We start from the raw sequence: 57,671 nt of genomic DNA on the forward strand, positions 1-57,671 counted from the left end.
CCCGGGTTGCGACATTCCGGCGTACTGGACCGAACTGCACCACGTGAAAAGCTACGCCCAGGGCGGCAAAACCGAAGTCGCCAACGGGGTCTGCCTCTGTTACCGACATCATCACGCCATCGACACCTCGGGCTGGCAGATCCGCATGACCCACGGACAACCCGAAGTACTCGGCCCCGCATGGATTGATCCGAGCCAGACGTGGCGGCCCGCACAGACCCACCGCGCCAACCGCCCCGTGAGTTAGGGCCCGCCGGAACAACGCCACGCTTTGAGACATGCCCTAGTTCGGGGGTCAGCCCCGGGCTATGGTCTCCCCGACGCGGAACCCACTCGGGTTTCGGCGCGCTTCGCTCCAGAATGGATCCGAACGTGAATCGACCAGACCAGCCAGCGCCCCACTCCGCTCCTCGCCATCGATCCGTAGCCACTCCAACGCGACTGCCGCGCCGCCGCGGTCTCGCGGCGGCACTCACCGTCGCCCTCTTCGCCGCGCTCGCCCCGGTGGGCGCTCTCGGGGCCTCCGCCCATGAGCCCCTGCCCACCCCGCCGATGAGCGAAGTGCTGACTCCCGAAGCGGATGCTGCCGCACTTGCCGCCGTGACCACTCCGGGCGCCGAGGTCGCAGCCGCCGAGGTGCCGGCCGAGAATCCCGCCGAGGTGCCGGCCGCGGTAGTTGCCGCCGAAACGCCGACCGCCGAAGCTGCCGAAGCTGCCGACGCGGTCGAGGCGGTCGAGGCGGTCGAGGCGGCACCCGATACCTCCCGCCACGCGCCGGTACCAACACCGATACCCGGGCCTGCCATGACCGAGCCTATGGCGACCGGGCCTGCGACGACCGGGCCTGCCACGACCGAGCCCACGACGACCGAGCCCACGCAGCCGACGATGTCGCCCGCGGCTGAATCGTTCGTCGCGCCGTCGCTCGTGACCGGTACCGGAACATCCGGTTCGATCACCGTGCCGGTCACGCCGGGCGTCAGCGGCGAGGTTAGGCTGAGTTTCTCTGGCCTGGCCCCCGGCGTGCAGGTGGCGAATCCCGCTGATCCGGCGAGTCCGATTACGGGCTCGATCAGCGGAATCGATCAGCAGTCGTTCCTCGTGACGCTGCCGGCCTCTCTCGTGCTGTCCCGCTTCGAAATTGAGCTCTCGAATCCGGCGGCGGACGTTGACCTGCTGGTCTTTCGCGCCGACGGTGTCGGCGGCCTGGTCGGAACCCCCGTGGAGGCGGGCCCGACCGCGAGCGAGGCCCAGGAAGTCTTCGTGCTGCCTTCGGTCAACGAATTCCGGGTCGCCGTGCGCAGCTTTGGACCGGCCACCGACTTCGTGTTGCGCACTTTCGGTTCGACGGTGACCTCCTCGGCTGGCCTGCAGGTCATCGATCCGGCCGTACTGCCGGCCGAAGCCGGAGTGCCCACGAGCTTTACCTATTCTTGGAGCGGGCTGGCCCCGAACGCGGCCTATGTGGCCGCCATCGGCTACGCCTTCGATGCCGGGGTCACTCAATACACGACCGTGCGCATCGACACCACCGAAGACGTCGCCCCGGCCACCCCGATCAACCTCGGGGCCCCGGTGATTTCGGGCCAGGCCGAGGTCGGCCGAGCCCTGCGCGTCGGCACCGGCGAGTGGGACACCACCGACCTGGAGTTCAGCTACCAGTGGCAGTCCGATGGGGTCGATATCGCCGGGGCGACGAGGGCGCGCCATCGGGTGACGGATGCCGACCTGGGCACAGCGCTGTCGGCCGTCGTCACGGCACAGAGCGCCGAGGGGGCAGTGGCGCAGGCGTCGGCCGCGCCGGTTGTTGTGAAGTACACCTCCGCGACCTCGGTCTGGCTGAGCCGGTCGACGGTACCCGCCGGCCATGAGGTCACGATCGGCGTCAAGGTGAAGAGTGCGGGCCCGGTCTCCGGAACCGTCGAAGTTCGCGTCGGCGACGCGCGCTATGACGTGACGCTCAACGCCCGCGGCTACGGCCAATTGACGCTCACCGACCTGGCTCGCGGGGGGTATCGGGTCGGCGCGAACTACGCCGGCAGCGACCTCGTCGCGGGGTCGACGAGCGGCGTCGAACGGTTGCGCGTCACCCGGTAGTCCTGGCGCGTAGCCCTCGAAAAGAGGCATGGACAGGTCGGTGCACGGCGACTAAGGCCGTGCACTTGCCTGTCTTCGGCATGCACGACTTGGCATTTTGCCCCTAGTGAGGGGGTGATGTTGTGCGCTATGTTCAGCACACTGCTGTGCCCCATATTGGGGCAGGACCGTCGGTCACCACACGACTGGCAAACAACTGAACAGACACCTCAGAACGGACTACTACGTGAGCTCCTTCTTCAGACCACCGACCTTCAGAGCACCGACATTCAGAGCACCGACCTTCAGAGCACCGAACCACCGACCCCCGACCCGCACCCTGCGCGACCTCACCGCCGTCACCCTCGCCGCCTCACTCGTCGCGGCAGCCACTCTCGTCGGCGGCGCTGCGGCCGTCGCAGCGCCGGCCTCGAGCGGACTCGAAACCATCATTGGCGGCGCGGCGCGGCCCGCCATCGACTTCACCGCCGGCCGATTCATCGTGACCCTGGCCGAACCGGCCGTCGCCACCTACGAGGGCGGCGTCAACGGGTTCGCCCGTACGGCGCCGGGCAACGGAGCAAAACTCGACCCGCAGAGTCGCGCGTCAGAGGACTACTCCAAGTACCTGGGCGACAAGCAGAAGAAAGTCGCGGCATCCGTCGACGCCGACATCGACTACTCGTACACGCTCGCCCTCAACGGCTTCGCCGCAGACCTCAGTGCCACGCAGGCCGCCGAACTGTCGGCGCAGAAAGACGTCGTGGCAATCACGCCCGATGAACTCAAGCAGGTCACCGCCGTCTCCTCGACCGAGTTTCTCGGCCTCGAAGGCGACGACGGAGTCTGGGCCGGCCTCGGCGGCACTGCCGAGGCCGGCGCTGGCACGGTGATCGGTGTGCTCGACACCGGAATCGCCCCCGAAAACCCCTCCTTCGCCGGTGATGACCTCGGCACTGCGGCCGGCGCCGCCCCCTACCTCGTGGGCGAAACGATCACCTTCCAGAAGGGTGACGGCGGAACGTACACCGGCTCCTGCACCGCCGGCGTGCAGTTTGCGAGCGACGATTGCAGCACCAAAATCGTCGGAGCGCGCTACTTCGCCACCGGGTTCGGTGCCGCCAACATCGGCAGCACCGCTGACGGCGAATACCTGTCGCCGCGCGACGGTGACGGCCACGGCTCGCATACCGGCAGCACTGCCGGAGGCAACTTCGGCGTGCAGGCCACGATCAACGGCCTCGACTACGGACTGATCTCCGGTGTGGCTCCGGCGGCGAAAATCGCCGCCTACAAGGTCTGCTGGACCGCGGTCCCCGGCGTCGGCAATGATGGTTGCGCCACAAGCGACCTGCTCGCCGGTATCAACCAGGCCGTGCAGGACAACGTCGACGTGCTCAACTATTCGATCGGCGGCGGAGCCGCTGAAACCACTGTCTCGCCGACCGATCAGGCCTTTCTCGGAGCGGCCTCGGCCGGAATCTTCGTCGCCGCCTCGGCCGGAAACTCCGGCCCCGGCGCGTCAACACTCGACAACGCCTCGCCGTGGATCACCACGGTCGCCGCGAGCACCATTCCCGGCTATGAGGCCACGGCCACGTTCGGCGATGGGGCCGGATACGCCGGAGCATCCATTTCGGTGGATCGCACGCCGGGCGCCACGCCGCTGAGCGGTGCGCTCGTGCGCGCCGACCTCGTCGCCGTCGCCGGTGCCGACCTGCCCGACGCGCTGCTCTGCGCGCCGGACTCCCTCGATCCGGCGCTCGTCGCCGGCGCCATCGTGCTGTGTGAGCGCGGGGTCTACGACCGCACCGCCAAGTCGGCCGAGGTGCTGCGCGCCGGCGGCACGGGCATGCTGCTCGTCAACCGTGCACCGAGTTCGATCGACACCGACAATCACTCGGTTCCGACCGTGCACCTCGATGGCCAGTACTGGGACGCCGCGTACGCCTACGCCGGCACGACCGGTGCGACCGCGACCTTCACCCCCGGCAACTCGACCGCCGAGACCCCGCCGACCCCCGTGGTCGCCGGATTCTCGTCGCGCGGCCCGGTGCAGGCCGACGGCAGCGACATTCTGAAGCCCGACATCACCGCGCCCGGGGTAGCGATTCTTGCCGACGGCGCCAACGCCGAGGGCGAGGCGCCGACTTGGCAGTTCATCTCAGGAACGTCGATGTCGAGCCCGCAGATCGCGGGCCTCGCCGCCCTCTACCTGGGCGAGCGCCCCACGGCGACACCGGCCGAAATCAAGTCGGCCATGATGACGAGCGCATATGACACCGTGAATGCCGCCGGCGAGCCGGTCACCGACCCCTTCACTCAGGGCTCAGGTCACGTCGACCCGACCAAGTTCTTCGAACCCGGCCTGCTCTACCTCAACGGCACCACCGACTGGTATTCCTACATTCAGGGCATCGGCTATGAGGTCGGCGCCGTGGCCGTAGACGCGAGCAACCTCAACCTTGCGTCCATCGCGATCGGGTCGCTCACCGCGCCCGAAACGGTCACCCGTACGGTGACCGCGACGGCCGCCGGCACCTTCACCGCCCAGCCGGTCACGGTACCGGGAATCAACGCGGTCGTCTCGCCGGCGACCATGACCTTCGGTGCCGCCGGTGAATCGCAGAGTTACAGCGTGACATTCAGCAGAACGGATGCCCCGCTCGACCAGTTCAGCACCGGCTCGCTCAATTGGGTAAGCGGCTCCGGAACGGTCGTGCACAGTGCGATCGCCGTGCAGCCGGTCGCTCTCGTGGCCCCTGCGACCGTCAGCGGGACCGGCATCGACGGCAGCGTCGACGTGGCCGTCACCCCCGGCTCGACCGGAGACATCGCGGTGAACCTGCGCGGTCTTGCGGCCGGCCTGCAGCAGCCCGACAGCGCCAACCCGGGCAGCCCGAACACCGGCAGCGGCACCGCCGGTGACGAGTTCACGTACCAGGTCGAGGTGCCCGCCGATACCGGCGTCGCTCGCTTCGACCTCGACTCGATCGACCAGACGGCCGACCTCGATCTGATCGTCTATCTGCTCGACGGTGACGGCGGCACGCCGCTCGCCGGCTGGCAATCGGCCACGGGATCGGCCTCCGAGCTGATCGACCTCGTCGACCCGGACGCCGGCTTCTACCAGGTGGTCGCATCCGTCTACAGCGGAACGACCGCGTTCGACGTGACCACGTACTCGGTGCTCGCCGCGGCCGGAGAGGGGGCCTTCACGGCGACCCCCGCCGTGATCGCCGGTGAGCAGGGCCTCGAATCGACGGTGACGCTCGGCTGGGCCGGTCTGGCACCCGAGACCGGCTACCTCGGACTCGTCGGCTACGGCGACACCGCGGTCTCGACCGTCGTCTCGGTCGAATCGGGCCCGGCTCCCGAGCCGCAGGCGCCGGTCAACACCGTGGTGCCGAGCATCACGGGCACCATGCAGGTCGGCAAGACCCTCACGGCCAACCCGGGGGAGTGGAACATCGCTGACCTCACGTTTGGCTACCAGTGGCAGGTGGACGGCGCGGACATTCGCAACGCGACGAAGTCCACGTTCAAGCCGACGAAGTCGATCGGCGGCAAGACCGTCACCGTTGTGGTGACCGCGACGGCCCCACCCGCCGCTGCGCTGCCGGCCGGGCAGGCGACATCCGCCGGCGTGCTGGTGAAATTCGGCGCGACGGTGAGCGTGTCACTGAGTAAGAACAGCGTGAAGGTCGGCGACCGCGTCGACGCTCGGGTGTCGGTCGCCTCTGACGGAGCCGTGACCGGCCCGGTCACGGTGACGGTCGGTGACGCGGTCTACCCGGTCACGCTCGATAAGAAGGGTATGGGAACGGTGCGGGTGGCCACAGAGGCCGCGGGCACGTACGCGGTGACGGCGAGCTACGCCGGCAGCACGGACGAGGCCGCGGCCGAGAGCCGCGCCACGAGCCTGAGGGTGCGCCGCTAGGTCGCACCAGGTCGCACCAGGTCGCGAGAGCGGGTCAATCGTCGGTTTGAGCAGCTGAAACCGACGGTTCACCCGCTCTCGCGGCGAGGGGAAGGGGAATGTTGAGTCTGCCCCTAGAAGAGGGGGAGCGAATGGACTAGATTCACCAGACGTGGGTTTCCGTCGGGAGCCCGTTCTCCCGATTGGAACACTCGTGAGTTCAGTTGTCAGGTCCCTGCTCCGCCCCCGTTTCACCTCCGCCCGTTTCACACCTTCCCGCTTCACACCTGCCCGCTTCACACCTGCTCGTTTCACCACCGCCCGCCTCACGCCGACCGCAGCACTCGTCGCCGCGTTGATGGTCGTGTCCGGTGCATTCACCTCGGCCGCCGTCGCCGCCGGAACCGGTGGCGAGGTCTCCGACCTGGCGGCTCCGGCATCCGTCGTCGGCAGCGGCCCGACCGGATCGGTGAGCGTGCCCGTCACCCCCGGCGTCACCGGGCCGGTGTCGCTGAGCCTCAGCGGGCTCACGGCCGGGGCGCGGGTGCCGAATCCCGGTGACGCCGCGAGTGCGGTGACCGGACGGGCCGCGACCGGAGACGCGTTCAGCTACCGGGTCGAGGTGCCGGCCGGCAGCCGTTTCGTGCGCTTCGACCTCGACTCGATCGGCGACGGCGCCGACCTCGACCTGAACATCGTTCTCGACCGGCCCGGCGAGGAGTCCGTGATGTGGGACGCGCAGAGCGACGCGAGCGACGAACACGTCGACATTCCGGGCGCCCCCGGCGGCTCGTATCTGATTGCCGTCACCGCCTACTCGGGCGCCAGCGACTTCACGCTCACGAGCTTCGCGGTGCCGAGCGGATCGGGCGCCGGCACCTTCACCGCGACCCCCTCGACCCTGGCGGGTGAGGCGGCGGTCACGGCGAACGTCGGCCTGTCGTGGGCCGGGCTGCAGGCCGGCGCCGCCTACCTCGGGGTAATTGAGTACGGGGCCACCGGAGTGAGCACGGTCGTGACGGTCGGGGCGGGGTCTGGCGGCTCCGCCAGCTCCGGCGGCTCCGCCGGCTCGGGCTCCCCGGACGGCGCTGGGGGTTCCGGAGCCCCGACCGATCCGGGCAGCCCCGACGAGCCGGGTGCCCCGCCGCTCGCGAACGCCATGAATTCCGCTCCGCCGAACATCGGCGGCACCCCGGAGGTCGGCCGAACGTTGCGCGCCCGCGCCGGCGAGTGGCAGCCGGCCGGCCTTGACTTCGCGTACCGGTGGCGGGCCGACGGGGTCGACATCGCGGGTGCGACCGGGTCGCGCTACCGGGTGACGGATGCCGTGGCCGGGCGCGTCGTCACACTGGTGGTCACGGCGACCGCCGACGGGTTCTCGCCGGCGCTCGCCGTGTCGAGCGGTGTGCGGGTGAAGGCCGTGTCGAAGGTGACGCTGACACTGAACCGCAGCGCGGCATCCGTCGACCGCACGATCATCGCGCGCATTCGGGTCGTCAGCACGAAGCCGGGCGAGGCCGACGTGCCCCAGACCGGTGCGGTCATCGTCACGGTCGGCGGCCGAGACTTCACCGTGCAGCTCGGTCGTGGCGGCCGGGCGAGATTCACCCTGCCCGACCTGAAGTCGGGAACCCACCGGGTGAGCGCAAGCTGGGCGGGCACCGCGACGGTGGCGGGGGATACAAGCCCGACCGTGGGCGTGCGCCTGCGACTCGGTTAGCCCGGGGGCGCTTAGGCTAAACGGATGACCTCCGGAAAGCTGCCGAAACCCCGGCTCGCCCGCGAGGTGTACGTGCTCGGCGTCATCGCATTCTTCGTCATGGTCGGCTTCGGCGTGGTCGTACCCGTTTTGCCGGTCTACGTGCGCAGCTTCGACGTGGGCTACCTCGAGGTCGGCGCCGTGCTGAGCGCATTCGCGCTCATGCGACTGGTGGCGAGCCCGTTCGTTCCGCGGCTCATCGACTGGGCGGGGGAGCGCACGATCCTCGCGGTGGGCATCGGCATTGTTGCGGTGTCGAGCGGCCTCGCAGGACTTGCCGACACCTACCCGCAGCTGCTGTTGCTGCGCGGCGCCGGCGGCATTGGGTCGGCCATGTTCTCGGTCTCGGCGATGACGCTGCTGCTCGCATCGACGTCGCCGACCATGCGCGCCCGCGCCCTCGGCTTCTACCAGGGTGGCTTTCTGATCGGCGGCATGGCCGGCCCCGCCATTGGCGGTCTGCTCGCGACCCTCTCCCTGACGGCGCCGTTCTTCTTTTACGCCGGCACCCTCGCGGTCGCCGGACTCGTCGGCGTGATCATGCTGCGCCCGACCCGCGGTGCCGCCGCGTCGACCGCGGCGACGGATGCCGCGCTGCCCTTTCGCACGGTGCTCGCCGACCCGAGATTTCGCGCCGCGTGCCTGGCCAACTTCGCCCAGGGCTGGACCTCGCTCGGCGTGCGCGCCGCGCTCATTCCGGTGCTCATCGTCGAGGTGCTGCGCGGCCCGACCGCCTGGACCGGCATCGCCTTCGCCTGCGCGGCGGTCGCACAGACGCTCGCGCTGGCACCCGCGGCCCGGTTCATCGACACCGTCGGGCGACGGCCGGCCATCATCGGAGCGTTCGCCGCGGCATCCGTCGTCATCATGGCAGTGCCGTTCGCGCCGAACATCTGGGTGCTGGGCGGCCTGCTCTGCCTCTACGGCGTGGCGGCCGCGTTCATGGGAACCGCGCCCGGCGCGGCCCTCGGTGATGCGGCCGGCTCGCGCGGCGGGCGTCCGGTCGCCGTGTTCTCGATGTTCGCCGACGCCGGCGCGATCGTCGGGCCGCTCGTCGCGGGCTGGCTCGTCGACACCGTGTCGTACCAGGCGGCGTTTCTCGTGGGCGCTCTCTTTCTACTCGGCGCGGCCGGCTACGCCCTGCGGATGCCCCGGGAGACCCGGTCGAGCCGGTCCTGAGGTTCGAGCGGCGGCTCTGGGCGATGATCGCGCCCGAAACGGGTAAGCGCTACGGCCGTTACCGTAGCGGCCACCCGTATCGGGCGCGCTCGTGACCCCCAACCGGGAATACCCCGAGTGAATCATGCGTTCGCATAGATATCGCCTAGGCTGGGCGTCACCGCATACTTCAGAAGGGCCCTCCATGACCGTCCTCACCTCCGGACTCCACCACGTCACCGCCATCGCCGGCGCTCCCCAGCGCAACATCGACTTCTACGTCACCGGACTCGGCCTGCGCCTGGTCAAGCGCACCGTGAACTTCGACGACCCGGGCACGTACCACCTCTACTACGGCGATGACTCCGGCCGCCCCGGCTCGCTGCTGACGTTCTTCCCCTGGGCCGGTGTGCGCACGGGCGTGCACGGCGTCGGGCAGTCCACGAGCACCGCCTTCTCGGTGCCGGCCGGCAGCCTCGGCTGGTGGCAGAAGCACTTCGCCGACCTCGGCGTCGACTCAGCCATCACCTCGACCTCGTCGAGTGAGGAGCGCCTGTCGCTTCGCGACCCCGACGGCCTCGGCCTCGATCTCGTGGCCTCGTCGACGGTGGATCCGCGCGATCCGTGGGATTCGGCATCCGTTCCCGCCGAGTACGCCGTGCGCGGGCAGCACTCCTCGGTGCTGACCGTCGCCGACCCGACCGGCACACTGCAGGTACTCACCCGCGACCTCGGCATGCACGTCATCTCCGAAGAGGGCAACCGCACCCGGGTGGGTGCCGGCGACGGCGATCCCGGCGCGCTCGTCGATGTGATCGCCGACCCAACCGGACAGGCCGGCCTCACCGCCGGCGGCACGGTACACCACGTCGCCTTCCGGGTACCCGACCGGGCCACGCAGGCAGAGTGGCGTCAGGAACTCGTCGAGCGCGGCTACGGCGTGACGGAGATCCTCGACCGTGACTACTTCACCTCGATCTACTTCCGCGAGCCCGGCGGCGTGCTGTTCGAGATCGCCACCGACACCCCCGGCTTCGACATTGACGAACCGCTGCTGGAACTGGGTCGCTCGCTGAAGTTGCCGCCGTGGCTCGAGCCGAGCCGCGAGGCCATCGAGCACTCCGTCGTGCCGATCACCGTTCCGGCCGAGAACAACCCCGCGCTCGTCGCGGGCGTCTGAGGCCGCGCATGACCGCGAGTGCCGACTCCACCGGCACCGGCACCGACACCGACACCGGCACCGACAGCCGCACCGGCACCGACACCGGCACCGGCACCGACACCGGCACCGTCGGGACGGATGCCGCGGCGCCCGGCCCCGACCCGGCCGCCGCCGCGCTCGTCGCGGCCTGGCCGCACGCCTACCGGCAGGGAGTGGCTGGCCACCCCGTGCTGCTGATGCTGCACGGAACCGGCGGCACCGAGCACGATCTGCTCGGGCTCGCCGACGCCCTCGACCCCCAGGCCACGGTGCTCTCCCCGCGCGGACGTGTCACCGAGATCGGCATGAACCGCTGGTTCCGCCGCCTCGCCGAGGGCGTCTTCGACCTCGACGATGTCGAGCTGCGCTCCGACGAGCTGGCGGACTTCGTGACCGCGGCTCGGGCGCACTACGAACTCGGCGGGCTGAACCTCGTCGCCGTCGGATTCTCGAACGGCGCGAACGTGGCCCTCGCGACGGCGCTGCGGCATCCGTCGACCGTGCCGCACGTGATCGCGTTCTCGGGCATGCATCCGCTGCCCGGCCGCGTGGCGGACACCGATCTGAACGCCACGAGCGTGCTGTTGCTGAACGGCGAGAGCGACCCGATGGCACCGCTCGCGAGCGTCGACGCGCTCGCGGCCGAACTCGAGGCCCGCGGCGCCGCCGTGCAGCAGGTGCGGCGTACCGGCGGCCACGGGGTCACCGAGGCCGACGTCTACGCGGCCCAGGGCTGGCTTGCCCGCTGAGCGTCGCTAGTTCGAGAGCTCTTTGCGGCCGGAGAGCACACCGCTGACCGTGGCAATAATCGCGAACACGATGCCGACCGGGGCCAGGCTCAGGTCCCACCAGGCGAGGGCGGCCGCGCCGAAGACGCAGATCTCGATCAGGGCCTTGCCGAAGGGGTCGAGCCTGAAGACAGCCTTCGGAGAACGGAACAGCGCCCACAGCACAATGGCGAAGGCCGGCGCGGCAATGCCGATGAGCACACCCGGCCACGGCAGCGGCCAGCCGAGAAAGCCCCACAGAGCGAGGGTGACGAAGGCGAACAGTTCGAGCACGAGCCGAAGGATGTCGTTGGGGCCGACCTGGGGCGTTGCGCTGGTATTTGTCACCCGTCAATCTTAGCGACCGGCGGCTGGTCCTCCCGCAGCCTGGAGGTCGCCTCGCCTGGTTTCGACCAGCGCGCTTCGCGCGCAGGCTCAACCAGCGAATTTCCCCCTCGCTGGTTGAGCCGGCGCGCAGAGCGCGCCGGTCGAAACCGGGCGGGCCCCCCTAGAGTCTGGAGGTCGCCTCGCCTGGTTTCGACCGGTCGCACGCTCCCGGCTCAACCAGCGGATTTCCAGCACGCTGGTTGAGCCGGCGCGCGAAGCGCGCCGGTCGAAACCGGGCGGGCCGACCTGCAGAGCCGCGGGTCCGCTACTTGAAGATGATCGTGCGGATGCCGTCGACCAGCACGCGGTTCTCGGCGAACCACTTCACCGCGGTCGTCAGGGTGCGGCTCTCTTCGTCCTGGCCGATCGCGACGAGCTCCGCGGGGGTGCGCGAGTGGTCGACCCGCACGACATTCTGCTCGATGATCGGGCCCTCGTCGAGCTCGCCGGTCACGAAGTGTGCGGTCGCGCCGATCAGCTTCACCCCGCGGGCATGCGCCTGCCGGTAGGGATTGGCGCCCTTGAAACCGGGCAGGAACGAGTGGTGGATGTTGATGGCCCGGCCCGCGAGCGCGTCGCAGAGCTCGGGGGAGAGAATTTGCATGTAGCGGGCGAGCACGACGAGTTCGATGTCGTGCTGCTCGACCGCCTGCAGAACGCGGGCCTCGAAGGCGGCCTTGCTCGCGGCATCCGTGATCGGGCGCGATTCGAAGGGCACGCTGTAGAAGCCGACGAGGTCGCGCAGGGTGCCGTGGTTGCTGAGCACGAGCGGCACCTCGATCGGCAGCTGTCCGCCGCGCTGGCGAAAGAGCAGGTCGTTGACGCAGTGGCCGGCGGTCGACGCGAGCACGAGGGTGCGCAGCGGACGGCCGACGACGTCGACGACGGCGTCCATGTCGTACCGGGCGATGACCGGCGCGAGCACGGCCGACAGTTCGGCCTGAGCGGCGGGCGACTCGACCTGCAGGCGCATGAAGAAGCGCCCGGTATCGTCGCTGGAGAACTGCTGGCTCTCGAGAATGTTTCCCTGTGCCTGCACGATCGCGCCGGTGATGGCGTGCACGATTCCGGGCTGGTCGGCACAGACGAGGGTGATCACCCAGTGATGCGGGGCGGAAGAAGTCATCCGCCCAGAATACCCGCCGCGCCCCCGGGCCCGATGCCGGGCCGGGCGACGGATGCGCGCGCTCGCCCCATCCGCACACCTTGACCGCGTGGGTGGTCGGGGTAGACTCCGTGTTGGTCGTGCTGAACAAGTCGGCCCCGGGCGCGCACGCCGGCGCGCAGTCGAGTGGCCTCGATCTCGGTGTGAATGGTCCCACCGGGCTCTGCTTCGACTTCCCAGTGCGAATAGTGCGAATGCAGCCATGACCAATACCGCCAGTATCTTCTTGCCCACCGGGGCGATCCGTGTCATTCCCGGAACACCCCCCGACAAAACCGACCCGCCGTTTCCGTGGGTCGGCCTCATCACCCTCGCCGCGGCCGTCTTTCTCTCGGTGACGAGTGAAATGCTGCCGACCGGCCTGCTGCCCGAGATGAGCCGCAGCCTGGGCGTCGCCGAGAGCCAGATCGGGCTGCTCGTGTCCTGGTTCGCCTTCACGGTCGTGCTCACGAGCGCCCCGGTCGCGATCTGGACCCGCCGGTTTCCTCGCCACGGTCTCATCATCGTCGTACTCGTGATCTTCGCGATCAGCAACATCCTCACCGCGATTGCGCCGACCTACGAGCTTGTCGTCGCCGCGCGGGTGCTCGGCGGCGTCGCGCACGGGCTGTTCTGGTCGGTCGTCGGCGCCTACGCCGGGCACCTGGTGCCGAAGAAGCAGATCGGCCGGGCCGTGTCGATCACCGTCGCCGGGGGCACGCTCGCCTTCGTCTTCGGGGTGCCGCTCGGCACCGCCGGCGGCCACCTGCTCGGCTGGCGGCTGTCGTTTGTCGTGCTCGCCGCTTTGATGCTCGTCGGCGCCGTACTGGTCTGGAAGTTTCTGCCTCCCGTCGCGCGCTATTCGACCGGTGCGCCGGCATCCGCTGCCGGGAAAGCTGCCGGGAAAGCTGCCGGGAAAGCGTCCGGGCAGGGCGGCGCGAAAATCAGGCAACCGCGGGACGCGACCGTTCCGGCGGTGGTGCTGATCTGCACCATCACGGGCATCACGATGATTGGCCACTACAGTTTTTACACCTACATCGCACCGTTCCTGCTCGACGGCCTGGGCGTCGACCTGGGCCTCATCGCCCCGCTGCTCTTCGCCTACGGAGTCGCCGGCGCGGTCGGCCTGCTGCTCGTCGGCACGGTCTTCGGCCCGCGGCCGAGCCTTGGCCTGATTCTCGGGCTCGCCGTCAGCGCCCTCAGCGTGACGCTGCTCGCGGTTTTCACCGCGACCCTGCCGGTCGCACTTGCCGCCTTCGTGCTCTGGGGAATGGCGTTCGGCATGCTGCCCCCGCTGCTGCAAACCCGGATGCTGCACGCCGCGTCGCCGCAGATTCGCGACACCGCGAGTGCCTTCTATACCACCGCGTTCAACGCCGGCATCGGCGGCGGGGCGCTGCTCGGCGCGCTGCTGCTCGACGGCGTCGGCCTCGAGGCGGTGCCGTTCGTCTACGTGGGCCTGCTGCTGGTGGCCCTCGTGCTCGTGATCGTCACCGACCGCCTGACGCACCAGCGCTCCCGCGTGGACACCCCTCCCGCGAGAGCGGGTGAATTGTCGGTCTGACGCGGTCAGAACGACGAATCACCCGCTCTCGCGGGATTGGGCGCGGTTTGGGCGCGGTTTGGGCGCAGTTTGGGCGCGGTTTGGGCGCAGGCGCGGGAGCGGGCGGGGCTATTACGAGCGCAGGAGCTCGATCGAGGCCTCGAGCGGGGTCGCGCCGACCGAGGTGCCGACGTGCACCTGAAAGGCGCCCGCCTCGTAGTTCCAGCCCTCGTTCCAGTCGGCGAAGGCCCGCACCGGCAGCGGCACGCTCACGAGCGTGGACTGCCCGGCGTCGAGCGTCACGGCGGTGAAGCCCGCGAGCCAGCGCACCGGCCGGTCGATCGCGCTGTCGGCACGGCTGAGGTACACCTGCACGACCTGTTTGCCGGCGCGCGCACCGGTGTTGGTGAGCGTCAGGGTGACGGATGCCGCGGCATCCGCTGCGCCACCAGCATGCGCAGCAGCAGCAGCAGCAGCAGCAACATCAATCGTCGGCGCCACCCGCAGATCGGCGAGCTCCCAATCGGTGTACCCGAGGCCGAAGCCGAACTCGTAGGCCGGCACGCGGGCCGCCTTCAGCCAGGCGCGGTAACCGATGTGGATTCCCTCGTCGTAGCGCAGCACACCGTCAGCCGGGGTCACGTTCAGCACCGGTACGTCGTCGAGGGTGACGGGCCAGGTGGTGGGCAGGCGCCCGCCCGGTTCGACCGTGCCGAACAGCATGTCGGCGAGGGCATTGCCGTATTCCTGGCCGCCGAAATAGGTGAGCAGGATGCCCTGCACGGCGTCACGCCAGGGCAGCAGAACCGGCGATCCGGAGTTCACGATCACGATCGTGCGCGGGTTGACGGCGGCGACGGCGCGTACCAGGTCGTCCTGTCGGCCGGGCAGGTCGAGGTTCTCGCGGTCGAAGCCCTCCGATTCGACCTGGGCGTTGGTGCCGACGACGATGATCGCGACGTCTGCGGCGCGGGCGGCCTCGACGGCTTCCGCGATGAGCTCGTCGGGGCGGGAGATGTCGGCTTCGAGGCCGATCGAGATGCCGAGCACCCCGGCGAAGCTCGTGTCGCGTGATTCCAGGTCGAATTCCACCATCAGGGTGACCGGCGTTCCGGCCGTCACGGCGAGTTCGGCGGTGACCGAGGGCGGGGTCAGCATGCTCGCGCCGAGGTCGAGGCCGACCGCGAGCGCGGTCTGTTCTGCGACGAGCCTGCCGTCGGCGAAGATGCGGCCGTGGCCGACCGCCGCGAAGCCGAAGTGCACGGTTGCGGTCACGTCCGGGGTCCAGACGACCGACATCTCGAGCACGTTCGCGTCATCGACGGGGGCGTCGCCGCCGAAGTAGGTGAGCGCCGTCGCCCGGCGGTCTTCGCGGAACATTTCGTCGCGCTCGGAGTCGAGAAACCGCACGAGCATGCCGGGTGTTCCGGTAGCGGGGTTCTTAATGCTCGCGAGCGGCAGTTCGGCAATGCCCTTCTGCACGACCGCGCCGACCGAGTAGGTGACCTGCGCGTTCGGCAGGGCCGCGCGAATGCCGTCGATCGGGGTGACGATCTTCTCGGGCAGCACGGTCGCGCTGCCACCGCCCTGGGTGCGTGCGTGCAGGGCGTTGTGGCCGATCACGGCGACGCGGGTGAGCGCATCCGCCGCGAGCGGCAGCGCCGGGGTCCCGGTCGAGGGACCGTTCGTCAGGCTCGCGTTGCGCAGCAGCACACTTCCCGCGGCACTCGCCGTGCGGGCGAAGGCGATGCCGTCTTCGACGGTGCCGGGGGCGGCATGCACGGCGTCGAAGCCTTCAAGGGCGCCGACGCGGGCGGCGAGGCGTAAGAGTCGCAGCACCTTGCGGTCGATGTTGGCCTCGGGCACTCGGCCATCAGTCACGGCGGCGAGCAGTGCCGGGCCCCAGGCGCCGGCGGGGCCGGGCATCGCGAGGTCCTGCGAGGCGTTGGCGGCGTCGACGCTGCGCACGCCGGTCCAGTCGCTGATCACGACGCCGTCGAAGCCCCATTCGGAGTTGAGCGGGGTCTCGAGCAGGTCGTTCTTGGTCGCGGTGACGCCGTTGATCGAGTTGTAGGAGCTCATAACGAGCCAGGCGTGGGAGTCGGTGATGGCCTTTTCGAAGGCGAGCAGGTACAGCTCGCGCAGGGCGCGGTCGCTGACCTCGGTGCTCGCGGTGAAGCGCTCGGTCTCGTAGTCGTTGGCCACGTAGTGCTTGGGGGTGGCGCCGACACCGTTGGACTGCGCGCCGTTGACATAGGCGGCGGCCAGTTCGGCGGTCAGGATCGGGTCTTCGCTGAAGCCCTCGAAGTGGCGGCCGCCCAGCGGCGAGCGGTGCAGGTTGATGGTCGGGCCGAGAATGACGTCGACGCCCTTGCGGCGGGCTTCGACGGCGGATGCCGCGCCATAGCGGGCAGCGATCCCGGTGTCCCACGACGACGAGAGGGCAGTTGCCGAGGGAAAGTTGAGCGAGGGGGAGCGCTCATCCCAGACCTCGCCGCGTACGCCGCTCGGACCGTCGGAGACGAGCAGGCGGCGCAGGCCGATCTTCTCTATCGGGTAGGTGGTCCAGAAGTCGCGGCCGGTGAGCAGCTGCACCTTCTCGTCGAGGGAGAGGCGGGCCAGCAGCTCGGTGAGCCGGGCCGTCTCGGCGGCGGAACTGTAGGTGCCGGTGCTGGTTGACGTGCTGGTTGACGTGTTGGTTGAGATGTTGGTCGTGAGGTCAGTCATGAGGGGTCGCTTTCGGTTGCGTGCGGGACGAGTTGCGAGCGGGAAATCGCGTGTGGAAGAACGTGAAGTGAGCGGTTTCGGAAACGGAAGCGGGGCATCCGCTACTTGACGCCCTTGACCCGGGACACCGCGAGCACTCCGAACAGGCCGACGACGGCGCCGCCGAGAAACAGGCCGGGGTACCCGGCGAGGGCGATGACGCCGGGGGCGGCGACGGGTACGAGGGACTGCGGCAGGGCCTGGGCGATGTTGACGACGCCGAGGTCCTTGCCGTTGTCTTCCGAGGAGGGCAGCACGTCGGTGATCAGTGCGAGGTCGACGGCGTAGAAGGCACCCATGCCGGCTCCGAGAATCAGTTCGCCGGCGAAGACGACCGCGAGGCTCGGGGCGAAGGCGATCGTGGAGAGCCCGACGACGGCGACGAGGGCGGCGACGAGCACGAAGATTTTGCGCTTGCCGAGGCGGTCACTGAGCCAGCCGGCCACGAAGGTCGTGGACAGCACGCCGACCGTGTAGAACAGGGTCGCGTAAAAGACCTGGGTGGCGACGGTTTCGGCGGTCTCGCCGAGGTTGGCGATGAGAAAAAAGGTGAGGTACGTGGTTGCGGTCGCGGCGGCGCCGGTCAGCAGAAAGCGAGTCAGCCAGGCCCAGCCGAAGTCGGGGTTGCTGCGCGGGTTGAAGGCGAAAGATCCGAGGAATTCTTTTACCCCGAAGCTGTCCACGGGCTTGTCGAGCCGCACGCGGTCCTTCATGATGAGCGCCCAGCCAATCACGATGGCGCAGCCGACAGCGCCCGGCACCAGCATCTGCAGCGAGGTCGAGGAGAAGAGCTGCACGATGAACACGCCGAGCACGAGCGAGCCGTTCTGGGCGACGCCGACGGCGGCGGCGACGCGGCCGCGGTACTTCGGGCGGGCAGTGTCGGCCATGGTCGCGATCACGCCGGCCAGGGCGGCATTGAATCCGGTCTGGGCCAGCGCCCATCCCGCGACGACGCCGGTGACGGTCGTCGCGCTCGAGATCACGATCAGGGCCAGGTAGCCCACGAGAACGCCGGCGATGATCCAGGGGCGGCGCATGCCGAAGCGGCCGCGGGTGCGGTCGGAGAGCCGGCCGGCGAGGGGGTTCACGATCATGGCCAACAGGGCTCCGACGCCGAGCACGATTCCGAGGCTCGCGGCGCTCGTCTCGGGGGTGATTTCGTTGATCTTGAGGGCCATCGAGACGATGACCGGGGGGAGCAGGGCGATGAAGAGCCCCACCATCGCGATCGGCATGCCGACTTCTGCCCGCAGGGTACCGGCGGGGCGACGCGTGCCGGCCGCGGGGGCGGCAGGCGAAGTGGGCCCCGAGTCGGCCGAATCTGCGGCGCCTGGGGTAGTTCCGAGCGTGTTACTGACGTTTCTGGCCACGATGCCTCCGAGCAGTCCGAGCCACCCTCATTGGCGGCAACAGCTGTAGCGTAGCACCCAATCCCAACCAATGGTAGGTATTGTCAGCACTGCTACGGTGAACCCATGAGCAACGCCGTTCCCGCCCGCCGTTACGCCAAGGGCGAGGCCAAACGCCGCGAGATTCTGGCCGCCGCGTTGCAACTCATCGCGGAGTCCGGGTACCGCAATTCAACCCTGCAGGACGTGGCGGATGCCGTCGGCCTGACCAAGGCGGGCGTGCTGCACTACTTCGAATCCCGCGAAGACCTCATCACGCAGGTGCTTCAGGGCAGGGACGACCACGACGCCGTGCAGTTGGCCCAGGAGGCGCGGGCCGGAGCGGGCGACCGAGAGGACGACATGCTGACCCTGCTGAGCCGAGCCATCCGCCTCAATGCGTCGGTCCCCGGCATGGTGCAGCTGTACTCCAGAGTGGTCGTCGAGGCTGAGGACCCGCAGCACCCCGCGCACGACTATATTTCCGAGCGCTACGAGCTGGTAGCGGCGCGCATCGCGGCGAGCGTGCAGCAGCGGCAGAGCCTCGGCACGGCGCGCGCCGACCTCGATCCGGCGCAGGTCGCACGAATCGTGATCGCGGTCAGCGACGGCCTGCAGCTGCAATGGATGCACGCGAGGGACGACATCGATATGTCCGTGGACTTCGACGCCGCGCTCACGCTCATCCTCGGCCCCGCCTAGCCACGCGCTGCTCGTCCTGTGCGCGAACAGCGTCGGGTCAGTCGCGCGGGCGGTCGGAGAGCGGCCGGTTGGCGACGACCGGCACGTGACCGGTGAAGCCGTCGCGCGCGGCCGCGATCTCGAAAATACGCCCGCGGCAGGCGTACCAGCCCGCCATCAGCCCCGGAATGATGAGCACGAGCGAGCTGATCGTGAGGGTGCCGACCGGCCAGTCGAACGCCATCAGCACGAGCACTCCGACCAGAAAGACGAGGGTGACGTAGCCCGAGTACGGGGCCCACGGCATCCGGAACACCGGCCGCACCAGAATGCCGCGTTTCGCCCAGGCCTGCAGTCGCAACTGGCACAGCACGATCATTCCCCACGCGCTGACGATGCCGATCGCGGCCATGTTGAGCACGATTTCGAAGGCCTCATCGGGAACGATCGCGTTGAGGCCAACGCCGAGCAGCGTCACGACGCCGGTCAGCAGGATACCGCCGAAGGGCACTCCTCGGCGGCTGATCTTGCCGGCGAAGCGCGGTGCCGAGCCGGCGAGAGACATCGACCGAAGTATGCGCCCGGTGGAATACAGGCCGGCGTTGAGCGAGGACAGCGCCGCGGTCAGCACGACCAGGTTCATGATCACGTCGACGCCCTCGATGCCGATCGTGCCGAAGAACGTGACGAAGGGGCTCTCACCGGCCTTGTATGCCGTGTACGGCAACAACAGCGAGAGCAACAGAATCGACCCGACGTAGAACACCGCGATGCGAATGATGACCGTGTTGATGGCCTTCGGCATGACCTTCTCGGGGTTCTCTGTCTCGCCGGCCGTCGTGCCGACGAGTTCGATCGAGGCGTAGGCGAACACGACGCCCTGCACGACGAGAACGGATGCGATCAGCCCGTTGGGCAACCAGCCGCCGTTCTCGCCGATCAGCGCGAACCCGGTCACGGCGCCGTCGAGCGGCGTGCCGAAGATCACCATCCAGGTGCCCACGATGAGAAACGCCACGATCGCGAGCACCTTGATGAGCGCGAACCAGAACTCCATCTCGCCGAAGACCTTGACCGAGAGCAGGTTGAGAAACATCACGAGGGCGAGCGCGGCGAGGGCGTACAGCCACTGCGGTATCGAGCCGAACGGCGCCCAGTAGGTCGCGAAGAAGTTCATGTACAGGGCGACCGCGGTGACGTCGACGATGGCGGTCATGGCCCAGTTGAGCCAGTACAGCCAGCCGGTCACAAACGCCGTCTTCTCACCGAAGAACTCGCGCGCGTACGACACGAAGGAGCCCGAACTCGGGCGGTGCAGCACCAGTTCGCCGAGCGCCCGCAGAATGAGAAAGGCGAAGAAACCGCAGATCGCGTAGACGAACACGAGGGCCGGGCCGGCGCTCGCGAGGCGTCCGCCCGCGCCGAGGAACAGGCCGGTGCCGATCGCGCCGCCGATTGCGATCATCTGCACGTGGCGAGACTTGAGCCCCTTGTGCAGGGCGTCGTCTTCGTGCACGCTCAGGGCGTCTTCGATGTGTTCGAAGGGGGTTTCCTCCGGCGGGTTGGCGTGGTCGTGGTGACCGTGCGGTTCCGCGGCATTCGGTGCGGCGGCATCCGGTGCGGGCGTGGAGGAGTGCTGCGGGCCGCGGCTGGGGCTCAATTGGTGCTCGATTTCGCTGGCCGGTCGCTCGGCCTCGCTCCTTGGCGACAAGGAGCGGCTGTGAAGCGACGCGGGAAGTGGCCGGAAACTGCATACACGCGCGCTTCTGGCGGCGTGCGGCGTCGGCCGGGGGATAGCGCAACCCTACTCCGCGCGCCGGTTGGCCCCGGTTCACCCGCATCGCTATCGGAGGTCGGGGGTGGGAGCTTTCGCGGCGCCCCGTGTGGGTGGCCCCTGCGGTCGGGTAGACTAGCCCTTCACACCCCGACCTGACAAGCCTGGAGGCGTACATGGCACAATTCCTCCTCGCCTTCCTGGTTCTGTCGGTGTTGACCCCCTGGCTCACCCGGCTGCTCGGCACTCGCGTGTTCTACGTCATCGCCCTGCTGCCGGCCGGCGCCTTCGCCTACACGCTCACGCAGACCGCTGCCGTCACCGCCGGCGGCGCCGTCACCCAGTTCATCCCATGGATCCCGCAGCTCGGCATCAATTTCTCGTTCCGCGTCGACACCCTCGCCTGGCTGCTCGCTCTGGTCGTGACCGGAATCGGCGCCCTCGTGCTCATCTACTGCGCTCGCTATTTCACCGACGACGAACCCAGTCTCGGCCGGTTCGCCGCGGTGCTGCTCGCCTTCGCCGGCACCATGTACGGCCTCGTCACCGCCGACGACATCGTGATCATGTTCATGTTCTGGGAGATCACGAGCGTGCTCTCCTACCTGCTGATCGGGCATTACACGAGCAAACGGGAGAGCCGCGGCGCCGCGCTGCAGGCCCTCATCGTGACGACCTTCGGCGGCCTAGTGATGCTCGTCGGCGTCGTGATGCTCGCCGTCGGCGCGGGCACCACGAGCCTCGCCGCCATCGTCGAAAACCCGGTCGCCGGCCCGATCGGCACCTGGGGCGTACTGCTCGTGCTCGTCGGCGCTCTCTCCAAGAGCGCTCTGGTGCCGTTCCACTTCTGGCTGCCCGCCGCGATGGCCGCGCCGACCCCGGTCAGCGCGTACCTGCACGCCGCCGCCATGGTCAAGGCCGGCATCTACATCGTCGCCCGGCTCGCGCCCGGCTACGCCGACAGTGACGGCTGGCTGCCGGTGCTCGTCACGCTCGGCACCTGGACCATGCTCGTCGGTGCCTGGCGCTCGCTGCGGCAGTACGACCTCAAGCTGTTGCTTGCCTACGGCACGGTCAGCCAGCTCGGCTTTCTCATGATCGCGGTCGGCTTCAACACTCGGGACACCGCCCTCGCCGGTGCCGCACTGCTGCTCGCGCACGCCCTCTACAAGGCCACCCTGTTTCTCGTCGTCGGCGTCATCGACCACCGCGCCGGCACCCGCGACTGGCGCAAGCTCTCGGGGGTCGGCCGCAGTACCCCGGCGCTCGCGGTCATCGCGTTCATCGCCGTCGCGTCGATGGCGGGGATCCCGCCACTGTTTGGATTCGTCGCCAAGGAAGCGGTCTTCACCTCGCTGCTCGACGCCGGGCTCGGGGGCTCCCCGTGGGGGTATATCGCCCTCGCGGGAACGGCCGTGGGTTCCGTTTTGACGGTGGCGTACAGCATCCGCTTCTTCTGGGGCGCATTCGGCACCCGCCGCGAACAGCCGGACACCGTGCTGCACGCCAGCCCCTGGGACACCCTGCTCGCGCCGGGCGTGCTCACCGTCGCTACCGTGGGCCTCGGTCTGTTCGCCTCGGCGCTCGACCCGCTGCTCGCGCCGTACGCCGACACGGTTCCGGGCGTGGGCACCCTCACGGAGCCGCCGTACCACCTGGCGCTCTGGCACGGCCTCGAACCGGCCCTGTTCCTCAGTGCCGCGGTGGTTCTGCTCGGCGTGCTGATGTTCGCCGGCCGCCGCCGCGTCGCCCGACTGCAGGCGAAAGTGCCCGACTACGTCGATGCCGGCCGCGGCTACGGCAAAGCCATCCGTGGCGTCGACCGGATCTCCGCGCGGGTCACCCACTTCGCCCAGCGTGGCGGCCTGCCGCAGTACCTCGGCACGATCCTCGTCGTCTTCGTGCTCGCGCTCGGCTTCGCGGCGTTCGTGAACCGCACCTGGCCCGACGCCGTTGTGCTCTACGACTACCCAGGCCAGGTCGTGATTGCCCTGATCATGGGCATTTGCGCGATCATGGCCGCTCGCGTCGGGCAGCGGATGACCGCGGTCATCCTCGCGGGCGTCACCGGCTATGGCCTCGTGGCCCTGTTCGCCTTTCACGGGGCGCCCGACCTTGCCCTCACCCAGGCGCTCGTCGAGTCGATCACCCTCGTGATCTTCGTGCTCGTGCTGCGCCGCCTGCCGGCCAACATCGCCCAGCACAACAAGCCCGTGCGCCGTAAGCGCCGCCTACTGATCGGCGGACTCGTCGGTCTGGTGATGGGCACGATCGGCGTCATCTCGCTCGGTGCCCGCCAGTTCGAGAGCATCGCCGGCGCTCTGCCGCGGTTGTCGGTAGACGAGGGCCACGGTGACAACATCGTCAACGTGATGCTCGTCGACATTCGAGCCTGGGACACCATGGGTGAGGTGTCGGTTCTCATCGTCGTCGCGACCGGCGTGGCGAGCCTGCTGTTCGTGTCCGGGCGCAATGCCGTCGTGCCGCGACTCAAGGAGTCCCGCAGCCTGCGCTCGGTCGCCAACCGCCGCCGAGTGGTGCCCGACCCGGAACTCTCGAGCGAGGGCCACGCCGTCAGCCGCCAGGCATTCTTGCTCGCCGGCCGCAAGAACGCCCCGCGCAGCCGCTCGATCCTGATCGAGGTGCTGGTGCGGCTGCTGTTTCACCCCGCCATGATCGTGTCGATCTACCTGCTCTTCGCCGGCCACAACCTGCCGGGCGGTGGCTTCGCCGGCGGCCTGCTCGCCGGCCTCGCCCTCGTCGCACGATATCTGGCCGGCGGACGGTACGAGCTCAGCGAAGCCGCCCCGATCGACCCGGGCAAGATCCTCGGCCTCGGCGTGATCCTCGCCGTGGGCATGAGCGTCGTCTCGCTGTTCTTCGACGGGATTCCCCTCGAATCGGCGTACGTCACCGCGACCGTTCCCGTGCTCGGGGACCTGTCGTTCGGCACCTCGACCATCTTCGACATTGGGGTGTACCTCGTCGTGATCGGCCTGAGCTACGACATTCTGCGCAGCCTCGGCAGCGAGATCGACCGGCAGAGCGAGGCCGCCGAGATCGGCCCGCGGCCGGCACCGTCGTCCGCGCCCGAACCTGCGCCCGAACCCAGACCCGAGACCGAGACCGAGACCGAGGGGGCCACCCGATGAGCGCGTCCCTGACCCTGGTCATCGTGATGGCCGTCATGTACGCGGCCGGTGTCTACGTGATGCTCGAACGCAGCCTCACCCGGGTGCTGATCGGTTTCCTGCTGGTCGGCAACGCCACCAACCTGTTGATCTTCATCATGAGCGGCCGCCCGGGCAGCTCCCCGATCGTGACCGGCACGAGCCTCGACGACAGCATGGTCGACCCGATCCCGCAGGTGCTCATGCTCACCGCGATCGTGATCAACTTCGGCATCACCGCACTGTTGCTCGCCCTGATCTACCGATCCTGGTGGCTTGCGCAGCTCGGCGACGAGGGCGATACCCTCACCGACGAGCACGCGGCCGAGACACCGGCCGAGGTCGACGAGACCTTCCGCTCCTCGTCCGACGACGACGACGCCATCGCCGAATCGATCGACGAATTCGAACGCGGTGACGGCGCCCACAGCGACGAGGAAGGCACCGGCGCTGCTGCCGGCGCCGCGGCGCACGCGGCGGATGCACCCCGGCACGCGCCTCCAGTCGTCGTCGCTCCGAAACCCGCCGACCAAGACCGCGCCACCCGCCCCGGCGAGGAGGGCTCCCGATGACCGCCCTCGTACCCCTGATCGTGGCCCTGCCGCTGCTCGGCGCCGCGATCGCCCTGATGCTCGGTCAGCGCCGCCGGCTGCAGGTGATCGTGAGCATCATGAGTCTCAGCGCGGCGGCGGTGATGAGCGCGGTGCTGCTCGTGGCCGTCGACCGGACCGGCCCGGCCGTGGTGAAGGTCGGCGGTTGGGAGGCGCCGTGGGGCATCGTGCTCGTCGTCGACCGGCTCTCGGCGATCATGCTGCTGATCGCCGCCCTGATGCTGCTCGGGGTGCTGATCTTCGCGGTCGGCCAGGGCATCATCGACGGTGACGCCGAAGCCCCCGTCTCGATCTTCCACCCCACCTACCTGGTGCTCGCGGCCGGGCTGTTCAACGCCTTCGTCGCCGGCGACCTCTTCACCATGTACGTCGGCTTTGAGATGTTGCTCTCGGCCAGCTACGTCTTGCTGACCCTCGGCGGCACGGGAGCGCGCATCCGCGTCGGCATCACTTATATCGTCGTGAGCCTGGTGTCGTCGCTGCTGTTTCTCAGCGCGATCGCGCTGATCTACGGCGCGACCGGAACCGTCACGCTCGCCCTGATCGCCGAGCGGATGCCGCAGCTCCCCGGCGACGTGCAGCTGATCCTCGGGCTGTTGTTGCTGATCGCCTTCGGGGTGAAGGCCGCGGTCTTTCCGATGTCGTTCTGGCTGCCCGACTCGTATCCGACCGCGCCGGCGCCGGTCACGGCCGTCTTCGCGGGACTGCTGACCAAGGTTGGCGTCTACGCCATCCTGCGCACGCAGACGCTGTTCTTTCCCGAGAACCAGTTCTCGGTGCCGCTGATGGTCGTCGCGGCGCTGACCATGCTCGTCGGCATTCTCGGCGCCCTCGCCCAGGCCGACATCAAGCGCTTGCTGTCGTTCACGCTCGTGAGCCACATTGGCTACATGCTGTTCGGTATCGCCATCGGCACGCCGCTCGCGATCGCCGCGACGATCTTCTATGTGGTGCACCACATCACGGTGCAGACGACGCTGTTTCTCGCGGCGGGGCTGATCGATCGGGTCGGCGGCACGACCTCGCTGTCCCGACTGGGCGGCCTGCTGAAATCGGCGCCGCTGGTGGCGATCCTGTTCTTCCTCGGCGCGCTCAACCTCGGCGGCATCCCGCCGTTCTCCGGGTTCCTCGGCAAGATCGCCCTGTTCCAGGCCGGCACCATCCTCGGCGACCCGATCATCTACGTGCTGATCGGCGCCGGCGCGCTCACCTCGCTGCTCACCCTCTATGCCCTCGCCCGGGCCTGGAACATGGCGTTCTGGCGACCGAAGAAAGAGGTCGCCGACTTCACGTCGACCATGTCGGCCTCGCTCGTCGAAGACCCGCAGGATGAGGGCATCGTGCTGAAGAAGACGATCTCCCCGCTCATGATCGGGGCGACGACGTCGATGCTCGTGCTGACCCTCGGCCTGTCGGTGTTCGCTGGGCCGATCTTCGAGCTCACTGCGCGGGCGGCCGCCAACATCAGCTCGCCGTCGACGTACATCGACGCCGTGTTCCCGAACGGTACCGGCTACATCGAGGGCACCAATCGTGGCACCAATTTCGAGGGCGGCACCGAGTGAGCACCCCGCGGGAACGCCTGGCCGCGGTCGGCAACCAGATTCCGCCGCTGATCGCCCTGATCGTGCTGTGGATGCTGCTCTGGGGCGAGTTCAGCTGGCTGAACCTGCTGGTCGGCCTCAGTGTTGGCCTCATCGTGACCGTCGCGTTTTACCTGGTGCCGGTGCAACTGAGCGGGCGGCTGCATCCGTGGCACACCCTCGTGTTTTTCGTGCGCCTGCTGCGGGACATCGTGCGCGCCTCGGTCGACGTGGCCTGGCTCGCGGTCAAGCCGGGTCTGACCACCAGCAACGCGATTCTGGCGATCGAACTCCGCACCCGCAGCGACCTGATTCTGACCTGGACGGCCGTCGCCACCTCGATCGTGCCCGGCTCGATCGTCGTCGACATCGATCGGGAGTCGTCGACCCTGTTCCTGCACGTGCTCAACATGCACAGCGCCCGCGACATCGAACGCTTCCGCCGTCAGGTTCTGGACACCGAACGACGCATCGTGCGCGGTTTCGGTTCCCGCGAAGACGTCGAGCGGATGCGCGGGGTCCGCCCTGAAAATCGGCTGTCGGCCCGGCGCGCGGCCCGCGCCGACAGGCCTCTGAAGAAGGGACTCTCATGATGCTGCAGATTGTGGCCGTGGTCGCCTCCGCGATGTTCGCCGTCGGCGCGCTCTGCGCCGTGTACCGCATCGTCGTCGGCCCGAGCGTGCTCGACCGGGTCATCGCCTCCGACGTGCTCGTCGCGACGATCATCTGCGCCCTCGGCGCCGAGATGGCGCTCAACCGGCACACCGACACCCTGCCGGTGTTGCTCGTGCTCGCCCTGTTCGCGGTGCTCGGCTCGCTCAGCGTCGCCCGGTTTCTGCCGGCCAGGGACAGCGCATGAGCGTTCTCACGCACGACATCGTCACGGCCGTGCTGGTGCTCGCGGGGGCCGCGATGTGCCTTGCGGCCGGGGTCGGACTCATCCGCTTTCCCGACGTGCTCTCGCGCCTGCACGCGGCGACCAAGCCGCAGATTTTCGGCCTGATGGCCGTGACAGCGGATGTCGCCATCAACAATCTCTCGGTCGGTACCGTGACCCTCGTGGTCGCGATCGTGGTGTTCCAGGCGCTGACGGCACCCATGGCCGCGCATCTCGTGGGCCGGGCCGCGTACGACACCGAGCACCTGCACCCCGAACTGCTCATCGTGGATGAGCTGCGCGACCGCCGCGCACCCGACTGAGGCGGCCGCGTCGCCCGCGGCCTCGCGGCACTCGTCAGGTCGGCGTGCACTCGATAGATCGAGTGCTACGAGAGCTCACGAGTGCTACGAGAGCGAGCCGACCCGCGAGGTGACTGGCGGCACTCGTTGTGCAAGCGGGCACTCCTTGCACTCAGTGCCGGCTCGCACGACAAGTGCCGCGACCTCCCGCATCCGCTCTCGATCGAGGCTGAACCCTATCGGGAGAGGCCGGAGCCGGCGGGGTTGAAGCCGGCGGGCAGCTCGAACGGATCCTGCACCCGCGCGGAGCGGTCGGACCGGGCGACGAGTGCGGCCAGCTCGCCGGCGGCACGTTCGATGCGCGCCGGCAGCGTCGCCACGCGACCACGGCCGTCACCGCTGCCCCAGTCCTCCGACGCCGCGAACACCGAGGTCGGCACGACGACGGCGTGCAGGTAGGTGAACATCGGCCGCAGCGCGTAATCGAGGGCGAGCGAGTGCCGCGCCGTGCCGGCGGTCGCCCCAATCAGCACCGGCTGATCGGTGAGCGCGCGGTTGTCGAGCACGTCGAAGAACGACTTGAACAGGCCGCTGTAACTCGTCGTGAAGATCGGCGTCACGGCGATCAGGCCGTCGGCCGTGGTGACGGCGTCTATCATCGTCTGCAGCCGCGGGCTGGCGAACCCGGTGAGCATGTTGTTCATCACATCCTGCGCGTAGTCGCGCAGCTCGAAGGTGAGCAACCGAGTCTCGACGTTCTCGTCGTGCAGCCGTGTCAGCGTCGCCGTGGCGAGCTTGTCGGCAAGCAGCCGGGTCGACGATGGCTGGCTGAGGCCGGCCGAGACCACGGCCAGGGTGCGCACGGTCGGCTCAGGCACGGGCCCGACCGAATGCGGCACCCGTGTGGGCCGGCGCGATGGCCGCGGCGGTGTCGAGGTCGTCACGCCCCGCGGCAGCGGGAACCGTCGCGGCCACCCGGGCGAGGCGCAGGGATTCGTGAGTGGGGGCATCCGGTACCGTGGCCGGCCGGTTCTTCGCGAACTCGCGGCGCAACACGGGCACGACCTCCTCGCCGAGCAGATCGAGCTGCTCGAGCACGGTCTTCAGCGGCAGGCCGGCGTGGTCCATCAGCCAGAGCTGGCGCTGGTAATCGCCCACGTAATCCCTGAACCCCAGGGTGCGGTCGATGACCTCCTGCGGGCTGCCGACGGTGAGCGGGGTCTGCGAGGTGAAGTCCTCCATGCTTGGGCCGTTGCCGTAGACCGGGGCGTTGTCGAAGTACGGGCGAAAGTCGCGCTTGGCGTCCTGGGAGTTCTTGCTCATGAACACCTGGCCGCCGAGCCCCACCATGGCCTGGGCGGCGGTGCCGTGGCCGTAGTGCTCGAAGCGCTGACGGTAGTACCGCACCATCTTCGCGGTGTGTGAGGCCGGCCAGAAAATGTGGTTTGAGAAGAACCCGTCGCCGTAGTACGCGGCCTGCTCGGCAATTTCAGGGCTGCGGATGCTGCCGTGCCAGACAAAAGGAGGCACGCCGTCGAGCGGCCGCGGGGTGGATTGGAATCCCTGCAGCGGAGTACGAAACTGGCCCTCCCAATCGACGGACTCCTCGCGCCAGAGCCGGCGCAGCAGGGCATAGTTCTCGAGCGCGAGCGGAATGCCCTCGCGAATGTCCTTGCCGAACCACGGGTAGACGGGGCCGGTGTTGCCGCGACCCAGGGTGAGGTCCACTCGGCCGTCGGCGAGGTGCTGCAGCATGGCGAAGTCCTCGGCGATCTTGACCGGGTCGTTCGTGGTGATCAGTGTCGTCGCGGTCGAGAGGATGATCCGGGAGGTTTGCCCGGCGATGTAGCCGAGCAGGGTGGTCGGCGACGACGGGACGAACGGCGGGTTGTGGTGCTCGCCGGTGGCGAAGACGTCGAGACCGACTTCCTCTACCTTCTGGGCGATGGCGACCATGGCCTTGATCCGGGCGTTCTCGGTCGGGGTGTCACCCGTGGTGGGATCCGTGGTTCTGTCTCCGACCGTGAAGATTCCGAACTGCATACCAGCCTCCAAATTTCAATGCGTCTGCATGTATATAAATCCTAACGGCAGAGCACCCGACGCTATTCCCGGTTGACGGCTGATATGCTGGCCGAGTCGCAACTGGCGTAGCACGAAGATGGGTCACCATTGGGGAGCGACTGACACGGTTAGTGGCCGCACGCCTGGGCCGCAACATCCATTTATTAAGGAGAACTCCGTGCCTGATTCCGCTACCGCTCTGAAATCGACCTTCAACGAACCCCTCGAAGTTGTCGACCCCGAGATCGCCGCCGTTCTGGAGCAGGAGCTCGGACGTCAGCGCGACTACCTCGAAATGATCGCGAGCGAGAACTTCGTTCCGCGCGCCGTGCTGCAGTCGCAGGGCTCCGTGCTCACCAACAAGTACGCCGAGGGATACCCGGGCCGCCGCTATTACGGTGGCTGCGAGTACGTCGACGTTGCGGAGCAGCTCGCCATCGACCGTGCCAAGAGCCTCTTCGGCGCAGCGTACGCAAACGTGCAGCCGCACTCCGGCGCCACCGCGAACGCCGCCGTGCTCTCCGCCATTGCCACGCCCGGTGACACCATCCTCGGCCTGGAACTGGCCCACGGCGGCCACCTCACCCACGGCATGAAGCTCAACTTCTCCGGCAAGCTCTACAACCCGGTCGCCTACGGTGTCGACCCCGAGACCTTCCGCGTCGACATGGATTCCGTACGCGACGCCGCGATCGCCCACAAGCCCAAGGTGATCATCGCCGGCTGGTCGGCGTACCCGCGTCACCTCGACTTCGAGGCCTTCCGCGCGATCGCCGACGAGGTCGGCGCCCTGCTCTGGGTGGACATGGCCCACTTCGCCGGGCTGGTCGCCGCCGGCCTGCACCCCTCGCCCGTGCCCTACGCCGACGTCGTGTCGAGCACCGTGCACAAGACCCTCGCCGGCCCGCGCTCGGGCTTCATCCTCTCGCGCGACATGGCGCTGGCGAAGAAGCTCAACTCGAACGTGTTCCCCGGCCAGCAGGGCGGCCCGCTCATGCACGTGATCGCCGCCAAGGCCACCGCGTTCAAGCTCGCCGCCGAGCCGGAGTTCAAGGAACGCCAGGAGCGCACCCTGCGCGGTGCCAGCATCCTCGCGGCCCGCCTCACCGCCGACGACTCGAAGGCACACGGCATCGACGTGCTCACGGGCGGCACCGACGTGCACCTCGTGCTCGCCGACCTGCGCCACTCCGAGATCAACGGCCAGCAGGCCGAAGATGCCCTGCACGAGGTCGGCATCACCGTCAACCGCAACTCGGTGCCGTTCGACCCGCGCCCGCCGATGGTCACCTCGGGCCTCCGGATCGGCACGCCCGCCCTGGCCACCCGCGGATTCGGCGACGCTGAGTTCACCGAGGTCTCCGACGTCATCGCCGAGGCCCTCAAGCCCGGCGCCGACGTCGCCGCCCTGCGCGCCCGCGTCGGCGTGCTCACCCAGGCCTTCCCGCTCTACACCGGCCTGCAGCAGTAACACACCCTCGCCCCCGTACCATTCGACGGAGTGAGACCTCTCAACATCGGTAAACGGATGTTGTGGGCCGTCTTGCCGGTCAATCTCCGTCGAATGGTACGCGCGAACTCGACGGCCGCGACCCGATCGCCCGCTTCTGAAACACAGTTAGGAACCAGCCATGACGGCCATTACCCTCGACGGTGTCGCCACCGCGACCGCTCTCAAGTCCGAGCTGCGCGACCGCGTTGTCGCGCTGCGCGCCCAGGGCGTCGTGCCAGGGCTTGCCACCCTGCTCGTCGGTGACGACCCGGGATCGCGCCTGTACGTCGCCGGCAAGCACAAGGACTGCGCCGAGGTCGGCATCGAAAGCCTGCGCATCGACCTGCCCGGCTCCGCGACGAGCGCCGACGTGCGTGCGGCGATCAAGGACCTCAACTCGAGCCGCGAGGTCACCGGCTACATCATCCAGCTGCCGCTTCCGGTGGGCCACAACGAGAACGCGATGCTCGAGCTGATCGACCCGGCCAAAGACGCCGACGGCCTGCACCCGACCAACCTCGGTCGTCTGGTACTCGGCATCGAGGGCAATCTGCGGTCGCCGCTGCCCTGCACCCCGGCCGGAATCGTCGAGCTGCTGCGCCGCTACTCGGTGCCGATCGTCGGCCAGAAGGTTGTCGTCGTCGGACGCGGGCTCACCGTTGGCCGCCCGCTCGGGCTGCTGTTCACGCGCAAGGGCCTCGACGCGACGGTCACCCTGACCCACTCCCGCACCGTGGATCTGGCCGGCGAGGTGCGCCGCGCCGACATCGTTGTGGCCGCCGTCGGCGTGCCGCACCTGATCGAGGCCGACTGGGTCAAGCCCGGCGCGGCCGTGCTCGACGTGGGCATCACCCGGGTTGCCGGCGTCGACGGCGGCAAGAGCCGACTGCTCGGCGATGTGCACCCCGACGTCGCATCCGTCGCCGGCTACCTGTCGCCGAACCCGCGCGGCGTCGGCCCGATGACCCGCGCGATGCTCGTGAGCAACGTGGTCAAGGCCGCCGAGCAGTCCCTCACCGCGTAAGCCGAATCCGGCTCGCCGCGGCCGGGCAGCCGGCGGCGTCGGCCAACTGGCCCGGCCGGGCGGCCCGCAGGGCGACCTGGCCGGCGCCGTGGCGAATTCAGGAAATCGGCCAGTGCTGCCGGCCGCGACCGCGCAACTCCGGGGTCCGGGCCCCGCGCGGCCGACGATCTCCTGAATTAGCCACGGGCCGCGTTAGCCACGAGCCACAGTGATCACCGGATGCCACGGGGCCGAGCCGGTCCGCGGCATCCGTCGGCACATGCCCGGCAGATCAGGCCAGGGCGGCCTCGTGAGCGGCCTTGTGCCCGAGGTAATTGTCGGCGTTGTGACGGATGCCGGCGATCTCGTCGTCGCTCAGCTCGCGTCGTACCTTGGCCGGCACCCCGGCCACGAGGGATCCGGGCGGCACGATCGTGCCCTCGAGCACGACCGCTCCGGCCGCGACGAGTGAGCCGGTGCCGATGACGGCGCCGTTCATGATCGTCGACGCCATGCCGACGAGCACGTTGTCTTCGATGGTGCAGCCGTGCAGTACCGCGCCGTGGCCGACGGAGACGCCCTCGCCGAGGGTCAGCGGGTAGCCGTGGTCGACGTGGCACGACACGTTGTCCTGCAGGTTGGAGCGGGCACCAATCGTGATGGCCTCGCTTTCGGCGCGCAGCACGGTGTTGTACCAGACGCTGGCCTGGTCGTGCAGAATCACGTGTCCCACGATCACGGCGCCGGGCGCCACGAAGGCGGAGTCGGCCACGCTCGGCGCGGGCAGGTCGGGGAGTGAAATGAGGCGGGCTGCGGAGTCAACGGTCATGGCGTCAGCCTACTGGGCAGCCTGCTGGCTTCGGCCACGGCCACGAGTTCGGCGAGCACCCGCCGCACCGAGGCCCGCGCGAGAGCCTCCGGCCGACTCAGTACATCGATCTGGCGTGCGACCCTCAGCTCACGGAACGGCACGAGCACCACGCCCGATCCCTGCCGCGGCGCCATCGTGTACCGCGGCAGCAGGGCGATCGCCGCCCCGGTCGCGACGACGGATGCCGCCACAAAGAACTCATTGATGTGGTGCGCAACGCGAAGTGGCTGGCCGGCCGCCGCCGCGACGACGTTGACGGCCTCCGCGAGCGGATACCCCGGGTGCCCGGTGACCCACGCCTCGCCCCGCACGTCGTCGACGGAGAGGCTCGCCTGCGCCGCGAGCCGGTGCCCGACCGGCAGGGCAACGTCCAGCGGCTCACGCAGCAGCGGGGTCACGCTGACGGTCGCCGGCCACGTCTGCTCGTGCGGCACCCGGTGCGCGATCACGAGGTCGTAGTCGGCGACGAGCGCCGAGAAGTGCTCGCGCGCCACGTCTTCGTCCCCGCATTCGACCGTGGGCCCGCCGAGCTGTCCGAGGCGGGCGATGAGCGGCCCGAACCAGGCGAGGCCGGCGCTGTGAAAGGCGCTGAGCGTCACCGGCAGGCCCGAATCACTGTGAAACCGCGCTACCGCTTCGTCGGCCCGCGCGATGGCCGTCGAGACCTCCGCCGCGGCCGCGGCGAGGGCCACTCCGGCCGGGGTCAGCGCGAGTCGGCGCCCGCGTTTCTCGGTCAGGGCGACGCCCGCGTGGCGTTCCAGCGCGCTGAGCTGCTGAGACACGGCCGAGGAAGACACGTGCAGCGCCCGGGCGACGGCCGCCACGCTTCCACGGTCGCCGAGTTCGCGCAGCACGGCCAGTTGGCGAATTTGCATAAGTTCAGGCTAAAGCATCCGTTCACAAAGTGGCATCTAGACTTAATAGATGCCGCCCGCCACGCTTGCCCCATGACGACGATCTCGACCCTGACCCGCCCGCGCCCGCCAGTTCTTGGGCGCTATCGAGTCGACCTCGTGCTGCTGCTCGTTGCCGTGGTCTGGGGCGGCAGCTATCTCAGCGCGAAGGTGCTGACCGACCAGGCGAGTGTCACTGCCGTGCTCGCGCTGCGCTTCTTGGTCGCGGCCCTCGCCCTCGTCATCGTCTGGATGGTGCGGCGTGAACGGATGCCCTCCCGTCGCGCCCTCGGGGTCGGCGTGCTGCTCGGGGTGACGCAGTCGAGCATCCTCTGGCTGGAGACGCAGGGAGTGGCATTCACCTCGGCCACGAATGCGGGCCTCATCATCAGCCTCACGATCATCCTCACGCCGGTGCTCGAGTCGGTTGCGGCGCGCCGTTGGCTGCCGCGCCCCTTTTTCGTGGCCGCGGTGCTCGCGGTCGTCGGGGTGGCCCTGCTCGTGTCGGGTAACGGCTTTCAGGCGCCGAACGTCGGTGACGTGCTGATTCTCGCCGCCGCGCTCGTGCGAGCACTGCACGTCACGATGATGGGCCACCTCACCCGCGGTCGTCCGGACAGCACGATCACCCTCACGCTGCCGCAGGCGTTCGTGGGTGCCGTCGTGTTCACCGCGTTCGACCTGCCGGGGCTCGTGGCGGCCGTCACGACGTTCGACCTCGCGGCCTGGCTCGGGGTGCTCTACCTTGGTCTGGCCTGCAGCGTCTTCGCGTTTCTGGCCCAGATGTGGGCGATTCGGCGCACCTCGGCGGCCCGGGCGAGCCTGCTCATGGGCACCGAGCCGATCTGGGCGGTGCTCGTGGGCGTGTCGCTGGGCAGTGAGACCCTCGGCGTGCTCGGCGCCGTCGGCGCGGCGCTCATCATCGTCGGCACGTTCTGGGGCCAGCGCATCGAGGCCACTCACCGCCTGCGGGCCCGTTAGTGCGGCCGGCCGGCCGGCCGCGACGGATGCCCGGGCGCAGGTTCGGTACGCGGGCGCAGATTGTAACGTGCGCCCGGGCGACCCGGGCGACCCGGGCGACCCGGGCGACCCGGGCCGCGCGGGAGAGCCCCATGCGCGCCACCCTGATGGTGCCCCGCGTCAGGCCTCGCGCGCGGCCCCGCCTGCCGCGCGCACCACGAAGGTGTCGGGCGTGGCGTAGCCGTCGAGAGCAAATGCCGCCTGCACGGCAACAGCTACCGCCGGAATCAGGTCACGCGGCACGAGCGCGATGGCCGAACCGCCGAAGCCACCCCCGGTCATGCGTGCCCCGATGGCGCCGGCGCCGCGCGCGGTCGTGACCGCGAGGTCGAGCTGCGGCACCGAAATCTCAAAGTCATCACGCATCGACAGATGGGACGCGTCGAGCAGGGGGCCGATCGTGCCTGGACCGAGCACGCGCAGGGCGCGCACGGTGTCGAGGACACGCTGATTCTCGGTCACGATGTGGCGCACCCGACGAAACGTCTCGTCGTCGAGCACATCGGCGGCGCGCGGAAGGTCGTCGACGTGCACCTCGCGCAGGCTCGGCACTCCCAGCAGCCGGGCACCGGTCTCACATGACGTGCGCCGCGCCGCGTAACCGCCGGTCGCGTGGTCGTGGCTGACCTTGGTGTCGATGATCAGCAGTTCGAGACCCGCCGGATCGAAGCCGAGCTCAATCACCTCGGCTTCGAGGCTGCGGCAGTCCAGAAACACGGCGGAGTCGGCCTGCCCGAGCAGCGATGCTGACTGGTCCATGATTCCGGTGGGTGCGCCTACCGCCCGGTTCTCGGCGAGTTGGCCGACCTTGGCCAGGGTTGCCCGGTCGAGGCCGAGGCCCCACACATCGTTGAGCGCGAGCGCCACGGCGCTTTCGATCGCCGCCGAGGACGACAGGCCGGCCCCGATCGGCACATCGGAGTCGATGTAGGCTTCGAAGCCGGGCATGGCCGTGAGGTCGGCGCCGAATTGGCCGAGGGCCCATGCCACGCCGAGCGGATACGCGGACCAACCGGCGAAGTTCTCGGGAAACAGTTCGTCGAGCGACATCTCGACCGCCTCGCCGCCGAACGAGCTCGCCACGCGCACCGTGCGGTCGGTGCGGGTGGAGAGGGCCACGACCGTGCGGCGGTCGATGGCGAACGGCAGCACGAAGCCACCGTTGTAGTCGGTGTGCTCACCGATCAGGTTGACCCGCCCGGGCGCCGACCAGATTCCGGCGGGAGCATGGTTGAATCGGCTTTCGAAGCCGGCCTGCACGGCACTGAGGGCGGCCTGGTGCAGCGGGCTCATCGGCGGGTCTCGGCATCGAGCTCATCGCCCGCGTCGGAGTCGGAGTCTGTGCCGGTGCCGGTGCCGGTGCCGGTGCCGGTGCCTGTGTAGACGGCCGGGCCCGCGGCATCCGCTGCCTGTGCACGGTCGATCGCCGCGCGAATCGCGGTCGCCGCCTGCTCGGGCGCCACGTCCCCGATCCAGGCGCCCATGGCCGCCTCCGATCCGGCGAGGTACTTCAGCTTGTCGGCCGAGCGTTGCGGGCTCGTCACCTGCAGCATCAGACGGATGTCCGCCCGCCCCACCCGCACCGGCGCCTGGTGCCAGGCGGCAATATAGGGAGTGGGTTCTGGGTAGAGCGCATCGATGCCGCGCAGCAGTCGCCGGTAGAGCACCGCGAGTTCGTCGCGTTCGGCGAGCGTCGTGGCGGCGAGGTCGGGCAACTGACGGTTCGGCAGCATGTGCACCTCCACCGGCCAGCGCGCCGCGAACGGCACGAACGCGGTCCAGTGTTCCCCGCGCAGCACGACCCGCGGCCCGGCGAGTTCAGTGGCCAGAATGTCGGCGAACAGGGTGGGGCCGTAGGCCTCGATGGAGGCCAGCACGCGCTGGGTGCGCGGTGTGACGTAGGGGTAGGCGTAGATCTGGCCGTGCGGATGCCGCAGGGTCACTCCGATTGCCTCTCCTCTGTTCTCAAACGGGAACACCTGCTCGATGCCGAGCATGCCCGACAGGGCATGCGTTCGTTCGGCCCAGGCCTCAATCACCGTGCGGGCGCGCACCACGGTCTGGGTGGCGAAAGAGCCCTCATTTTCAGGGCTGAAGCAGACGACCTCGCAGCGGCCCACGCTCGTTCGGGTTCGTTCCAAGCCGATTTCGCTGAGTTCGGCGAGGTTGGCCGGCGCGTTCTCGTCGTTCAACAGTGGCCCAAACGACGGCGTCTTATTCTCAAAGACGGCTACGTCGTAGTTGCTCGGAATCTCGGAGGGGTTCGCGGCCGTGGCCGGCGCGAGCGGGTCAAGGTTCGCCGGCGGCAGAAACACACGGTTCTGCCGGGCTTCGGCAATGGAGACCCAGTCCCCGGTCAGCACGTCCTGGCGCATCCGGGCGGTTGCCGGGCGTGGCCCGAGATCGCGCCGGTCGGGTTCGCGGTGTGGCGCGAGACTCGTGTCAGGGTCGTCGAAGTAGAAGAGGTCGCGGCCGTCCGCGAGACTGTGGGTCTGACGAGCGATGCCCGCCTCGGCGACAAAGGCGGGCGCGACGGGTGCGGCAGTGGTTTCGGTCATGGCCCTCTCACCGTAGCGGATTTGCGTTCACGAAACCACAACTTTCGTATTGAGAAATAAAGCCAACTAAGCGAAACTAGGTGAATGGTTGTCCCCGTCACACCACCCGTAGCGTTGCCGGCCGCGCTGCGTCGTGAGCAAATTCACCAACTCGTCGCCGAGCGCGGCTTCGTGCGCGTCAGCGAGGTGCGCGACGCCTTCAGCGTCTCGAGCGTCACCGTGCGTGCCGACCTCGACGCGCTGGTCGCCGCCGGGGCACTGCGCCGCGTGCACGGCGGCGCCGTTCCCGTGCCCGACCGGGAGCACAGCCCCCTGCGCGGTGCCGTCGTGACCCCGCGGCAACGCGAGTTCTCGTTCGAGGAGTCGCTCGCGGCATCCGTCGTGCCCAAGCAACAGATCGGAACCCTGTCCGCCGGTCTGGTCGAGAGCGGGCAGAGCGTGATCCTCGATGTGGGTACGACGACCCTCGCGATCGCCCGGGCACTGATCGCCCGAGCCGAACTGCACGACGTGGTCATCATCACCAACGGGCTCAGTATCGCCCTCGAGCTCGAAGCGGCAATACCCCGGTTCACCGTCATCGTCTCCGGTGGGTCGCTGCGCCCGCTGCAACACTCCCTCGTAGAGCCGCTCGCCGCGGCCGTCTTCGCCCAGGTGCACGCCGACCTCGCCTTCATCGGCTGCAACGGCGTCGACGTGGAGCGCGGCGTGACCAACATCAACCTGCCGGAGGCCGGCGTGAAGACCCTCATGCTCGAAGCCGCCGAACGGGTTGTCGTGGTCGCCGACGGCTCCAAGCTGGGGCGGGTGCACCTCGGGAGGGTCGGCCCGCTCGCCGCCTTCGACACCCTCGTCACGGATGCCGCGGCCGATCCGCTCGCGCTCGTCGCGTTGCGAGATGCCGGCCTCACCGTGCTGCAGCCCGCCGAGGCACCCCTAGGCTGATCCCATGCCAGCAGCCACCGGAATGCAGTACGAACTGACCGCGACAACCCCCGCCGGGGCCGCGCGCGCCACGATTACCGAGGTCGCCGCCGGCCTCCGCGCGTATTCCGTGGGCGGAATAGACCTCGTGGAAACATTCCCGGTCGCCGTTCAACCCCCGATGGCCGCCGGAATCGTGCTCGTTCCGTGGCCCAACCGCATTCGCGACGGCGCCTGGACCCAGAACGGTGTGGCCCGCCAGCTCTCGCTCACCGAACCCGTGCGCCACAACGCAATCCACGGCCTGCTGCGATTCACGCCGTACCACGAACTCGATTTCACCGGCAGCTCGGTCACCCTCGGCGCGACCGTCTTTCCGCAGTCGGGCTACCCGTTCCACCTGGAAACGGCCGTCACCTATGCGCTCGGCCCGACCGGCCTCACCGTCACCCACATCCTGCGTAACGCCGGCGAGACGGATGCCCCGGTCGCCATCGGCAGCCACCCGTACCTCAAGATCGGTGACGTGCCCACCGGGGATCTCGTGCTGCGGGTCGCCGCGGCGACGCACATCGATGTCGACGAGCGGCTGAATCCGATCGGGCAGAGCCCGGTGGACGGAACGCCGCACGACCTGCGCGCGGGGGTTCGGGTCGACACCCTCACTCTCGACGACGGTTTCGCCGATGTCGACGTGCTGGATGCCCCGGAGGGGCTGCGCGGCGAGCACTCGCTGACCGCGCCCGACGGCCGCAGCGTCACCCTGTGGGGTGACGAGAACATGCGCTTCGTGCAGGTGTACACGCCGCGAAACTTCCCCGTGCACTCCACGAGTGGCACTGGCGCGAGCGCCGGCGCGGGCACAGCTGCGGAGCCGGTGCGCGGGCAGGCCGTGGCGATCGAGCCGATGACGGCCCCCGCCGACGCCTTCAACTCGGGCGCTGGCCTGCACTGGCTGAAGCCGGGGGAGTCCTGGACCGTGCGCTGGGGCATCCGTCCCGCCGGCTTCACCGCCTGAGCCGCCCCGCCACCGGGGCGCAGGTTAGATTCGCGGGCGCAGGTTCTAACCTGCGCCCGCGAATCTAACCTGCGCCCGGGAGCGCATGGGCCCACGAGCGCATGGTTCGGCGACGGATGCCCCGCCGCGGCCCCCGTCGCGGGGTCAGGCTAAACTCGTGCGCGTGCTCACCTCCGACGCTTCGGGCTCGCCCGCTTCTCGCCCGACGGGCTCGACCGCCCCGAGACATGCGGCGCCCCCGCGACCCGAACTGCCCGAGGCACCCGAACTGCCCGAGCGACCCGAACTCCCCGCGACAGCCACCCCGTCTGCGCTGACCCCGGGCGACGCCGCCCGCCGAACCGCGCTCATCCGCATGAAGCGCCTGGCTCTCGCCCTGCTCGGTCTGTCAGCCCTCATCTTCACCGTGTCGTTCGCCCTGCAGGAGCAGTATCCGTGGCTGCAGTACGTGCGCGCCGCGGCCGAGGGCGCCATGGTCGGCGCCATCGCCGACTGGTTTGCGGTCACCGCACTGTTTCGCTACCCGCTCGGCCTGCGCATTCCGCACACCAACATCATCGCCAGCCGCAAGAATGAGATCGGTGCGAGCCTGGGTGAATTCGTCGAGACCAACTTTCTCAGCGAGAGCGTCGTGCGCGGCAAGCTCGAATCGGTCGGTATCTCGAGACGGCTTGGTGCCTGGCTCGAAACCCCGAGCAACGCCGAACGACTCAGTGACGAGCTCGCCGTCGCCGGTCAGGGCGTGCTCTCGCTGCTCGGCGACGAGAACATCCAGAACTTGATCGAATCGCTCGCCCGCGAACACCTCGTCAGGCCCGAGTGGGGCCCGAGCCTTGGCCGGGTCGGCGAACGGCTCGTCGACTCCGGGCAACAGCACGCGGCCGTCGACCTGCTGCTCGACAAGGCCGATGGCTGGCTGCGCGAACACCCGGAGGCCTTTGGTCGGGCCGTGTCCCGGCGACTGCCGAGCTGGGTACCGGGCTTCGTCGACAAGCTCGTCGACGACAAGGCCTACCGCGAGGTGCTGGGATTCGTGGCGAGTGCCCGGGCCGAGCCGCAACATCCGGTGCGCGAAGCGATCGACCGCTACCTGCAGGAGCTCATGCATGACCTGCAGCACGAGCAGGCCATGATTGCCCGGGTCGAGTCACTGAAGCTGGAGTTGCTCGACAGTGCCCGGCTGCGGGAGTTCGCGGGGGAGACCTGGGAATCGGTGAAGGCCTCGCTCGGTGAGGCGCTCGCCGACCCTGCGAGCCCGCTGCGTGCCGGCATCCGCTCGACGATCGTGGACGTCGGCGGCCGACTTGCCGCCGACCCGGTGCTCGGCGCCCGCGTCGATCGATGGCTTGCGGATTCCGCCAGCCACCTCGTGCAGACCTACCGGCACGAGATCGCCGGCGTGATCACCGAGACGGTCGAACGCTGGGATGCCGCCGAAACCGCCGCCAAGATCGAGCTGCAGGTGGGACGCGACCTGCAGTTCATCCGCATCAACGGCACCGTCGTCGGCGCCCTCGCCGGCCTCACCATTTTCACGGTCGCGCACCTCGTCGCCGCCCTGCTCTGACCGCGTCGGCAGCCGCCCGGCACCGAAATCGCACCGAAATCGCACCGAATCCGCACCGAATCCATGTTCTGCGCTACCCGTTCCCCCCGAATAGGGGGAAACTGAACCAACGGGCAGCACCGAGGCCCCGGTCAAGGGGCAACAGATGCAGCACTACACCCGCGAAATCGTTCGCGCGATGCTTGTCCCGGTGATGCGCGCCTACTCCGTCGTCGTCGACCGCAACTTTCGCTCCGTGCCCCGGCCGGTCGATGCGCCGCAGGTGCACTCCGCCGGCATCGACAGCGACCGCATCCTGCTGCTGGGCTGCGGTCCGGCGCTCGGCTGGGGCGTCACGAGCCACGACCTTGGCCTGGCCGGCGCGCTCGCTCGCAACCTCACCGCCCGCACCGGGCGCGGGGTCGACGTCGACGTCGTCGCGGGTGAGCGGATGTCCGCCCTCGACGCCCTCGCGGCCGTGCGGCCCCGCAAACTCTCCCGCTTCGATGCGGTCGTCGTGACGCTCGGCATCAACGACGCCCTCGCGCTCACGTCGGGGCGAGACTGGACCGCCCAGCTGCGCACCCTGCTGGAGCATCTCGAGCGGGTCTCGTCGCAGAGCACCACCGTCTTCGTGCTCGGCATCCATTCGATTCGAGGGGTGCCCTCTCTCGACACGGTGCTCGGTGGAATCGCCGACCGCCACGCCGGGTACCTGAACGCGCTGAGCGCAGAGCTCTGCGCCACGATTGCGCGCACCCAGTTTTTGCCATTCTCGCCCCTCGCCACGGTGTCAGTCGATCGCCACCGCACCACGCAGGACTACCGTGACTGGGCGGTTCCGATCGCCCAGCGCCTCGCGCCGGCCCTGAGCGCGGGGCGGGTCGACATCAGCGACGCGGCGGCGGCATCCGTCGCTCTCGCGCAGAGCGATGCGGCAGCCGCGGAGGCCGCTCGCCAGCGGGCCGTTGACGGGCTCGGCATTCTCGACACCGGCGCCGAGCCGCGTTTCGACCGCATCGTCGAACTGGCACAGCGGATGTTTCACACCCGCAGCGCGGCGATCACCGTGATCGACCACGACAGGCAATGGCACAAGGCCCGCGTCAGCATGGAGGCGCAGGAGTTGCCGCGCAGCGCGTCGTTCTGCGCGGTCACGATCGAGGGGCGCGGGCCGATGATTGTCGCCGACACCCACGCCGACGAGCGTTTTCGCGAGAACCCGCTCGTGCTCGGCGACCCGCGCATCCGCTTCTATGCCGGCTTTCCGATCGAGTCGCCCTCGGGCGAACGCATCGGAGCGCTGTGCGTCTTCGACCCCGAGCCCCGACCCGCGACCGACGTCGACCGCGCCCTGCTGCGCGAGCTCGCGCTGCTCGTTCAGCGCGAACTGCGCTCCCCCCGCGCCGCGTAGCTCAGATGCCGCACCGCGCCAGGCTATCTGGTTGCGTTGAACTGGGCGAGAACCTCCGCTGAGGTCAGCGCGCGGTCCAGGAACTGGGCGTCGTCCATGGACCCAGTGACGTAGTCGACGCTGGCGCCGTTCCAGCGGGCTCGACCGACGGCTGAGTTTCCCGTTGCGGTCCACACGCTGGGAGCCGTAGCAAAGCCTTGAGACACCCCGTTGACGTACAGGGTGAGTGTGTTGGCGGTCTTGTTGTACACCCCGGCCAGGTGGTACCAGGTGCCAGCGACGGCATCCGTCGGGCGTGTCACGGTGACGGGGGTGGACGCCGTCGAATCCGAGGAACGCAGCGTCAACTGAAAGTTGCCATCGAGCATCTGCAGATAGAAGGGACTGATGGCGCCGCCGTCGACGCTCAGATAGGTCTGGTATCCGGTGTTCGAGGCCGGTTTGACCCACGCGGACACCGTGTAGCTCTGGCTGGTATCGATGACCGCCCGCGGAATGTCAACGTAACCGGTTCCGTTGAAGCTGAGTGCCGGGTTGCCGGTGGCCCTGGTCGTCCAGGTCGTGCCGCCCCGAAGCGTGCCCGTATTTCCATTGCCGCTCGTGTCGCCGAGGGAGGTTCCTGATGCCTCGGCGAATCGCAGGTAAGCACCCCGATGAGCGACGGCGACGTTGGTGTTTGTGGCGTACGTACCGGCATTGCCGACGAGATCGTCGACGCGATACTGGTACCGATAGCAGTTCCCGGCGATCAGGGTCGAGTCGACATAGCTGGGACTCGGATTCGTCGCGACCAGGGTGGCTGCCGCGTAGGTGCCGCACACACTTCCCGTCAGGGGGGCCATGGTGCGATAAAGATACGCGGCCCCGAGGCCGGATTGGCCGTCCAGGCCCTTGACGGTCGTCACGGTCACGGAACGATTGGCCGTGTCGCCGTTGGTATAGCTGACCGAACCGGCCGTGGGGCCGGTCGTATCGGCCTCCAGCGCGAAGCCTGCAGAAGCGGATGCCGCGGCCGCGTTGTTCACGGCCGCCACAGCGGCGCTCGTGCCGGTCGCGCCGGTCGTCCAGGCGTACGTGTTGACGCCGAGAACGCCCGCCGCAGACGACCACCCTGACGCGGCGGGCAGGGCGAACGTGTAGCCGGCCAGGCCGGAGGCCGCATCCGTCGCCGCCGCCGTGACCATGAACGACCCGGCCGTCGCGGCCGACCGATAATACATCGTCGAACCGTTCCAGTACGAGTCGGAGACCGCTGCCGGGGTCAGCGTCGGTGTCGACGGCGGCGTGAGGTCAACCTTGATGTCGGGGCTGAGATAGTCGGCCGAGTTGCCGAGCGTGTCAACGACCGTGTACCGATACCGGTAGCAACTCTGGTCGGTCACCGTATCGCTGACGGGGGACGGCGCCGGGTCGAGGGCGATGGTGGTGAAGGTACTGCCGTAGGCGCCGCAGACGTTGTTGCTCAGGGAAGCGGATGTCCGCGCCAGGGTGGCGCCGCTCGTCGCGAGCCCGCTCGCATCCGTTCCGGGCGCGAACGCGATGCTCAGGGCGGTGGACGCCGCGTAGCGTGTCGACGCGACGAAACCGGCCGTCGTCGCGTCGACCGAGCCGCCGGTCGGCCCGACGGAGTCGATGACCGGTCCGGTGCCGAGCGAGTAATGGGTGGAGACATCGGCAGCGCCGAGCACCGACGCCGAGATCGCGACTTCGTCGAGCGTTCCGGCAAAGTAGTTGGCCCCCGTTTGCAACCGACCGAATGTAACCGAGGCCGCAGCCGTCAGGGCCGCCGTCGTTCCCGCGCCGGAGGCTGCCTGAACCCCGTCGACGTAGAGCGTGCGGGTACCGGCACCGCTAGCCGCGCGCGTGAATACAACGTGATGCCACGTTCCGTCGTTCAATCCGGCGGCAGAACGGATCGTTGTGGTGCCCGTTCCCGCGAGCACCTGCCCGTTGGCGCAGAGGGAGACGCCGAAATCCTGGGTCGAGGTGGTGCTCACGAAAGCATCGACGAGGCCGGCCCCCTGCCACCAACCCGAAGCACACGTCGCGGTCGACCCCTGATTCTGCGTGGACCTGAACCAGAACTCGATCGAGAAGGCGGCGGAAACCTGCCGGGCGATGCTCACATAGTCGTTGACCCCGTCGAACTGCGCGGCCGTGTTGCTGTCATTCGCAATCGCGCCGGCGACGCCGAGCGCCACGTCGTTGGTGTACGTTCCGTGGTTCGTGCCCTTGCTGTCGGCGGCGGCCGGTGTCGTTGCCGACAGAACCTGAAAGTTGTCCAGGTGCGCGCCGGTGGAATTCGTGGCGGTCGTGACGGTGTCATATCCCAGGTCAAAGCCGCCGCGCCCCGCCGCCGTGATCGAACCTTCGTTGGTTGAAAGTATCTGCGTGCCGTTGACGTACACCGTGAGCAGGCTGCCGCTCATATTGAGGGCAATCCGGTACGTCTGCCCGGCGGTGAGGTTGGCCGCAACAGTGGCCATCTGGGTGATGCCGCTGTTGCTCGTGACCTTGACCAGCTGCCACGTTCCGGCGGCCGTTCCGGTGCCCTGATAGTAGACGGCCGCGTAATAACTCGTTGTCGAGAGATCGACCCGCCCGACGACGCCGATGGCATCGTGCGGCACCTTCGACGCAATGTAGATATCGGCCTCGACCCGGTAATCCGCACTGCTCGGAAGGCCCGAGCTGGTGTACATGGCACGCGCGGTCGCTGCGCCGCTCTTACGAATGCGTCCGGCGTCGGTGAAAACGGCATCCGTCGTCGATTCGACGGTGTTCTTGGTCCACTTCGCTCCGACTTCACCGTCGTGTGTGGTCAGCAGGCTTCCTGCCGTGCCGGAGAACGTGTCCGACGATGTCGCCGACGAGCTCTCGCCCAGCCGCCACTGACCCAGGCTCGCCGTGGCCACGACCGCGGCGTAGCTGATGACGGTGATTGTCGAGCTCAGCGCCGTGACCGTGTTGCCCACATTGTCGGTCAGCACGTACTGGTATTGGTAGCAGCCGCTCGACACGCTGCTGTCGGTGTAGCTGGTCACCGGGGCCGCGGTACCGATGTTCACGGCGGTCCCGTAGCTGCCGCACAGCCCCGCACTCGTCAGCGGCGCGGCAAAGCGTTGCAGCTGCTGCGTCGTGATGCCGGAGCCGCCATCCGCTGCGCTGTTCGTGATGACGACCGACCGGGTCGACTGGCTCGTACCGTAGACCGGCGCTCCACCCGTAGGCGCGGTCGAATCGTTCACGAGCGTCAGTGTGGTGGCCGTGGAGTTGCCGGCCAGATCGAGGCCCGTCACGGTTTCGGTGGGCGAAGCGGTCGTGCCCGCCGTCCAGGTGAAGGCCCCGGAGACATAGGGGCCGTACGTCGGCGCCGAGACCGTCGTTGCCGTGTGCGTCCAGCCGTTGCCGCTCAGGGCCGTCGTCGTGCTTGACGCCGCACGGCTTCCGAAGTCAGCGACCGCATTGGTGAGTGAGAATGAACCGGCGGCGCTGCCGCGGTAGTAGATCGTGCCGGCGGCCTTGTACGCGCTGGCGGCGCCCGCGGTCACTGCGATTGCGTTGACGGGGGCGATGCCGTCAGCCACCACGACGGCGCTCTTGGGACTTTCGGCGCCGACCCAATTCGTGCCGATGCGTGGCGTGACCGTGTAGGTCCACGAGCCATCCGTCACGGCGGCTTCCGTGCAGGTCAGCACCGGCCCGAGGCTCGAGCAGCCTGAACCGACGGTCGCTTCGGTGAAGGGCGACGTCGCCTGGTATCGCGTGATCGTGTACGCGGTCACCGGAGCGCCGCTCGCCAGGGTGCTGGCGGCCCAGGACACGGTGATCGCCTGCTTGTTCGCGCCGACGGTCGGCGCGTTTCCGGCACCGACGCTCGTGGCAGCGGATGCTCCGAAGCCACCATCCACGGAACCGGCCGTGACGTACGACCACGCGACCCCGCTGGCGAGCAGCAAGATCAGGGGGAGTGCACCGATCCGAAGCAGCAGGGTTCGGCGGCGGGACTGCCGGTGGGCGCTCATGAGTCGGCCTTCAGAAACACGATTACCTCAGCGCCCTGACAGGCGTTGCTGGCGGATGCCGCCATGTTCAGCCCCGGCACCGTGATCGGCAGCGTGCCGCTGCCGTTCGTCGTCGCCGCGGGCACGGTCCAGCCGGTGGTCTGTCGGGTGAAGGTGAACGACGCGCTCGCGCATCCCGCCGCGGCGTGGGCGCTGTCGATGCCGAAGCCGTCGGTGCCCTGACTGGACTGCAGCGCGAGGGATCCGATGTAAATCGGCGACAGGTTGGCGTTGGTCGCCGTGACGACCACCAGCGCCGCTCCGCCCGGGTAGAGCGTGGCCGTCATGGCTTCCCCGCGCGACAGCGTCAGCGGCACCGTGGTCGCGGCCCGCCCGTTTCCGGTGCCGCCGCCCGACCCGGCCCAGTACGAATAGGCCACCGGCCCGGCCGTCAACGACAGCGCAACGAGCGCTGCGGTCAACAGGATGCGCGCGGGCGCGCCCGTGAACATCCGTCGCCTGCGCCCGGAGCCGTGTTCAACGGCCAGCCGCCGTCCGGTCACGGCTGCGCCCCCATGGCCTCGTATTGCAAGGTCACCGTGGCGCCCTTGCAGCCGTCCTGGTTGACGTTGGGGTTGAGCATCGCGAGCTGCGGAAGGAATTCCCATGGAATGCCGAGCGTCAGAAGCGTCGCGGTGGTCTGCGGGGGAACGGTCAGCGCGAGGCTCTGCGCGACCTGCACGGCCGCGAAATCGGCCAGGCTGCAGCCACGCTGAGGGGTCGCATTGGGCGCATCGACCTCGATCAGCGTGACGGCCAGCGTGTCCACCGACACCGCAAAGTCGTGCGGATTGGTCAGCTCGAGGTTCAAGGTCTGCGTGAAACCGGGCGACAGCGGCTCGCTCGTCGTGCCCGCGACGCCCAACAGAGACTGATCGTGGGGTAGCCCGTGCAGCGGATCGCCCGCATACAGCGGCATGTCGGACGACAGCAGCACCACGGTACTCACGGCCAACAGCGCGAGAGCGCCGTAGGTCACCGGGTGTGACTGCGCTGCGAGGATCATGGAGCCCTGTCGGGTTGGGAACGGTAGTGCCGTCATGGTGCGTTCGGGGTGGCGGCGCTCTTGGTTTGTTCACAGCGGATGCCCCGCTGCGCCGCGCCTTAACGCCGGGTGCGGATGGGGCGAGGCCGACCGGCCTGGCCCCATCCGCGTGCCGGGTCTGAGTTAGGTGGTCGGCATTCCGACGGCACTGTACGTGACGATGAAAGTCGCGTCCTTGCAATAGTTCTGGTTTACGGCTGGCAGATTGATCAAGGTGATTGTTGCTCCGGAGAATGCGCCACCAGTTGCGCCGGCAGCCAGGACTCCTCCCGCGGCAGGTTCCATCTCGGTGGTTGTCACCGTGAAGTCATCCAAGTCGCACGCGGTAGTGGTAGACGTCGTCACGCCATTCACACTTGTGAGTGCGGCGGTGACGTGGTCGACCGTTATTTCGCTCGTGCCCGGGTTCGTAATTGTCCCGCTGAGGGTGAGGGGCACGCCGGGCAGGATACGGGCAGCAGTGACGCTGGCGTCTTGAGCGACCGTGACCGAGGTCGAGGTCCCAGCGGTAACCGTTCCGGTGCCGGAGCCGTCTGAGGTCCAGTACGCGAACGCGGCACCGGCTCCTCCGAGAACGACGGTGGCGACGAGGGCGATCGCAATCGCCTTTTTTGACATCTTCTTACGCATGATGAAACTCCAGTATTTCTAGGATTCGGAAAAGTTGACGAGCGCCGTGAAGTGGCATCTTTTCGACCCCCCACTGTCCAGCGATTGTGAAGTTACGCGGCGGAAATGTCCCGTTGTAGCCCCACAATGGGGCATTCGGTCAATAGGACACGGAGCTGTCTGTCCCGCGGCCAAACTGGGGGTGCCGAAAGGCCCTGAAACGTACTGTCTACCCCACTCTGGAAGCCCGCGTCGGGCACGCAAAAGCGGGGCCGACATCGTCGGCCCCGCTCGTCTTCCACTCCGTGTCAGAGCTGCTGGATCGCTGCCCTCACGCGGCGCGGGTGTAGCGGCTGCGCGCCCGCTTGGCGGGGGTGGCATCCGTTGCCGCCCCGTTCGGCGCCGGGTGGGGCGCAACACGATGCGTGACGGCATTCACGCGGGCGGCCGGGGGCGGGCCGATGACGGTGGCGTCGGGGATGACGGTGTCACGCTCGAGCCGTACCCCGCCCGCGATGCGCGCGTCGGCGCCGATGCGCGCGTGGCTGCCGACCCAGACGCTCGAGCCGAGGCGGGAATCCGGCCCGATGTGCACGTTCTGTCCCACGAAGACGCGCTCGCCCAGAATGACGCCCTGGTCAATCCAGCTGCCGGCCCCGATCCAGGTTTCGGCGCCGACGTCGGCGCCGGCCTCCACGTACGCGTTCTCGGACACAAACGCCGACGGATGCACCGTCGCCTTCGCCGAGACCCACCCGTTTCCGTTGGCATGACTGCGATATTTCTCCACCACACCGGTGTCCCGCTCAACCTCTTCGTTCTTGCGTCGCACTGCGACCTCTTCCTGCCGCAATCGTGCGGCTCTACGGCGTTCAACGCGAGGCTAGTGGTTTCCATTCCGCAGGTGAATCCCCGGCGGACGGTTCTCAGTGAGCTTGCAGGCATCCGTCGGTGCGGCATGGTCACCCGCGGTGAGCAGGGTGGCTCCAATCGCGGGCTGAGCCGCCTCCCGGCGGGCCGGGCTAGGCTCGCGGCGTGACCGACTCCCTTCGACGCCAGCTGCGCGCCCTGCCCGATTTTCCCGACAACCTGCCCCTCTTCGATCCGGCCACGGCTCCCGCCGACCCGATCGCCCTGTTTCTTGACTGGCTCGGCCAGGCGCTCGCCGCGGGTCTTCCCGCGCCTCACGCGTTCAGCCTCGCGACGGCGACGCCCGAGGGCGCGGTGAGCTCGCGCATGCTGATTCTCAAAGACATCGAGGCCGGCGCGTTCTGCTTCGCGTCGACCCGCAGCTCCCGCAAAGGGGGCGAACTCGCGGGCAACCCCCAGGCGGCACTCAATTTCTACTGGCCCGCCGTCGGTCGCCAGATTCGGGTCGTCGGCACTGTCTCGCTGCGCAGCGCCGACGCATCCGCCGCCGACTGGAACGACCGCCCCGGCGCCGACGGCTCAGCGAACCCCGCGTGGCAGCTGTACGCCCTGCACCCCACCGAGGTCGAATTCTGGCAGGCCAGCGCCGATCGCCACCACATTCGGCACCGCTACGCCCTCTAGCCACCGAGCTGAGCCGCGCCCCCGCGCGCGCCCCCGCGCGCGCTCCCCCCGCGCGCCGTTCGCCCCCCGCTGGTTGAGCGCGAGCTTGCGAGCGTCGAAACCCGGTGGGCTAATGTCCAGACCCGCGCGTCGCGTCTGAAGGTCGTCCTGCGTGGTCAACCAGCGCACTCTGCGCCCAGGCTCAACCAGCAGTGAAAAATACTGCCCATTAACAACGGATGCGCACCGGAGAACGTCATCCGGTGCGCTACCCGCCGCGCGCAAAGCGCGGTTAAGGTGGGCCCCGTCGGGCTCGAACCGACGACCCAAGGATTAAAAGTCCTTTGCTCTACCAACTGAGCTAGAGGCCCGCGTCTACCAACTTACCTTGCATTCACTCCTCTTCTTTCCGCAGGGCAGAGGTGGCCTCCCAAAAACACGCGGTATTCTCGGTCGCAGCACCCGAAATGCTCGACGCGAACAGGAGAACGCCATGGCCGACAACTTTCACAAGCCCACCCAGTTCTCCGGCAGCCGGTTCGAGTCGTTCAAGGGCGGCGAAGACCCGGCACACATCAGCCGCATCGCCCACGAGACCGCGCAGGCCTTGCTCGCCCGGGTGCGCAGCGACCCGAACCCGGAGACCGTCGAGCGCCTCGTTGCCTACACCGACGAGAACGGTATCGACGCCGTCGCCGAACTCTGGAGCCGCGCCACGCCCCGCAGCCTGCCCGGTGCGCTGTGGCGCATTTACCTGATCAGGCTTCTGATCCGCCAGGATCCCGAGACCACGGCCTACATGTACCAGCGGGGCACGGATGTCGCCGTCACCATCGATCCGCTCGTCGCCGGCGCCGCGGTGCCCACCGGACCCGCCGAGATCATCGCCCTCGCCGACGAGATTCTGCGCGGAGTCTTCACCGGAGACTTCGCCGTCGCCCTCGACCGGGCCGCCGCCTACTGCCGGGTCACGGCGAGCGGATGCACGAGCGTCGCCGATGACCTCGACCTCACCGAACCCGTGCGTTCCTCCGAACTGACGACCCGGGCGCTGCGCTTCTCGACGACCGCGCAGGAGTTCACGGCCTGCGCCCGCCTCTGGCGCAGCGAGTCACTCGAATAGCGCCAGACCTTCCCGGGAAAGCGGATGAATCGTCGGTTAGCCGCGCTCGAACCGACGAGTCACCCGCTCTCGCGAGAACGTGGGACACCGCGACACACGGATGATGCACGGCTGCGCCGAGGGCGAACATCCGTCTGCATCCGCCCACGTCGAATACACTGGTAACTGGTCGGGCCGCAGTAACCCCGGGCTCCAATATTCGCCGTCTCGAACGGCCTCACGCCGAGAGGCGTTCTGCGGTCCGGCCTTCACTGTGCACCCGTGCTGATTCCGGGCCGCGCACGCGAGTGCAACAAAACATGAGACAAAACCAAACCGTTCTGCACTCGGTACCGAACCCTATGCATGGAACGGTACAAGACCTGACATGCTTGATCTCATGACAGCTGAATCCAACTTCGACGCCACGTCGACGGCTCCTCCCACCAAGGAAGAGCTGCTGAGCCGTGTGGCGCAGGGCGACCAAGCTGCTTTCGGAGAACTGTATGACCAGGTTGCCCCGCGTGTTCTGGGCCTGGTCAAGCGACTTCTGATTGATCATGCTCAGTCGGAAGAAGTGACCCAGGAGATTTTTCTGGAGATCTGGCAGACCGCGACCCGTTACGAAGCGGGGCGTGGCGGGGCATCCACTTGGATCATGACCATGGCACACCGGCGAGCGGTCGATCGCATTCGGTCCTCACAGGCCGGGCGTGACCGCGACACCAAAATTGGCATCCGCGACCTCGCGGTTGCTTACGATCACGTAGCAGAAACCGTCGAAGTACGGATCGAACACGAAAGGGTGGAGAAGGCAATGTCCCGATTGACTCAGCTGCAACGCCAGGCGGTCAGCCTCGCGTATTACGGCGGCTACAGTCACAGCGAGGTTGCCGACATGCTCCACATTCCGCTCGGTACCGTGAAAACCCGACTGCGTGACGGCTTAATCCGCCTCCGCGACGAATTGGGCGTCACTTCATGAGCAAACAGATCCCCACCGGCCACCCCGAGGAACTCGGCGGTGCCTATGCGCTGAACGCACTGTCCCAAGACGACATCGCGCTCTATGAGCAGTACCTTGACCAGTCCGAACAAGCGAGAATTGAGGCAGAGGAATTGAGCGACACCGCAGTGGCCCTCGGCCTCGCCACGATTCCCGTGCAGCCGAGCGCCGGCCTCAAGGCCAGCCTCATGGACCTGATCAAGACGACCCCGCAGCTCGCCCCGCTTAGCGCGACGGCCGCGACGGCTGAGTCCGCTCAGTCAGCTCCCGACCAGCCGACGGATGCCGCCGACCCCGTCACGTCGCTGACCCTTGTTCCCGGCGACATGCCGATTTCCCGGCGTCAGGCTCGCACTGAGTCCGAGGCCCGAACGGCCACGCCCGCCATCGGCTCGATTGACACAAACACCGACGAAAGCACCGACGAAAACACCGACGCAAGCACCGACGCTGGCCTGCTCACGGAATCGCCGGCATCCGCCAGCGTGAGCGAGAACCCGGCCCCGCCGCGCTCTGGCGCCGAAGCCCGTGCCCAGGCGCGCTGGTTTCAGCGTCCGGCCCGCTTGCTCGTCGCCGCATCGGCCGCGGTGGCACTCTTCATCGGCGGCACCGTGATCGGCGGAGCCCTGAACGACAACCAGTTCGGGGATCAGCAGGCCGCGAGCCTCGCGCAGATCAATGCCGCCCCCGACTCGCAGCGGGCGTCAACGACGACCGGCGACGGCCAGGAAGCGACCCTGGTCTGGTCGAACACTCTCGGTATCTCTGCCGTGCTCGTCGACGGCCTGCCGGCGTTGCCGGCCGATCAGGACTACCAGCTCTGGTACATCAACGCCGAGGGTCCGCTGCCGGCCGGAACCTTCGATTCCACCGGCGAGGGAACGGTCTGGCGAGTGCTCGACGGCACCATGCACGCCGGAGACTCCGTCGGCATGACCGTGGAACCCAATGGCGGCTCCGATGCCCCGACGAGCGACCCGATCGTGGCCTTCCAAAGCTAGAACTCCCTCAGAACCGGTTCAGTCGCGGACAAACCACCCTCGGTGCACCGGCGAGGGTGGTTTTTTCGTTTCTCGGCGCTGCCCATACCGCCGTAGGCTCGAGGCATGAGGCTCCCCTTCACCCTGCTGATCGACCCCGTGCCCGCCGACGACACGCGCACCGACTTTCACGCCACCTTCCACGAGATGGACTCGGCTGCTCCCGCCCTGCGCGTGGGTGAACTCAGCACCCAGCGCGGTGACGGCGTCTTCGAGACCCTCAGCATGGTCAACGGGCACCCACAGGAGATGGAGGCCCACATCAGCCGCCTCAGCAACTCCGCCGCCATCTGCGACCTGCCGGCGCCCAACGCCGCGCAGTGGCGCTCAGCGATCAACTACGCCGTCTCCCGGGTGCCGCACACCGGCCAGGTCGCCCTCAAGTTCGTGCTCAGCCGCGGGGTCGAGCATGGGCCCGCCCCGACCGCGTGGCTGCACGCCTCGGTCGCCGCCGACTTCTCGGCGGTACGCGAGAACGGCGTGCGGGTCGTGACCCTCGACCGCGGCTACCCGCGCGGGGTCGCCGAACGCGCGCCGTGGCTGTTGATGGGCGCGAAGACGCTGAGCTATGCGATCAATATGGCCGCCCTGCGCGAGGCGCACCGACGCGGCGCCGACGACACGATCTTCACCACGACCGACGGTTTCGTCATGGAGGGCCCGACCTCCAACGTGATCCTGCTCAGCGGCGGTGAGTTCGTCACCCCCGCGCCGAGCGGCGCGATTCTGCACGGCACCACCCAGCAGGCCCTCTTCGAGCACCTCGAAGCCGAGGGCGACCGGGTCGTCTACCGGGACGTGAGTCTCAGCGAGCTGCAGGCAGCGGATGCCGCCTGGCTCGTCTCGAGCGTGCGTCTCGCCGTTGCCGTCACGGCCCTCGACGATGCCGCGATGCCCGTCGACCATGCCCGCACCCGCGCGTTCAACGACTACCTGCTCGCCCGCACCCGCTAACGGCGCGTGGCGAAAGCAGGACGCACCGGCGAAAAAGCGCCAAATCGTCCTGCGTACGCCGACACACGCGCGATTCGTCCTGCTTTCGCCACGCCCAGCCGGCGGCGGCGGATGCCCGGTCCCGGCCCCACTGCATCCGTCACGCACGAAAACGCCCCGAAACCATACGGTTTCGGGGCGTTCTGCAGAGCGGATGTCTAGCCGAATCGACCGGAGACGTAGTCCTCGGTGGCCTGCACCTTGGGGTTCGAGAACATCGTGGTGGTGTCGTCGTACTCGATGAGCTTGCCCGGCTTGCCGGTGCCCGCGATGTTGAAGAACGCGGTGCGGTCGGAGACGCGCGAGGCCTGCTGCATGTTGTGGGTCACGATCACGATCGTGTACTCCTGCTTCATCTCTTCGATGAGGTCCTCGATCGCGAGGGTGGAGATCGGGTCGAGGGCCGAGCAGGGCTCGTCCATCAGAATCACATCGGGCTCGACCGCGATCGCGCGGGCGATGCAGAGACGCTGCTGCTGCCCGCCCGAGAGGCCCGATCCGGGGCGGTCGAGGCGGTCCTTGACCTCGTTCCACAGGTTGGCGCCCATCAGCGCCTTCTCGGTGAGGGCGTCGGCGTCGCTCTTGGACATGCGGCGGTTGTTCAGGCGTACGCCGGCGAGCACGTTCTCCTGAATCGACATGGTCGGAAACGGATTGGGGCGCTGAAACACCATGCCCACCTGGCGGCGCACGAGCACCGGGTCGACGCCGGGGCCGTAGAGGTTGTTGCCGTCGATCAGCACCTCACCCTCGACGCGAGCGCCGGGGATGACCTCGTGCATCCGGTTCAGGGTGCGGATGAAGGTGGACTTGCCGCAGCCACTCGGGCCGATGAAGGCCGTCACGGTGCGGGGCTCGATGACGAGGGAGACACCCTCGACGGCGAGAAAGTTGGTGTAGTACACGTTGAGGTCGTTGACTTCGATGCGCTTGGACATAGTCCCTTTCGAGTTGGTTCTAATGCAGCAGATAGAGAGAGGACTTAGCGGCCGAATTTCGGCGAGAAGATGCGGGCGATCAGGCGGGCGGCACCGTTGAGTACCATCACGATCAGAATCAGGGTGAGTGCGCCGGCCCAGGCACGGTCCACGTAGGACTGCGCGTCGACGCCCTGGCTCACGTACTGGTTGTACACGTATACCGGCAGGGTCATCATCCGCTCGCTGAACAGATCGTAGTTCATGCTGGCGGTGAAGCCGGCGATGATGAGCAGCGGCGCGGTCTCACCGATCACGCGGGCGATGGCGAGCATCACGCCGGTGACGATTCCGGCGATGGATGTCGGCAGCACGACCTTCATGATGGTCAGCCATTTCGGAACCCCGAGCGCGTAGGCGGCCTCGCGCAGCTCGTTCGGAACCAGCTTGAGCATCTCCTCGCTCGAGCGCACCACGACCGGAATCATCAGCACGGCCAGCGCAATCGAGCCACCGAATCCGAAGCGGATGCCCGGGTCGTTGAACAGCAGCGCGAACAGTGCGAAGGCGAACAGTCCGGCAACGATCGACGGGACCCCGGTCATTACGTCGACGAAGAAGGTGATGGCCTTGGCGAGCCGGCCGCGGCCATACTCGGTGAGGTAGATCGCGCTCAGCAGCCCGATCGGTACCGAGATGAGCGTCGCCATGCCCGTCACCAGCAGGGTGCCGGTGATGGCGTGCAGCACACCGCCGCCCGCTCCCACCACGTTGCGCATCGACGAACTGAAGAACGTGGGGGTGATGAAGGCCGGCAGCCCGTTGATCGCCGTCGTGATCATGATCGAGACGAGCGGCACCAGCGCGATGATGAAGGCGGCCGTGACCAGGGCGGTCATCAAGCGGTCCTTGGCCTGCCGGGCACCCTCAACCATGTGGGAGAGCGCGTAGATGGCCACGCAGTACAGCACGGTACCGAAGACGAGGGTGCCGACCAGGTTGAAGCCGTCGGCGACCTCGGTGACCTGCAGCACGAGGAACACGGCGGCGGTGATGAGCCAGCTGCCGAGCAGAATCCACAGCGGCGACCGCTTGGGCAGCTTGCCGGCCGTCAGGGAGTTGGTGATCGGGCGGATGATCGTGTCGCTGCTCTTCATATCGATGCTCATCAGTTGGCTCCCGAGAATGCCTTGCGGCTGTTGATGATGGCACGGGCGATCATGTTCACGACCAGGGTGACCACGAACAGGATCAGGCCGGTGGCGAGCAGGATGTTCACGCCGACGCCGTGCGCCTCGGGAAAGTTCAGCGCGATGTTGGCGGCGATCGTGGTGGGGTTCTCCGAGGTGAGCAGCTGAAAGATCACTTCAGCGCTGGGGGAGAGCACCATGGCCACGGCCATCGTCTCGCCGAGGGCCCGGCCGAGGCCGAGCATCGACGCCGAGATGATGCCGGGGCGGCCGAACGGCAGCACGGCCATCGAGATCATTTCCCAGCGGGTCGCGCCGAGGGCCAGAGCGGCCTCTTCGTGCAGCAGCGGTGTCTGCAGAAAGATTTCGCGGCAGATGGCGGTGATGATCGGCAAAATCATGACGGCGAGCACGACGGCGACGGTCAGAATAGTGCGGCCGGTGCCGGACACCGGGCCCTCGAAGAGCGGGATCCAGCCGAACCATTCGACGAGCGTTACGTAGAAGGGCCGCACCATCGGGGCCAGCACGGTGATGCCCCAGAGGCCGAAGACGACGGAGGGTACGGCGGCGAGCAGGTCGATGAGGTAGCCGAGGCCCTGGGCGAGCTTGCGGGGTGCGAAGTGTGAGATGAAGAGCGCAATGCCGATGGCGATCGGCACGGCCATCAGCAGCGCCAAGACGGCGGCCCAGACGGTGCCGAAGACGAGCGGGCCCACGTACTCCCAGAAATTTCGGGTTTCGCCCGAGAACGCTTCGTCGGGCGCGACGAAGGCCGGCAGGCTCTCGACGAGCAGAAACACCGCCACGGCCGCGAGAACGGCCAGAATCAGGCTGCCGGACACGACGCTGGCGGTCGAGAACACTCGGTCGCCCGGGCGTTGCCTGGCCTTAATGGTGGTGGCGGCAACTGTGGTCGTCATGCCGGGCGTCTCCTTGATGTGCGTGTGTGGTGCCTGTGCGTATGGGGTGGTGCTGTACCGAAGGGGGTCCTGAATCCAGACCCCAGTGTGCCCGAGCCGGGAATCGCAATCCCTGCGATCCCGGTCCGGGCGATGGTGCTGTGTTACTGAATGTGCTGGTTAGTGACTACTACTTGACGGTCGCGAGAACGGATGCAACGTTCTCGGACAGCTCAGCGGAGAGCGGCGCGATGCCGGCGGACTCGGCGGCGACGGCCTGGCCGGCCTCGCTGGCCATGTACTCGACGTACGCCTTGACGAGGGCGCCCTGCTCGGCGTCCGCGTACTCGTTGCAGACGATCGCGTAGCTCACCAGAACGAGGGGGTACTCTTCCGGGTTGGTGGTGAGGCGGTTCAGGTCGAGCGCGAGGTCATCCGCTTCGCGGCCCTCGACGAGGGGCGAGCCGGCAACAACCTCGGCCGCGGCCTCGGGGGTGTAGGCGACGAACTCGTCGCCGACCTTGAGCGCGGCGGTGTTCAGCGAGCCAGCGGCCGACGCATCGGCGTAGCCGATGGTGTTGACGCCGTTGGTCACGGCCGAGACGACGCCGGAGGTCTGCGGTGCCGCTTCGCCGCCGAACGGGAAGGTGTCGCTGGCCTCTTCGCCCCAGGCTTCGGGAGCTGCCTTGGCGAGGTAGTCGGTGAAGTTCTCGGTGGTTCCCGAGTCGTCCGAGCGGTGCACGGCGGTGATGAGCGCGGACGGCAGGGTCGCGTCGGGGTTCAGCGCAACGATGGCGGCGTCATCCCACTGGGTGATGGTGCCGGCGAAGATCTTGGCCAGCGTGTCAGCGTCGAGGTTGAGTTCGTCAACACCCTCGACGTTGAAGATCACGGCGATCGGGGAGATGTAGACCGGCAGGTCGACGGCCTTGGTGTCGGGAGCACACGCGGCGAATACGCCGGCCAGCTCGTCTTCATCGAGGTAGGAGTCGGAGCCGGCGAATGCCGAGCCGCCCGCGATGAAGGCCTCGCGGCCGGCGCCCGAACCGCTCGGGTCGTAGTTGATCGTGACGTCGGGGTTTGCGGTCTGGAAGCCGGCAACCCAGGCTTCCTGAGCGGCGCCCTGCGACGACGCGCCGCCGGCGTTCAGGGTTCCGGTGAGGCCGCTCGCGGCGTTATCTCCGGTGGAAGCGGTGTCACCCTCGTTTGCTGCGCAGGAGGACAGGGCGATGACGGCGACGAAAGCAATGGCAGCGGTGCGGCCAAAACGCTTGAAGTTCAAGAGGATCCCTTTCAGGGGTTGTGTCGAGTGCAGGACGCATCGAAACGGGGAGTGCAGGCCGGTGCCGACCCGA

47 protein-coding genes, 1 tRNA gene and 1 riboswitch are annotated in these 57,671 nt (G+C 68.3%); of the genes, 27 read left to right on the forward strand and 21 right to left on the reverse strand.

Features of this window, described 5'->3' with window-relative positions; genetic code table 11:
• From E3T55_RS20305 to E3T55_RS13510, 7 genes are all read left to right on the forward strand, one after another.
• Positions 1–247: HNH endonuclease signature motif containing protein (locus E3T55_RS20305; RefSeq protein ID WP_166791789.1), on the forward strand; the 247-nt coding region annotated here is incomplete at its 5' end.
• A 125-nt stretch (positions 248–372) separates the two neighbouring features.
• Positions 373–2,097 carry an Ig-like domain-containing protein gene (locus E3T55_RS13480; protein WP_166791790.1) on the forward strand — a complete coding sequence of 575 codons (1,725 nt, stop codon included), beginning with the start codon at positions 373–375 and terminating at the stop codon, positions 2,095–2,097.
• Positions 2,098–2,323: 226 nt separating this feature from the next.
• Positions 2,324–6,016, forward strand: coding sequence for a S8 family serine peptidase (locus E3T55_RS13485; protein WP_241993058.1), 3,693 nt, complete (start codon positions 2,324–2,326; stop codon positions 6,014–6,016).
• Between the two features lie 193 nt (positions 6,017–6,209).
• On the forward strand, positions 6,210–7,715 hold the full coding sequence (locus E3T55_RS13490) for an Ig-like domain repeat protein (protein WP_134520088.1): 1,506 nt from the start codon (positions 6,210–6,212) through the stop codon (positions 7,713–7,715).
• Between the two features lie 24 nt (positions 7,716–7,739).
• A complete protein-coding gene (locus tag E3T55_RS13495) occupies positions 7,740–8,933 on the forward strand; it encodes an MFS transporter (protein ID WP_134520089.1) in 1,194 nt (397 codons plus the stop codon).
• Positions 8,934–9,117: 184 nt separating this feature from the next.
• Positions 9,118–10,092 carry a ring-cleaving dioxygenase gene (locus tag E3T55_RS13500; protein ID WP_134520090.1) on the forward strand — a complete coding sequence of 325 codons (975 nt, stop codon included), beginning with the start codon at positions 9,118–9,120 and terminating at the stop codon, positions 10,090–10,092.
• A gap of 8 nt (positions 10,093–10,100) precedes the next feature.
• Positions 10,101–10,862 (forward strand): alpha/beta hydrolase, encoded by a 762-nt coding sequence (locus E3T55_RS13510; RefSeq protein WP_194092219.1) that lies wholly within the window; start codon positions 10,101–10,103, stop codon positions 10,860–10,862.
• A 6-nt stretch (positions 10,863–10,868) separates the two neighbouring features.
• On the opposite strand, the gene E3T55_RS13515 is transcribed toward E3T55_RS13510, so the two are convergent.
• Positions 10,869–11,228, reverse strand: a complete 360-nt coding sequence (locus E3T55_RS13515) for a YrdB family protein (RefSeq protein ID WP_134520092.1) — start codon at positions 11,226–11,228, stop codon at positions 10,869–10,871.
• 304 nt (positions 11,229–11,532) lie between these two features.
• On the reverse strand, positions 11,533–12,393 hold the full coding sequence (gene purU, locus E3T55_RS13520; protein ID WP_134520093.1) for a formyltetrahydrofolate deformylase: 861 nt from the start codon (positions 12,391–12,393) through the stop codon (positions 11,533–11,535).
• A gap of 241 nt (positions 12,394–12,634) precedes the next feature.
• Between purU and E3T55_RS13525 the strand changes: the two genes are divergently transcribed.
• A complete protein-coding gene (locus E3T55_RS13525; protein ID WP_134520094.1) occupies positions 12,635–13,978 on the forward strand; it encodes an MFS transporter in 1,344 nt (447 codons plus the stop codon).
• Between the two features lie 111 nt (positions 13,979–14,089).
• Here the strand turns inward: E3T55_RS13525 and E3T55_RS13530 are convergent, their stop codons facing one another.
• Together E3T55_RS13530 and E3T55_RS13535 are read right to left on the reverse strand one after the other, a co-directional pair.
• On the reverse strand, positions 14,090–16,684 hold the full coding sequence (locus tag E3T55_RS13530; protein WP_134520095.1) for a beta-glucosidase family protein: 2,595 nt from the start codon (positions 16,682–16,684) through the stop codon (positions 14,090–14,092).
• A gap of 101 nt (positions 16,685–16,785) precedes the next feature.
• Positions 16,786–17,961 (reverse strand): MFS transporter, encoded by a 1,176-nt coding sequence (locus E3T55_RS13535; RefSeq protein WP_134520096.1) that lies wholly within the window; start codon positions 17,959–17,961, stop codon positions 16,786–16,788.
• A 240-nt stretch (positions 17,962–18,201) separates the two neighbouring features.
• Here E3T55_RS13535 and E3T55_RS13540 point away from each other — a divergent pair, with 240 nt between their 5' ends.
• Positions 18,202–18,816 (forward strand): TetR/AcrR family transcriptional regulator, encoded by a 615-nt coding sequence (locus tag E3T55_RS13540; RefSeq protein WP_134520097.1) that lies wholly within the window; start codon positions 18,202–18,204, stop codon positions 18,814–18,816.
• Between the two features lie 37 nt (positions 18,817–18,853).
• Here the strand turns inward: E3T55_RS13540 and E3T55_RS13545 are convergent, their stop codons facing one another.
• Positions 18,854–20,329, reverse strand: coding sequence for an amino acid permease (locus E3T55_RS13545; RefSeq protein ID WP_241993065.1), 1,476 nt, complete (start codon positions 20,327–20,329; stop codon positions 18,854–18,856).
• A 416-nt stretch (positions 20,330–20,745) separates the two neighbouring features.
• On the opposite strand from E3T55_RS13545, the gene E3T55_RS13550 reads away from it, so the two are divergent.
• Genes E3T55_RS13550 through mnhG form a run of 6 tightly spaced genes read left to right on the forward strand, consistent with a single transcriptional unit; the run spans position 20,746 to position 27,133 of the window.
• Entirely contained in the window at positions 20,746–23,721 is a 2,976-nt protein-coding gene (locus tag E3T55_RS13550) for a Na+/H+ antiporter subunit A (protein ID WP_134520098.1), read from the forward strand.
• Positions 23,718–24,311 carry a sodium:proton antiporter gene (locus tag E3T55_RS13555; protein ID WP_134520099.1) on the forward strand — a complete coding sequence of 198 codons (594 nt, stop codon included), beginning with the start codon at positions 23,718–23,720 and terminating at the stop codon, positions 24,309–24,311. Before E3T55_RS13550 ends, E3T55_RS13555 begins: the two co-directional genes overlap by 4 nt.
• Positions 24,308–25,915: a Na+/H+ antiporter subunit D gene (locus tag E3T55_RS13560; protein WP_134520100.1), complete on the forward strand. Its 1,608-nt coding sequence runs from the start codon at positions 24,308–24,310 to the stop codon at positions 25,913–25,915. The genes E3T55_RS13555 and E3T55_RS13560 overlap by 4 nt, the downstream gene beginning before the upstream one ends.
• The gene (locus E3T55_RS13565) at positions 25,912–26,526 is read left to right on the forward strand and encodes a Na+/H+ antiporter subunit E (RefSeq protein WP_134520101.1); all 615 of its coding nucleotides are present in this window, start codon (positions 25,912–25,914) and stop codon (positions 26,524–26,526) included. Before E3T55_RS13560 ends, E3T55_RS13565 begins: the two co-directional genes overlap by 4 nt.
• Positions 26,523–26,792, forward strand: coding sequence for an MrpF/PhaF family protein (locus tag E3T55_RS13570; RefSeq protein ID WP_338145130.1), 270 nt, complete (start codon positions 26,523–26,525; stop codon positions 26,790–26,792). Before E3T55_RS13565 ends, E3T55_RS13570 begins: the two co-directional genes overlap by 4 nt.
• On the forward strand, positions 26,789–27,133 hold the full coding sequence (mnhG, locus tag E3T55_RS13575; protein WP_134520102.1) for a monovalent cation/H(+) antiporter subunit G: 345 nt from the start codon (positions 26,789–26,791) through the stop codon (positions 27,131–27,133). The genes E3T55_RS13570 and mnhG overlap by 4 nt, the downstream gene beginning before the upstream one ends.
• A gap of 215 nt (positions 27,134–27,348) precedes the next feature.
• Here the strand turns inward: mnhG and E3T55_RS13580 are convergent, their stop codons facing one another.
• Positions 27,349–27,990, reverse strand: coding sequence for an FMN reductase (locus E3T55_RS13580; RefSeq protein ID WP_166791791.1), 642 nt, complete (start codon positions 27,988–27,990; stop codon positions 27,349–27,351).
• Positions 27,983–29,155, reverse strand: a complete 1,173-nt coding sequence (locus tag E3T55_RS13585) for an LLM class flavin-dependent oxidoreductase (protein ID WP_134520104.1) — start codon at positions 29,153–29,155, stop codon at positions 27,983–27,985. Before E3T55_RS13585 ends, E3T55_RS13580 begins: the two co-directional genes overlap by 8 nt.
• Before the next feature lie 88 nt (positions 29,156–29,243).
• Positions 29,244–29,332, forward strand: a riboswitch (ZMP/ZTP riboswitch).
• 22 nt (positions 29,333–29,354) lie between these two features.
• Between E3T55_RS13585 and glyA the strand changes: the two genes are divergently transcribed.
• Both glyA and E3T55_RS13595 read left to right on the forward strand, forming a co-directional pair.
• On the forward strand, positions 29,355–30,647 hold the full coding sequence (gene glyA, locus E3T55_RS13590; RefSeq protein ID WP_241993059.1) for a serine hydroxymethyltransferase: 1,293 nt from the start codon (positions 29,355–29,357) through the stop codon (positions 30,645–30,647).
• 160 nt (positions 30,648–30,807) lie between these two features.
• The gene (locus tag E3T55_RS13595) at positions 30,808–31,692 is read left to right on the forward strand and encodes a bifunctional methylenetetrahydrofolate dehydrogenase/methenyltetrahydrofolate cyclohydrolase (protein WP_134520106.1); all 885 of its coding nucleotides are present in this window, start codon (positions 30,808–30,810) and stop codon (positions 31,690–31,692) included.
• A 271-nt stretch (positions 31,693–31,963) separates the two neighbouring features.
• Here the strand turns inward: E3T55_RS13595 and E3T55_RS13600 are convergent, their stop codons facing one another.
• On the reverse strand, positions 31,964–32,500 hold the full coding sequence (locus E3T55_RS13600; RefSeq protein WP_134520107.1) for a gamma carbonic anhydrase family protein: 537 nt from the start codon (positions 32,498–32,500) through the stop codon (positions 31,964–31,966).
• Positions 32,497–33,417, reverse strand: a complete 921-nt coding sequence (locus tag E3T55_RS13605; RefSeq protein ID WP_134520108.1) for a LysR family transcriptional regulator — start codon at positions 33,415–33,417, stop codon at positions 32,497–32,499. Before E3T55_RS13605 ends, E3T55_RS13600 begins: the two co-directional genes overlap by 4 nt.
• Positions 33,418–33,489: 72 nt before the next feature.
• Here E3T55_RS13605 and E3T55_RS13610 point away from each other — a divergent pair, with 72 nt between their 5' ends.
• Positions 33,490–34,416, forward strand: a complete 927-nt coding sequence (locus tag E3T55_RS13610) for a DMT family transporter (RefSeq protein WP_134520109.1) — start codon at positions 33,490–33,492, stop codon at positions 34,414–34,416.
• Positions 34,417–34,575: 159 nt separating this feature from the next.
• On the opposite strand, the gene galK is transcribed toward E3T55_RS13610, so the two are convergent.
• Positions 34,576–35,748 carry a galactokinase gene (gene galK, locus E3T55_RS13615; RefSeq protein WP_134520110.1) on the reverse strand — a complete coding sequence of 391 codons (1,173 nt, stop codon included), beginning with the start codon at positions 35,746–35,748 and terminating at the stop codon, positions 34,576–34,578.
• Positions 35,745–37,013: a galactose-1-phosphate uridylyltransferase gene (gene galT / locus E3T55_RS13620; protein ID WP_134520111.1), complete on the reverse strand. Its 1,269-nt coding sequence runs from the start codon at positions 37,011–37,013 to the stop codon at positions 35,745–35,747. The genes galK and galT overlap by 4 nt, the downstream gene beginning before the upstream one ends.
• 84 nt (positions 37,014–37,097) lie before the next feature.
• On the opposite strand from galT, the gene E3T55_RS13625 reads away from it, so the two are divergent.
• The 4 genes from E3T55_RS13625 to E3T55_RS13640 all read left to right on the forward strand — a co-directional run bounded on the left by E3T55_RS13625 (position 37,098) and on the right by E3T55_RS13640 (position 41,915).
• The gene (locus E3T55_RS13625) at positions 37,098–37,958 is read left to right on the forward strand and encodes a DeoR/GlpR family DNA-binding transcription regulator (protein ID WP_134520112.1); all 861 of its coding nucleotides are present in this window, start codon (positions 37,098–37,100) and stop codon (positions 37,956–37,958) included.
• Positions 37,959–37,962: 4 nt separating this feature from the next.
• Positions 37,963–38,955, forward strand: coding sequence for an aldose 1-epimerase family protein (locus E3T55_RS13630; RefSeq protein ID WP_134520113.1), 993 nt, complete (start codon positions 37,963–37,965; stop codon positions 38,953–38,955).
• A gap of 163 nt (positions 38,956–39,118) precedes the next feature.
• Positions 39,119–40,522, forward strand: coding sequence for a DUF445 domain-containing protein (locus E3T55_RS13635; RefSeq protein WP_241993060.1), 1,404 nt, complete (start codon positions 39,119–39,121; stop codon positions 40,520–40,522).
• Positions 40,523–40,667: 145 nt separating this feature from the next.
• Positions 40,668–41,915 (forward strand): GAF domain-containing protein, encoded by a 1,248-nt coding sequence (locus E3T55_RS13640; RefSeq protein ID WP_134520114.1) that lies wholly within the window; start codon positions 40,668–40,670, stop codon positions 41,913–41,915.
• A gap of 23 nt (positions 41,916–41,938) precedes the next feature.
• Here the strand turns inward: E3T55_RS13640 and E3T55_RS13645 are convergent, their stop codons facing one another.
• The 5 genes from E3T55_RS13645 to E3T55_RS13665 form a co-directional block, all read right to left on the reverse strand.
• Complete coding sequence (locus tag E3T55_RS13645; RefSeq protein ID WP_134520115.1) at positions 41,939–45,940, reverse strand: LamG domain-containing protein; 4,002 nt, start codon at positions 45,938–45,940, stop codon at positions 41,939–41,941.
• Positions 45,937–46,482 carry a hypothetical protein gene (locus E3T55_RS13650; protein ID WP_134520116.1) on the reverse strand — a complete coding sequence of 182 codons (546 nt, stop codon included), beginning with the start codon at positions 46,480–46,482 and terminating at the stop codon, positions 45,937–45,939. The genes E3T55_RS13645 and E3T55_RS13650 overlap by 4 nt, the downstream gene beginning before the upstream one ends.
• Positions 46,479–46,985 carry a hypothetical protein gene (locus E3T55_RS13655; RefSeq protein ID WP_134520117.1) on the reverse strand — a complete coding sequence of 169 codons (507 nt, stop codon included), beginning with the start codon at positions 46,983–46,985 and terminating at the stop codon, positions 46,479–46,481. Before E3T55_RS13655 ends, E3T55_RS13650 begins: the two co-directional genes overlap by 4 nt.
• Before the next feature lie 162 nt (positions 46,986–47,147).
• The gene (locus E3T55_RS13660; RefSeq protein ID WP_134520118.1) at positions 47,148–47,654 is read right to left on the reverse strand and encodes a hypothetical protein; all 507 of its coding nucleotides are present in this window, start codon (positions 47,652–47,654) and stop codon (positions 47,148–47,150) included.
• Between the two features lie 310 nt (positions 47,655–47,964).
• Positions 47,965–48,465 carry a DapH/DapD/GlmU-related protein gene (locus E3T55_RS13665; protein WP_166791792.1) on the reverse strand — a complete coding sequence of 167 codons (501 nt, stop codon included), beginning with the start codon at positions 48,463–48,465 and terminating at the stop codon, positions 47,965–47,967.
• Between the two features lie 203 nt (positions 48,466–48,668).
• Between E3T55_RS13665 and E3T55_RS13670 the strand changes: the two genes are divergently transcribed.
• Entirely contained in the window at positions 48,669–49,187 is a 519-nt protein-coding gene (locus E3T55_RS13670; RefSeq protein ID WP_134520120.1) for a pyridoxine/pyridoxamine 5'-phosphate oxidase, read from the forward strand.
• A gap of 277 nt (positions 49,188–49,464) precedes the next feature.
• Here the strand turns inward: E3T55_RS13670 and E3T55_RS13675 are convergent.
• Positions 49,465–49,537 (reverse strand) — tRNA-Lys (locus E3T55_RS13675).
• 122 nt (positions 49,538–49,659) lie between these two features.
• On the opposite strand from E3T55_RS13675, the gene E3T55_RS13680 reads away from it, so the two are divergent.
• The 4 genes from E3T55_RS13680 to E3T55_RS13695 all read left to right on the forward strand — a co-directional run bounded on the left by E3T55_RS13680 (position 49,660) and on the right by E3T55_RS13695 (position 53,268).
• Positions 49,660–50,289, forward strand: a complete 630-nt coding sequence (locus tag E3T55_RS13680; RefSeq protein WP_134520121.1) for a DNA-directed RNA polymerase subunit beta — start codon at positions 49,660–49,662, stop codon at positions 50,287–50,289.
• Between the two features lie 367 nt (positions 50,290–50,656).
• Entirely contained in the window at positions 50,657–51,253 is a 597-nt protein-coding gene (locus E3T55_RS13685) for a sigma-70 family RNA polymerase sigma factor (RefSeq protein WP_134520122.1), read from the forward strand.
• Positions 51,250–52,275 (forward strand): anti-sigma factor, encoded by a 1,026-nt coding sequence (locus E3T55_RS13690; RefSeq protein ID WP_134520123.1) that lies wholly within the window; start codon positions 51,250–51,252, stop codon positions 52,273–52,275. Before E3T55_RS13685 ends, E3T55_RS13690 begins: the two co-directional genes overlap by 4 nt.
• 105 nt (positions 52,276–52,380) lie before the next feature.
• Positions 52,381–53,268 carry an aminodeoxychorismate lyase gene (locus E3T55_RS13695; RefSeq protein WP_134520124.1) on the forward strand — a complete coding sequence of 296 codons (888 nt, stop codon included), beginning with the start codon at positions 52,381–52,383 and terminating at the stop codon, positions 53,266–53,268.
• 197 nt (positions 53,269–53,465) lie between these two features.
• On the opposite strand, the gene pstB is transcribed toward E3T55_RS13695, so the two are convergent.
• The 4 genes from pstB to pstS all read right to left on the reverse strand — a co-directional run bounded on the left by pstB (position 53,466) and on the right by pstS (position 57,598).
• Positions 53,466–54,245, reverse strand: a complete 780-nt coding sequence (gene pstB, locus E3T55_RS13700; protein ID WP_134520125.1) for a phosphate ABC transporter ATP-binding protein PstB — start codon at positions 54,243–54,245, stop codon at positions 53,466–53,468.
• Between the two features lie 44 nt (positions 54,246–54,289).
• A complete protein-coding gene (gene pstA / locus E3T55_RS13705; RefSeq protein WP_241993061.1) occupies positions 54,290–55,393 on the reverse strand; it encodes a phosphate ABC transporter permease PstA in 1,104 nt (367 codons plus the stop codon).
• Complete coding sequence (gene pstC / locus E3T55_RS13710; RefSeq protein WP_134520126.1) at positions 55,393–56,337, reverse strand: phosphate ABC transporter permease subunit PstC; 945 nt, start codon at positions 56,335–56,337, stop codon at positions 55,393–55,395. The genes pstA and pstC overlap by 1 nt, the downstream gene beginning before the upstream one ends.
• A gap of 169 nt (positions 56,338–56,506) precedes the next feature.
• Positions 56,507–57,598, reverse strand: a complete 1,092-nt coding sequence (gene pstS, locus E3T55_RS13715; protein ID WP_134520127.1) for a phosphate ABC transporter substrate-binding protein PstS — start codon at positions 57,596–57,598, stop codon at positions 56,507–56,509.
• Positions 57,599–57,671: the final 73 nt, after the last annotated feature.

The organism is Cryobacterium frigoriphilum (genome assembly GCF_004403305.1).
Classification (GTDB): Bacteria; Actinomycetota; Actinomycetes; order Actinomycetales; family Microbacteriaceae; genus Cryobacterium; species Cryobacterium frigoriphilum.

What these genes read in the sequence shown, in the direction of transcription:
- E3T55_RS13495 (WP_134520089.1), top strand. Translation starts at nt 7,740, where the DNA reads ATGACCTCCGGAAAGCTGCCGAAACCCCGGCTCGCCCGCGAGGTGTAC.
- E3T55_RS13500 (WP_134520090.1), top strand. Translation starts at nt 9,118, where the DNA reads ATGACCGTCCTCACCTCCGGACTCCACCACGTCACCGCCATCGCCGGC.
- E3T55_RS13510 (WP_194092219.1), top strand. Translation starts at nt 10,101, where the DNA reads ATGACCGCGAGTGCCGACTCCACCGGCACCGGCACCGACACCGACACC.
- purU (WP_134520093.1), bottom strand. Translation starts at nt 12,393, where the DNA reads ATGACTTCTTCCGCCCCGCATCACTGGGTGATCACCCTCGTCTGTGCC.
- E3T55_RS13525 (WP_134520094.1), top strand. Translation starts at nt 12,635, where the DNA reads ATGACCAATACCGCCAGTATCTTCTTGCCCACCGGGGCGATCCGTGTC.
- E3T55_RS13530 (WP_134520095.1), bottom strand. Translation starts at nt 16,684, where the DNA reads ATGACTGACCTCACGACCAACATCTCAACCAACACGTCAACCAGCACG.
- E3T55_RS13535 (WP_134520096.1), bottom strand. Translation starts at nt 17,961, where the DNA reads ATGCCGATCGCGATGGTGGGGCTCTTCATCGCCCTGCTCCCCCCGGTC.
- E3T55_RS13540 (WP_134520097.1), top strand. Translation starts at nt 18,202, where the DNA reads ATGAGCAACGCCGTTCCCGCCCGCCGTTACGCCAAGGGCGAGGCCAAA.
- E3T55_RS13550 (WP_134520098.1), top strand. Translation starts at nt 20,746, where the DNA reads ATGGCACAATTCCTCCTCGCCTTCCTGGTTCTGTCGGTGTTGACCCCC.
- E3T55_RS13555 (WP_134520099.1), top strand. Translation starts at nt 23,718, where the DNA reads ATGAGCGCGTCCCTGACCCTGGTCATCGTGATGGCCGTCATGTACGCG.
- E3T55_RS13560 (WP_134520100.1), top strand. Translation starts at nt 24,308, where the DNA reads ATGACCGCCCTCGTACCCCTGATCGTGGCCCTGCCGCTGCTCGGCGCC.
- E3T55_RS13570 (WP_338145130.1), top strand. Translation starts at nt 26,523, where the DNA reads ATGATGCTGCAGATTGTGGCCGTGGTCGCCTCCGCGATGTTCGCCGTC.
- mnhG (WP_134520102.1), top strand. Translation starts at nt 26,789, where the DNA reads ATGAGCGTTCTCACGCACGACATCGTCACGGCCGTGCTGGTGCTCGCG.
- E3T55_RS13585 (WP_134520104.1), bottom strand. Translation starts at nt 29,155, where the DNA reads ATGCAGTTCGGAATCTTCACGGTCGGAGACAGAACCACGGATCCCACC.
- E3T55_RS13595 (WP_134520106.1), top strand. Translation starts at nt 30,808, where the DNA reads ATGACGGCCATTACCCTCGACGGTGTCGCCACCGCGACCGCTCTCAAG.
- E3T55_RS13600 (WP_134520107.1), bottom strand. Translation starts at nt 32,500, where the DNA reads ATGACCGTTGACTCCGCAGCCCGCCTCATTTCACTCCCCGACCTGCCC.
- E3T55_RS13605 (WP_134520108.1), bottom strand. Translation starts at nt 33,417, where the DNA reads ATGCAAATTCGCCAACTGGCCGTGCTGCGCGAACTCGGCGACCGTGGA.
- E3T55_RS13610 (WP_134520109.1), top strand. Translation starts at nt 33,490, where the DNA reads ATGACGACGATCTCGACCCTGACCCGCCCGCGCCCGCCAGTTCTTGGG.
- galK (WP_134520110.1), bottom strand. Translation starts at nt 35,748, where the DNA reads ATGAGCCCGCTGCACCAGGCCGCCCTCAGTGCCGTGCAGGCCGGCTTC.
- galT (WP_134520111.1), bottom strand. Translation starts at nt 37,013, where the DNA reads ATGACCGAAACCACTGCCGCACCCGTCGCGCCCGCCTTTGTCGCCGAG.
- E3T55_RS13625 (WP_134520112.1), top strand. Translation starts at nt 37,098, where the DNA reads ATGGTTGTCCCCGTCACACCACCCGTAGCGTTGCCGGCCGCGCTGCGT.
- E3T55_RS13630 (WP_134520113.1), top strand. Translation starts at nt 37,963, where the DNA reads ATGCCAGCAGCCACCGGAATGCAGTACGAACTGACCGCGACAACCCCC.
- E3T55_RS13640 (WP_134520114.1), top strand. Translation starts at nt 40,668, where the DNA reads ATGCAGCACTACACCCGCGAAATCGTTCGCGCGATGCTTGTCCCGGTG.
- E3T55_RS13645 (WP_134520115.1), bottom strand. Translation starts at nt 45,940, where the DNA reads ATGAGCGCCCACCGGCAGTCCCGCCGCCGAACCCTGCTGCTTCGGATC.
- E3T55_RS13655 (WP_134520117.1), bottom strand. Translation starts at nt 46,985, where the DNA reads ATGATCCTCGCAGCGCAGTCACACCCGGTGACCTACGGCGCTCTCGCG.
- E3T55_RS13660 (WP_134520118.1), bottom strand. Translation starts at nt 47,654, where the DNA reads ATGCGTAAGAAGATGTCAAAAAAGGCGATTGCGATCGCCCTCGTCGCC.
- E3T55_RS13680 (WP_134520121.1), top strand. Translation starts at nt 49,660, where the DNA reads ATGGCCGACAACTTTCACAAGCCCACCCAGTTCTCCGGCAGCCGGTTC.
- E3T55_RS13685 (WP_134520122.1), top strand. Translation starts at nt 50,657, where the DNA reads ATGCTTGATCTCATGACAGCTGAATCCAACTTCGACGCCACGTCGACG.
- E3T55_RS13690 (WP_134520123.1), top strand. Translation starts at nt 51,250, where the DNA reads ATGAGCAAACAGATCCCCACCGGCCACCCCGAGGAACTCGGCGGTGCC.
- E3T55_RS13695 (WP_134520124.1), top strand. Translation starts at nt 52,381, where the DNA reads ATGAGGCTCCCCTTCACCCTGCTGATCGACCCCGTGCCCGCCGACGAC.
- pstB (WP_134520125.1), bottom strand. Translation starts at nt 54,245, where the DNA reads ATGTCCAAGCGCATCGAAGTCAACGACCTCAACGTGTACTACACCAAC.
- pstA (WP_241993061.1), bottom strand. Translation starts at nt 55,393, where the DNA reads ATGAGCATCGATATGAAGAGCAGCGACACGATCATCCGCCCGATCACC.
- pstC (WP_134520126.1), bottom strand. Translation starts at nt 56,337, where the DNA reads ATGACGACCACAGTTGCCGCCACCACCATTAAGGCCAGGCAACGCCCG.